This is a genomic window from Nostoc flagelliforme FACHB-838 (genome assembly GCF_014698065.1).
GTDB lineage: Bacteria > Cyanobacteriota > Cyanobacteriia > Cyanobacteriales > Nostocaceae > Nostoc > Nostoc flagelliforme_B.
Window position 1 is genome coordinate 115344 of the sequence record NZ_JACJSI010000007.1, and the last position, 50910, is coordinate 166253.

At 41.3% G+C, this 50910-nt stretch carries 48 protein-coding genes, 1 tRNA gene and 2 pseudogenes (1 of these 51 cut by a window edge); 28 read left to right on the forward strand and 23 right to left on the reverse strand.

Annotated features, from left to right (window positions below):
• Positions 1-1936, forward strand: the 3' portion of a protein-coding gene (locus H6G97_RS05905; RefSeq protein ID WP_190939757.1) for a DHH family phosphoesterase. 155 nt of this gene lie to the left of the window's left edge; the window shows 1936 of its 2091 coding nt (coding positions 156-2091); its start codon lies off the left edge, out of view; the stop codon is at positions 1934-1936.
• 132 nt (positions 1937-2068) lie between these two features.
• Here the strand turns inward: H6G97_RS05905 and psb30 are convergent, their stop codons facing one another.
• Positions 2069-2212 (reverse strand): photosystem II reaction center protein Ycf12/Psb30, encoded by a 144-nt coding sequence (psb30, locus tag H6G97_RS05910; protein ID WP_190939758.1) that lies wholly within the window; start codon positions 2210-2212, stop codon positions 2069-2071.
• 232 nt (positions 2213-2444) lie between these two features.
• Between psb30 and H6G97_RS05915 the strand changes: the two genes are divergently transcribed.
• The 3 genes from H6G97_RS05915 to H6G97_RS05925 all read left to right on the forward strand — a co-directional run bounded on the left by H6G97_RS05915 (position 2445) and on the right by H6G97_RS05925 (position 3702).
• Entirely contained in the window at positions 2445-2795 is a 351-nt protein-coding gene (locus H6G97_RS05915) for a YkgJ family cysteine cluster protein (RefSeq protein ID WP_190939759.1), read from the forward strand.
• A gap of 101 nt (positions 2796-2896) precedes the next feature.
• On the forward strand, positions 2897-3328 hold the full coding sequence (locus H6G97_RS05920) for a TMEM165/GDT1 family protein (RefSeq protein ID WP_190939760.1): 432 nt from the start codon (positions 2897-2899) through the stop codon (positions 3326-3328).
• Between the two features lie 71 nt (positions 3329-3399).
• The gene (locus H6G97_RS05925) at positions 3400-3702 is read left to right on the forward strand and encodes a TMEM165/GDT1 family protein (protein ID WP_190939761.1); all 303 of its coding nucleotides are present in this window, start codon (positions 3400-3402) and stop codon (positions 3700-3702) included.
• An 82-nt stretch (positions 3703-3784) separates the two neighbouring features.
• Here H6G97_RS05925 and H6G97_RS05930 read toward each other — a convergent pair whose 3' ends face one another.
• Entirely contained in the window at positions 3785-4711 is a 927-nt protein-coding gene (locus H6G97_RS05930; protein ID WP_190939762.1) for a cobalamin-binding protein, read from the reverse strand.
• A gap of 496 nt (positions 4712-5207) precedes the next feature.
• On the opposite strand from H6G97_RS05930, the gene H6G97_RS05935 reads away from it, so the two are divergent.
• Positions 5208-7400 carry a hybrid sensor histidine kinase/response regulator gene (locus H6G97_RS05935; protein WP_190939763.1) on the forward strand — a complete coding sequence of 731 codons (2193 nt, stop codon included), beginning with the start codon at positions 5208-5210 and terminating at the stop codon, positions 7398-7400.
• A gap of 56 nt (positions 7401-7456) precedes the next feature.
• Here H6G97_RS05935 and H6G97_RS05940 read toward each other — a convergent pair whose 3' ends face one another.
• A complete protein-coding gene (locus H6G97_RS05940; RefSeq protein WP_190939764.1) occupies positions 7457-7903 on the reverse strand; it encodes a GNAT family N-acetyltransferase in 447 nt (148 codons plus the stop codon).
• 112 nt (positions 7904-8015) lie between these two features.
• Complete coding sequence (gene pruA, locus H6G97_RS05945; protein ID WP_190939765.1) at positions 8016-10985, reverse strand: L-glutamate gamma-semialdehyde dehydrogenase; 2970 nt, start codon at positions 10983-10985, stop codon at positions 8016-8018.
• Between the two features lie 354 nt (positions 10986-11339).
• On the opposite strand from pruA, the gene H6G97_RS05950 reads away from it, so the two are divergent.
• The 3 genes from H6G97_RS05950 to H6G97_RS05960 all read left to right on the forward strand — a co-directional run bounded on the left by H6G97_RS05950 (position 11340) and on the right by H6G97_RS05960 (position 13358).
• Entirely contained in the window at positions 11340-11990 is a 651-nt protein-coding gene (locus H6G97_RS05950) for an HD domain-containing protein (protein ID WP_190939766.1), read from the forward strand.
• 169 nt (positions 11991-12159) lie between these two features.
• On the forward strand, positions 12160-12642 hold the full coding sequence (locus tag H6G97_RS05955; protein WP_190939767.1) for a DUF4174 domain-containing protein: 483 nt from the start codon (positions 12160-12162) through the stop codon (positions 12640-12642).
• A gap of 224 nt (positions 12643-12866) precedes the next feature.
• A complete protein-coding gene (locus H6G97_RS05960; protein WP_190939768.1) occupies positions 12867-13358 on the forward strand; it encodes a DUF1499 domain-containing protein in 492 nt (163 codons plus the stop codon).
• A gap of 9 nt (positions 13359-13367) precedes the next feature.
• Here H6G97_RS05960 and H6G97_RS05965 read toward each other — a convergent pair whose 3' ends face one another.
• The 7 genes from H6G97_RS05965 to H6G97_RS05995 all read right to left on the reverse strand — a co-directional run bounded on the left by H6G97_RS05965 (position 13368) and on the right by H6G97_RS05995 (position 18821).
• Positions 13368-14087, reverse strand: a complete 720-nt coding sequence (locus tag H6G97_RS05965) for a HEAT repeat domain-containing protein (protein WP_190939769.1) — start codon at positions 14085-14087, stop codon at positions 13368-13370.
• A 228-nt stretch (positions 14088-14315) separates the two neighbouring features.
• Entirely contained in the window at positions 14316-15158 is an 843-nt protein-coding gene (locus H6G97_RS05970; protein WP_190939770.1) for a HEAT repeat domain-containing protein, read from the reverse strand.
• The gene (locus H6G97_RS05975) at positions 15133-15396 is read right to left on the reverse strand and encodes a phycobilisome linker polypeptide (RefSeq protein ID WP_190939771.1); all 264 of its coding nucleotides are present in this window, start codon (positions 15394-15396) and stop codon (positions 15133-15135) included. Before H6G97_RS05975 ends, H6G97_RS05970 begins: the two co-directional genes overlap by 26 nt.
• A gap of 89 nt (positions 15397-15485) precedes the next feature.
• Entirely contained in the window at positions 15486-16355 is an 870-nt protein-coding gene (locus tag H6G97_RS05980; RefSeq protein WP_190939772.1) for a phycobilisome linker polypeptide, read from the reverse strand.
• Between the two features lie 143 nt (positions 16356-16498).
• A complete protein-coding gene (locus H6G97_RS05985) occupies positions 16499-17311 on the reverse strand; it encodes a phycobilisome linker polypeptide (protein ID WP_190939773.1) in 813 nt (270 codons plus the stop codon).
• Between the two features lie 416 nt (positions 17312-17727).
• Positions 17728-18216, reverse strand: coding sequence for a phycocyanin subunit alpha (cpcA, locus tag H6G97_RS05990; protein WP_094349677.1), 489 nt, complete (start codon positions 18214-18216; stop codon positions 17728-17730).
• Positions 18217-18299: 83 nt separating this feature from the next.
• Positions 18300-18821, reverse strand: a complete 522-nt coding sequence (locus tag H6G97_RS05995; protein ID WP_190939774.1) for a phycocyanin subunit beta — start codon at positions 18819-18821, stop codon at positions 18300-18302.
• A gap of 1247 nt (positions 18822-20068) precedes the next feature.
• Between H6G97_RS05995 and H6G97_RS06000 the strand changes: the two genes are divergently transcribed.
• A complete protein-coding gene (locus tag H6G97_RS06000) occupies positions 20069-21115 on the forward strand; it encodes a D-alanine--D-alanine ligase family protein (protein WP_190939775.1) in 1047 nt (348 codons plus the stop codon).
• A 346-nt stretch (positions 21116-21461) separates the two neighbouring features.
• Here H6G97_RS06000 and H6G97_RS06005 read toward each other — a convergent pair whose 3' ends face one another.
• From H6G97_RS06005 to H6G97_RS06015, 3 genes are all read right to left on the reverse strand, one after another.
• A complete protein-coding gene (locus H6G97_RS06005) occupies positions 21462-22850 on the reverse strand; it encodes an ATP-grasp domain-containing protein (RefSeq protein ID WP_190939776.1) in 1389 nt (462 codons plus the stop codon).
• A 104-nt stretch (positions 22851-22954) separates the two neighbouring features.
• Positions 22955-23788: an O-methyltransferase gene (locus tag H6G97_RS06010; protein WP_190939777.1), complete on the reverse strand. Its 834-nt coding sequence runs from the start codon at positions 23786-23788 to the stop codon at positions 22955-22957.
• 4 nt (positions 23789-23792) lie between these two features.
• Positions 23793-25025, reverse strand: a complete 1233-nt coding sequence (locus H6G97_RS06015; RefSeq protein WP_190939778.1) for a sedoheptulose 7-phosphate cyclase — start codon at positions 25023-25025, stop codon at positions 23793-23795.
• A gap of 910 nt (positions 25026-25935) precedes the next feature.
• On the opposite strand from H6G97_RS06015, the gene H6G97_RS06020 reads away from it, so the two are divergent.
• The 4 genes from H6G97_RS06020 (at position 25936) to H6G97_RS06035 (ending at position 29583) form a co-directional block, all read left to right on the forward strand.
• On the forward strand, positions 25936-26652 hold the full coding sequence (locus tag H6G97_RS06020) for a class I SAM-dependent methyltransferase (RefSeq protein ID WP_190939779.1): 717 nt from the start codon (positions 25936-25938) through the stop codon (positions 26650-26652).
• 410 nt (positions 26653-27062) lie between these two features.
• On the forward strand, positions 27063-28142 hold the full coding sequence (locus H6G97_RS06025) for a M4 family metallopeptidase (RefSeq protein WP_190939780.1): 1080 nt from the start codon (positions 27063-27065) through the stop codon (positions 28140-28142).
• A 147-nt stretch (positions 28143-28289) separates the two neighbouring features.
• Complete coding sequence (locus H6G97_RS06030) at positions 28290-28589, forward strand: protealysin inhibitor emfourin (RefSeq protein WP_190939781.1); 300 nt, start codon at positions 28290-28292, stop codon at positions 28587-28589.
• A gap of 82 nt (positions 28590-28671) precedes the next feature.
• A complete protein-coding gene (locus H6G97_RS06035) occupies positions 28672-29583 on the forward strand; it encodes a DUF4437 domain-containing protein (RefSeq protein WP_338421585.1) in 912 nt (303 codons plus the stop codon).
• Between the two features lie 5 nt (positions 29584-29588).
• Here the strand turns inward: H6G97_RS06035 and H6G97_RS06040 are convergent, their stop codons facing one another.
• Positions 29589-31088 carry an amidohydrolase family protein gene (locus tag H6G97_RS06040; protein ID WP_190939782.1) on the reverse strand — a complete coding sequence of 500 codons (1500 nt, stop codon included), beginning with the start codon at positions 31086-31088 and terminating at the stop codon, positions 29589-29591.
• Between the two features lie 117 nt (positions 31089-31205).
• On the opposite strand from H6G97_RS06040, the gene H6G97_RS06045 reads away from it, so the two are divergent.
• From H6G97_RS06045 to H6G97_RS06055, 3 genes are all read left to right on the forward strand, one after another.
• Positions 31206-32000: an aspartyl/asparaginyl beta-hydroxylase domain-containing protein gene (locus tag H6G97_RS06045; protein WP_190939807.1), complete on the forward strand. Its 795-nt coding sequence runs from the start codon at positions 31206-31208 to the stop codon at positions 31998-32000.
• A 90-nt stretch (positions 32001-32090) separates the two neighbouring features.
• The gene (locus H6G97_RS06050; protein ID WP_190939783.1) at positions 32091-33098 is read left to right on the forward strand and encodes a zinc-binding dehydrogenase; all 1008 of its coding nucleotides are present in this window, start codon (positions 32091-32093) and stop codon (positions 33096-33098) included.
• A 38-nt stretch (positions 33099-33136) separates the two neighbouring features.
• Positions 33137-33535 carry a nuclear transport factor 2 family protein gene (locus H6G97_RS06055; RefSeq protein WP_190939784.1) on the forward strand — a complete coding sequence of 133 codons (399 nt, stop codon included), beginning with the start codon at positions 33137-33139 and terminating at the stop codon, positions 33533-33535.
• 256 nt (positions 33536-33791) lie between these two features.
• Here the strand turns inward: H6G97_RS06055 and H6G97_RS06060 are convergent, their stop codons facing one another.
• From H6G97_RS06060 to H6G97_RS06085, 6 genes are all read right to left on the reverse strand, one after another.
• The gene (locus tag H6G97_RS06060; RefSeq protein WP_190939785.1) at positions 33792-34280 is read right to left on the reverse strand and encodes a hypothetical protein; all 489 of its coding nucleotides are present in this window, start codon (positions 34278-34280) and stop codon (positions 33792-33794) included.
• A 220-nt stretch (positions 34281-34500) separates the two neighbouring features.
• The gene (locus H6G97_RS06065; protein WP_338421586.1) at positions 34501-34815 is read right to left on the reverse strand and encodes a response regulator; all 315 of its coding nucleotides are present in this window, start codon (positions 34813-34815) and stop codon (positions 34501-34503) included.
• Positions 34816-34912: 97 nt separating this feature from the next.
• The gene (gene hpsU, locus H6G97_RS06070) at positions 34913-35494 is read right to left on the reverse strand and encodes a hormogonium polysaccharide biosynthesis acetyltransferase HpsU (protein WP_190939786.1); all 582 of its coding nucleotides are present in this window, start codon (positions 35492-35494) and stop codon (positions 34913-34915) included.
• Positions 35495-35497: 3 nt separating this feature from the next.
• Complete coding sequence (locus H6G97_RS06075) at positions 35498-36454, reverse strand: glycosyltransferase family 2 protein (RefSeq protein ID WP_190939787.1); 957 nt, start codon at positions 36452-36454, stop codon at positions 35498-35500.
• Between the two features lie 23 nt (positions 36455-36477).
• Complete coding sequence (locus H6G97_RS06080; RefSeq protein ID WP_190939788.1) at positions 36478-37410, reverse strand: glycosyltransferase family 2 protein; 933 nt, start codon at positions 37408-37410, stop codon at positions 36478-36480.
• Positions 37411-37610: 200 nt separating this feature from the next.
• On the reverse strand, positions 37611-38438 hold the full coding sequence (locus tag H6G97_RS06085; RefSeq protein ID WP_190939789.1) for a hypothetical protein: 828 nt from the start codon (positions 38436-38438) through the stop codon (positions 37611-37613).
• Positions 38439-38655: 217 nt separating this feature from the next.
• On the opposite strand from H6G97_RS06085, the gene cobU reads away from it, so the two are divergent.
• A complete protein-coding gene (gene cobU / locus H6G97_RS06090; RefSeq protein WP_190939790.1) occupies positions 38656-39231 on the forward strand; it encodes a bifunctional adenosylcobinamide kinase/adenosylcobinamide-phosphate guanylyltransferase in 576 nt (191 codons plus the stop codon).
• 52 nt (positions 39232-39283) lie between these two features.
• On the forward strand, positions 39284-39733 hold the full coding sequence (locus H6G97_RS06095; RefSeq protein ID WP_190939791.1) for a hypothetical protein: 450 nt from the start codon (positions 39284-39286) through the stop codon (positions 39731-39733).
• Positions 39734-40173: 440 nt separating this feature from the next.
• On the opposite strand, the gene H6G97_RS06100 is transcribed toward H6G97_RS06095, so the two are convergent.
• A tRNA-Thr gene (locus H6G97_RS06100) sits at positions 40174-40245 on the reverse strand.
• Positions 40246-40593: 348 nt separating this feature from the next.
• Here H6G97_RS06100 and argF point away from each other — a divergent pair.
• The 9 genes from argF (at position 40594) to H6G97_RS06145 (ending at position 50269) form a co-directional block, all read left to right on the forward strand.
• The gene (argF, locus tag H6G97_RS06105) at positions 40594-41514 is read left to right on the forward strand and encodes an ornithine carbamoyltransferase (RefSeq protein ID WP_190939792.1); all 921 of its coding nucleotides are present in this window, start codon (positions 40594-40596) and stop codon (positions 41512-41514) included.
• Between the two features lie 210 nt (positions 41515-41724).
• A complete protein-coding gene (lexA, locus tag H6G97_RS06110) occupies positions 41725-42330 on the forward strand; it encodes a transcriptional repressor LexA (RefSeq protein WP_190939793.1) in 606 nt (201 codons plus the stop codon).
• A 93-nt stretch (positions 42331-42423) separates the two neighbouring features.
• A complete protein-coding gene (locus H6G97_RS06115; protein WP_190939794.1) occupies positions 42424-43905 on the forward strand; it encodes a DNA phosphorothioation system restriction enzyme in 1482 nt (493 codons plus the stop codon).
• Positions 43906-44235: 330 nt separating this feature from the next.
• The gene (locus H6G97_RS06120) at positions 44236-44409 is read left to right on the forward strand and encodes a hypothetical protein (RefSeq protein ID WP_167407660.1); all 174 of its coding nucleotides are present in this window, start codon (positions 44236-44238) and stop codon (positions 44407-44409) included.
• Complete coding sequence (locus tag H6G97_RS06125) at positions 44406-46478, forward strand: AAA family ATPase (protein WP_190939795.1); 2073 nt, start codon at positions 44406-44408, stop codon at positions 46476-46478. Before H6G97_RS06120 ends, H6G97_RS06125 begins: the two co-directional genes overlap by 4 nt.
• A gap of 105 nt (positions 46479-46583) precedes the next feature.
• On the forward strand, positions 46584-48482 hold the full coding sequence (locus tag H6G97_RS06130; protein WP_190939796.1) for a DUF3370 family protein: 1899 nt from the start codon (positions 46584-46586) through the stop codon (positions 48480-48482).
• Between the two features lie 63 nt (positions 48483-48545).
• On the forward strand, positions 48546-49115 hold the full coding sequence (locus H6G97_RS06135; protein ID WP_190939797.1) for a Uma2 family endonuclease: 570 nt from the start codon (positions 48546-48548) through the stop codon (positions 49113-49115).
• A gap of 35 nt (positions 49116-49150) precedes the next feature.
• Entirely contained in the window at positions 49151-49702 is a 552-nt protein-coding gene (locus H6G97_RS06140) for a Uma2 family endonuclease (RefSeq protein WP_190939798.1), read from the forward strand.
• A 93-nt stretch (positions 49703-49795) separates the two neighbouring features.
• Positions 49796-50269: a DNA phosphorothioation-associated protein 4 gene (locus tag H6G97_RS06145; protein ID WP_190939799.1), complete on the forward strand. Its 474-nt coding sequence runs from the start codon at positions 49796-49798 to the stop codon at positions 50267-50269.
• A 28-nt stretch (positions 50270-50297) separates the two neighbouring features.
• Here H6G97_RS06145 and H6G97_RS55870 read toward each other — a convergent pair.
• Positions 50298-50534 (reverse strand): annotated as a pseudogene (locus tag H6G97_RS55870) (DNA sulfur modification protein DndB); the annotation flags it as partial.
• Positions 50535-50799: 265 nt separating this feature from the next.
• On the opposite strand from H6G97_RS55870, the pseudogene H6G97_RS06155 reads away from it, so the two are divergent.
• Positions 50800-50910: pseudogene (locus H6G97_RS06155) on the forward strand (winged helix-turn-helix domain-containing protein); the annotation flags it as partial.

Consider the following 50910-nt stretch of genomic DNA (forward strand, 5'->3'; position numbering starts at 1 on the left):
TATGGAAACACCAGAACAGGTACAAGCATTTTTAAATCCAGAGTCCTTAGTTTTGCCTTCGCCATTAGAAGATTTCCCAGATTTGGCGATTAGTTTGGAGTTGTTGCAAAATGCGATCGCCTCTCAAACAAAAATTGCTATTTGTGGTGACTACGATGCTGATGGAATGACTAGCACTGCTCTACTTTTGCGTAGTCTCCGCACTTTAGGCGCACAAGTAGATTATGCTATTCCCAGCCGGATGCACGAAGGCTACGGTATTAATAAACGCATCGTTGAAGAGTTTCACAGCGAGGGTGTGGGATTAATTCTGACTGTAGATAATGGCATCTCTGCGTTTGAACCAGTTGCTAGGGCTAGAGAACTTGGTATTGCAGTGATTATCACCGATCACCACGACATTCCCCAAAAATTACCACCAGCTAACGCTATCCTCAACCCCAAACTAATAGCTGAATCCTCACCTTATCGGGGTGTTGCTGGTGTTGGTGTTGCCTACATTTTGGCAGTGTCTCTAGCACAACAGCTAGGGGAGACTAAGGGCTTGATTCAGCCGATGCTAGCACTGTTTACACTGGGAACGATCGCAGATTTAGCCCCCTTAACTGGTGTGAATCGCCGTTGGGTGAAACGCGGTTTACAGCATTTACCTAAATCCAACTTAGCTGGGGTACAGGCGTTAATTCAGGTAGGCGGTGTGCAGGCGAGGGGTGAGGGAGCAGGGGAGCAGGGGAGCAGGGGAGCAGGGGAGAAAATCCCCAATCCCAAATCCCTCAAACCTGAAGATATCGGTTTTCGCCTGGGGCCGCGAATTAATGCTATTGGTCGGATTGGTAATCCCCAGACTGTGATTGAATTGCTGACTACGGATGATATGGGAGTGGCGCTGGAACTCGCAATGCAGTGCGAACAAGTCAACGCCTCTCGCCAGGAGATGTGTCAGCAAATTGAACAAGAAGCGATCGCTTATGTGGAGACGGAATTTGTGGCATCTCTACAGCAGGATCGTGTATTAATTGTTGTTCAACCCAATTGGCATCATGGCGTTATTGGTATTGTCGCCTCCCGATTGGTAGAACGCTACGGCGTTCCCGTGTTCATCGGTACTTATGAGGATGAGGCACATATACGCGGTTCAGCACGCTCAATTCCAGAGTTTCATGTATTTGAAGCTTTGGAATATTGTCACGATTTACTAGGCAAATTTGGTGGACACAAAGCAGCCGGAGGATTCTCTCTACTAGCAGAGAATTTAGAGATGGTGCGATCGCGTTTGATTGAGTTTGCTAACCAATGTCTTGAACCGCAGCATCTCAAGCCTCTACTCAAAATTGATGCCGAAGTTAACCTCAATCACATCAATCAGCAGCTTTATCAACAGCTTAATACTCTACACCCCTGCGGTATGGACAACCCCGATCCAGTTTTCTGGACACCGAATGTTCAAGTGGTTGAGCAAAAAATCGTTGGCAAGGGCCATATTAAATTGACAATCGCTCAAACTGTTGATAATCAGGAATACAAAATCAAAGCGATCGCCTGGCGTTGGGGTGACTATTTTCGCTTACCACCGCGAGTGGATGTCGCTTACAAACTGCGAGAAAATTATTTTAACGGTAACATCACCATTGAGCTGGAGTTAATAGGTGTTAGATTGCCAATTCAGCTTCAACAATTTTTTGTTTCGCCACCTACCCCGTCAATTACCACCTTTGAGTACAATCAGAGACAGTATACTTGTGGTTTCTATAAAAATGGCATTGAAGCAGAATTAAGAATTAAAAATACTGAAGGCAAGGTTTTAGCCATGCAGCCAGGAAATCTGATTGGTTTACTGGGCACTAATCGTCAAAATGCCAAAGAAGTTGATATCTCTCAGCCACACTATGACAGTATTATTCAAGCTGCGCTTCGGGCGTTATCAGTTAAAAGTTAGGAATTCTTAATTAACTTATCACTTATGATTGTAAAACTGTGAGTGCTGATTTATGAGTTATGAGTTATGAGTTGAGAATAAAATTTAATTCCTCACTCCTCACTCCTAACTCTTAATCAGCACTCATAAATCTTATAAGTTGCCGTTGCGAAATGCCAGCAAAAAGATTACCGCTGGCCCAGCAATGACGATTAGCGCCACGGAAAGTAATTGGAAAATAACTTCCCAATTGATGCTGGTAAAAGCGTTAAACAAGTCAGAGACAGCGTCAAACATTTTTCCTTTTCTCCTCTCGATTGCTTTAAAAAATTCAATAACTTAATTACAAAACCCGCAATCGATCATATCTGGCTATGGACTGTTAGATTTAATTTACTTAACAAAATTATAAGAAAAGACATAAAAACGTAAAATAGGGGCATAGGGCAATAATCAATAGTTCTTCTTACCTTACTTCCCCTGCTCCCTCATCTCCCCAATCCTCAAATCCCCAATCCCCCAACCGAAAATGTCAACTTGGCAATGTGTAAAGCAATGTGGAGCCTGCTGTAATCTTGATCCAGCAGAACGTCCAGATTTGGATGAGTATCTCTCACCGCCAGAACTAGAACTCTACCTCAGCATGGTAGGCGAAGGCGGATGGTGCGTTAACTTCGACCATACTACGCGAGAATGCCGCATCTACTCAGAGCGTCCTCGCTTCTGCCGTGTCGAATCAGAAGTGTTTCAAGATATGTATGGAGTTGAACCAGAAGAAGTTAATGATTTTGCTATCGACTGCTGTCGCCAGCAAATAGAGGCAGTATATGGCGATCGCAGTCTGGAAATACTACGCTTCAATCAAGCTGTTGGGCTGTGACATTCCCAGTCCTCGTTTTAGTATCTAGAATTGCAATTTATTACAACAATCTGAGAATATGATAGAAATATGAAAACAACCTCGCAACCAAACTATTGCCTGTGAAACTTGATTCTGCTTCTTTGGGCATTTCTGGCATATCTCAGACTGAGATCGAGCTAGAACTGAAAGACAGCAACGATTTTAACTTAGCTCCTGCGATCACTCCATCAGTTCAGCCTGTAGTTGCCGATAGTCCTCAAAAGCAGCAATCAGCGCTAGTAGTTTTTGGTACAACTTTTGTAACTATTTTTCTGGCAGAAATTGGAGATAAAACTCAGCTATCCACCCTATTAATGAGTGCAGAATCTCATTCGCCTTGGGTGGTGTTTATCGGATCGGCGGCGGCGCTGATAACCACCAGCTTATTAGGCGTACTTTTAGGTAGTTGGATAGCCAACCGACTCAGCCCAAAAACTGTAGAAAAATCAGCAGGTATGATGTTGTTGGTGATTTCCCTAATGCTGTTTTGGGATGTATTTACTAGTCATTAGTCATTCTCCCCCTGCCTCCCCTGCCTCCCCTGCTTCCCCATCTCCTCCACTCCCCACTCCCCCTTAATAATATGGATTGGCATCTTTTAGGACTGAGCTTTATTACAGTTTTTTTATCAGAATTGGGTGACAAAAGTCAGCTAGCGGCGATCGCACTTTCAGGGCGTTGTAATTCTCCGCGTGCAGTATTTTTTGGTGCAGCAGGTGCATTGCTGTTGACAAGCCTGTTGGGATCATTGGCAGGGGGTGCAGTAGCTGAATTATTACCTACGCGCGTGTTAAAAGCGATCGCTGCTGTGGGATTTGCGATACTTGCTGCACGCCTTCTGTTATTTAAGAATGAGCCATCGGCAGATTCTGAACAAATACCTTAAACAAGAATCCAGGAATCAGAATTATTCTTTGTGGGCGATTAGAATCCGCCAATGTTTTAAACTAATAGTTCTGAATTCTTCTTTACATAGTTTCCCAACCAGTTCCTTTGTAGCCGTATTGAAAAATTTCTGGATGCAGAATTTCGGCCAAAATTTCTAGAGAATCTACCAGTCGGGGCCCTGGACGATTGAAGTAGGAATTGCCATCAGTGATGTAGACCCTACCAGTTTCCGTAGCGTGCAGTTTTTGCCACTCTGGACGTTGAGTTAACAAATTGGCTTCTTGGCGAGTACGATTTAAATCAAAGCCACAAGGCATAAAAACAATTACATCAGGATCAGTTGTTACTAGTGTTTCCCACGGCAAAATTGGAGAAGGCTGACCTGTAGTGCAAAATAGAGACTGTCCTCCTGCTAAGTTAACCAATTCAGGAATCCAATTCGCAGCAACCATCAAAGGATCAGTCCACTCGATACAAACGACAGTAGGCACTTCATTTAAAGAAAGTCCTTGGATTTTTTGCTGACAAATTTTGACGCGAGCTTCTAAATTTTCTAAGACTTTTAGTGAGTCTACACCAAATATATTGCTGACTCGCTCAATGTCAGTCCACACATCCTCGAGAATATTGGGTTGTAAAGAAATAATTTGGGGTTTACTGTCAATGAGTGTGGCAACTGCCTTTTCGACTTCGTGTAAACTGACAGCACAAACATCGCACTGGTCTTGAGTGAGAATGTGGGTAGGCTGCAACTGCTCTAAAACATCTGTTTTGATTTCATAAATACTAAGAGCAGATTGCAATAAATTGTTCACTTCATCGTTAATTTGGCTGCTGGAGGCATTAGAGTTTAAACGTGCTTGGGTACAAATGGGGCGATTTTGGATTTCTGGAGGGTAATCGCATTCGTGCGATCGCCCCACAATAGCATTAACCAACCCTAGCGTCGCTAAAATCTCTGTTCCACCGGGAATTAAAGAAACAATTCTCACATCACTTTCTGTCATCGCTCCACCTCCGTAAAAGCTGCCTTTACCTTAATTTTGGCAGAATTTGAGTCATTAGGTATCTTTCTCTAGGAGAATTAAGGGTGTTTTGCTAGTCACCACTAAGCAAGAAATTTTACTGGGCATTGGGGGCTGGGGACTAGGGATTAAAGATTAAGAATTAAGTATTAAGGACTAATAAAAATTTTCTCAGTCCCCAGACCTAAATTCAAAATATTATACTAATTAATAGTATCTTTAGTTCATAGTGGAATTACTTGAGAGTAAAACTATTTGAAATGCTAATTATCCCCTGGCAAAAACCATAAGTATGAAGTAACAAAAGTAATTAGTAAAATCTTGCTTGGAACGAGTTAGCCAGAATTATAAGATTTGATTAGAAAAATTATACTTTCCGGTTCTGAAAAACCATGTCTCGTAGTTGTAGTTATACAAAGGCAGTTCTACTTTTTGCGTATAGCTGTAAGGCAAAATTATTTCTTCTTGAGGGCAACTAATGCAGGTGGTTTCAGCTAGAGATATTACAGAGTACAACCCGACCCAAGATGCTTTAAAAAGCAGAGAAAATAGTCGGCGAAAACAAAGCCAGACGCTAGTACAGCTAGCAAGAAGCAAGACATTTCAGCAAGGTAATCTCAATGCGGCGTTGAGGGAAATCACAGAAACTACTGCTGGGACGCTCTTAGTAGAGCGAGTTGGCGTATGGTTATATAATGAAGAACGTTCCAAAATTGAATGCATAAATTTGTATGATGTGAGGACTAAAAAGCATACTTTTGGTAACTCGCTTTCAAAAACAGATTTTCCTGCTTATTTCCAGGCTTTACAAGAGGAACGTACCATTGCAGCAGATGATGCCGTAAATGATACTAGAACCCAAGAATTATCTGAATCTTATCTTTCAGTTATGGGCATTACGTCCCTATTGGATGCACCAATTTGGGTAGAGGGTCGTTTGGTAGGTGTAGTGTGTCACGAACACGTAGGCAAAGGTCGCCAATGGACTTTAGAAGAAGAGACTTTTGCTGGTTCGATTGCAGATTTTGTGACGCTGGCTATAGAAGCGAACGAGCGAAACGTCGTACAGGAAGCACTGCGACAGAGTGAAGCGCAATTCCGGGCGATTTTTGAGCGTTCCTCTATCGGCATTGGACTGATAGATATGAAAGCACAGATAGTCGATACGAATCTGGCACTATACGAGATTTTAGGATATCGCCGGGAAGAACTATACGGCAAGTGCTTTACCGATTACATTTCCACACAAAGGGGGGATTTAAAACTTTACAAACAACTAATTTCAGGAATCCGCACAGACTTAAAAACAACTTCGAGTGATGGGTTGCAACCCTCCAAACATCAGGAGCAGCTTGTCCAAAGACATCGTATTGAGATGGAAAGACGCTGCATACATCAAAATGGTAGCTTAATTTGGACTCATATTTCTGTTTCTGTTATACCAGGCAGCAATGGTGAACCTGAGTTTTTTCTAGCGATGATTGAGGACATTACTGAACGCAAGCAAACAGAGTTGAAACTGCGTGCTTCTCAAGAGGCAGCAGAAGCCGCTAATCAAGCAAAAAGTGAATTTTTAGCAACCATGAGCCATGAGTTGCGGACACCTCTCAATGCGATTATGGGTTTGTCGCAATTGCTGGAACAAGAAATAGTTGGCTCTCTCAATGAAAAGCAGAACGAATATGTAAATTCTATATATAGTAGTGGTGAACATCTGCTGACACTGATTAATGATATTCTTGATTTATCTAAGGTAGAAGCAGGGAAAGAGGAACTGTTACTCTTACCTTTAGCAGTGTCAGATTTATGTAATTATGCCATTTGGACAGTGCGCGATCGCGCCTTAGAAAAGGGATTGCAACTCACACATGAAATTGAGCAAGAAGCGGATATTTGCATTGCTGATGAACGGCGCATCAAGCAAATGTTACTTAATCTACTCACCAATGCCATTAAATTCACTTCCGTCGGTCAGGTATCGTTAGTAGTCAAAAAACTACCCCAAGGGATAACGTTTACAGTTTCAGATACTGGAATTGGTATAGACTCAAATCAGTTTCAATTTTTATTTGAACCATTTAAACAACTTGATAGTCGGTTAAATCGGCAGTACGAAGGCACTGGTTTGGGTTTAGCTTTAACACGCAAATTAGCGCGTTTGCACGGTGGAGATGTTACGGTGACATCGACTTTGGGAAAAGGTAGTCAGTTCACTCTGTTTTTACCAAATTTAGTGCAACCGGAAGATGAGAGAAATGAAGAAGAAAATTTTACCTTGTTCTCTTCTTCTCCAGTCATTTCCAAAAATAAAACCATTCTGCTTGTGGAAGGAAATCAAAATACTGCCACAGTATTGCAAGATTATCTTTACACAATTGGCTACCAAGTCAAATGGATAGATAATGGAAATGACTTTTTAAAACAGGCGCAAAACCTCCAACCAGATTTAGTTTTATTTGATTTCCAGTTAATCAAGGATGTTAAAATCTTGAATTTGCTGAATATCCTTAAACAAGAGCCTGATTGGGAAGATTTGCCAATTGTAATTATAACCTCTAGTGAACCTTTAGAAGAGGAAATTTCCCAGTTGACGGGTACTGTTAATGACTACCTCATTAAGCCATTTCGGATAGCGCAGCTAGAGTCGATACTGATGCGATATTTGAGTTAATTTTTCATAAAACTGCATTTTTTATAGCTAATTAATAAAAAACATACTATATATTTTTATTTTGACTGTGAGAACTTTTTCCTCATTGTCACATGGATAATGCTGGCTTCTTCAAATCTTTCTCCTTCTTCTAGAAAATCCAATTTTTTGTATAAATCTTTCACATATTCTTGAGCATGAATCACTACTTCTGGAATATTTTTGTTAGCTATCACTAGTAGGGCATTTTCCATAATCTTTTTACCAATACCCTTCCCTCTAGCTGTAGACAAAACAGCAAGCCTTTCTATTTTGGCAGTTTTATCATCTAAATATCTAATTCTAGTAGTACCCACAGCTTCCCCATTTAAATAAGCAATTAAATGATCGGATATTTCATCATTGCCATCAAATTCTAAAGCGGAATCTACACCTTGTTCTTCCTGAAAAACTGATATTCTAATTGCTTTAATGGCAGTAAAATCTTCAGGAAATTTAACAATTTTTATAGTTAAGTTAATCATAAATTAATACTATTTAGTTAAAGATTGTTGATGGTATTTTATGGGTATAGAGAGATTACATTGCAACGTCTCTACACCCATAAAAAGGTAGGCAATGCCTACCCTAGACGATTTAATCTGCACCTTCAATTGGTGCAAAACCTTGACGCTGAATATTTTCTGTCACCGCGCGTGGTTCCAAAAATTGCAGTAGGTAATCAGGGCCACCTGCTTTTGAACCTACTCCAGAAAGTTTGAATCCACCAAAGGGTTGCCGTCCAACGATCGCTCCGGTAATATTGCGGTTGATGTACAAATTACCGACTTCAAACTCTGTCTGCGCCTGCTGAATATGGGAAGGTGTTCGAGAATAAAGTCCACCAGTTAAAGCGTAATTAGTACCATTGGCGACTGCTAACGCTTCCTGGAAATCTTTCACCCGAATTACTGCCAGCACAGGGCCAAAAATTTCTTGCTGGGAAATTACCGCGTTTGGCGATACTTCGCTAAAAATGACTGGGCCGATAAAATATCCTTGTTCGGGTGCTGGTAATTCTAATGCTACTTCTGCTTCTGCCTTACCCTTCTCAATATACTCGCGGATGCGATCGCGGGCATTAGCATCAATCACTGGCCCAACTTGTGTACTTGGTAACTCTGCTTCCCCAATGTTCAAGGATTTTGTCGCTTCTACCAATCGCTGCACAAAGGCATCATAAATCGGTTGCAGTACAATCACCCTGGAGGCGGCAGAACATTTTTGACCGCTGTAACCAAATGCCGACTGCACTACCCCCACAACGGCTTGGTCTAAATCAGCACTTTCATCGACAATAATGGCATTTTTGCCACCCATTTCCGCAATCACCCGTTTCATGTGCTTTTGTCCGGGTTTCAAAGTTGCCGCTTCTGCGTAAATTCGACAACCGACTTCTTGGGAACCCGTAAAGGCAATTACATGAGTATCTGGATGATTTACCAAATAAGCGCCGACTTGGGAACCCTTGCCAGGTACGTATTGAAATACACCTTTGGGGAAACCAGCCTCGATTAAGATTTCTGTGAGTTTTGCCGTAATTACAGAAGATGTTTCTGCCGGTTTAAGGAGAGTACAATTGCCTGAAACCAAAGCTGCGACAGTCATTCCACAAGCGATCGCTAGCGGGAAATTCCAGGGAGAAATTACTACAACAATACCGCGTGGTTGGTAAATATAACGGTTAGTTTCGCCTGGAATGTCGTAATTAAAACCTTCGTCTAACCGTTCTATCTCATCAGCGTAGTACCGACAGAAATCTATCGCTTCCGAAACCTCTCCATCAGCTTCCTTAAGTGGTTTCCCAACTTCCAAAACCATCCAAGCCGATAATTCAGCGCGGCGGAGTTCCATCAAATCACCCGCTTTCCGCAAAATATCAGCGCGTTGTTTAGCTGGTGTTTTCCTCCATCCAGGAAATGCCGCTTTAGCAGCTTGCATTGCCTGTTCCGCCTGTTCAACACTGATCAATCCAACTTTACCAACTACCTCACTGAAATTAGAAGGATTGAGAGAATCGACAAATTCCGGCGTATTAACATATTCGCCATTAATCAACGGCAAATAAGTTTTACCCAATTGTTGGCGAACCCTTTGGAAAGCCTGCGCCGTCTTCGTTCTCACCTCTTCCTCAGCATAATCAGTATCAGCAGCACCGAGAAAATGAGAGTGAGGAGTTAAAGAGTTCTTTTCATCTTTGACAATCGGCGGCGCTAGTAACTCTTCAATCGGTCTATTTTCGAGATTTTGCCGTAAAAAAGAACTATTAGCGGTATTTTCCAACAACCGCCGAATTAAATACGCCATCCCCGGCAACAATTCACCGTAAGGGCAGTAAACTCTGACTCGATAACCCTTGTCAACCAATGCCTTGGCAACTTTATCACCCATACCGTAAAGGACTTGTAATTCAAAGCGACGGCGGGGGACATTTAAACTTTCAGCTATGGCAATGGCGCGAGAGTGCGATCGCACATTATGGCTACCAATGGCAGAATACACATAATCATGATTTTCTAGCAATAACTGAGTGATGGTTTCAAAATTAGCATCAGTTGCTGCTTTGTCGTTGTAAACTGGCTGTGGCCAATGCTTTTGCGCTGCTTTGATAGTTTCCTGATCCCAATATGCGCCTTTCACCAAGCGGATTGTTAGAGGATAACCGCGCTGTTTCAACCAAGAAATTACGTCTTTGACATCTTGTTCGCTATCACGCAGATATGCTTGGATGGTTATACCAATATCTGTGCGTTGCCGAAATTCTTCTAGTAACAGTTTTTTCAGGATGCTGAGAGTTATATCTTTGTAGGCATACTGTTCCATATCAAAATGGACAGCTGCGCCTAATTCTTTAGCACGACGTAAGAGAATACGAATGCGATCGCTAACTCGCTCCTCACTACCCTTAGCATCTAATGGGTCAAATTGCGAATAAAACGCCGTTAACTTCACAGAAACCTGAACTTTTGGGATGGTTTCGCCATCAGCCTCATCAATAGCTGGGATAGCTGGCCAATTCTTCGATGCTTCCACCAATTGTTGCATTAATTCTAGATAGCGTTCTAGATAAGATTGCGCTTCGGCTTCGGTAATCACCGCTTCACCAAGTAAATCGATGGTGAAAGCCATTTTCTCTTTTCGCAGTCGTTCAACTGTTTTGATGACTTGTTTAATATTTTCCCCAGAAATATATTTATGAGCAAGAGTCTCAACGGCTGTACCAACAGTTGTAGCAGCAACTTGCCCTGGCATCGAGTCGGGATTAGCAAAGTTTAGCATTCCCTTCAAAGCTGCCGGTAATTCTACACTTTCATCTCCTAAATATTCTTGTAAATGTGAGGCAATTTCTGATTTACTGTGTAAAGCAGGTAGGGTATCTATAAAGCGAAATAATTGCACCCGTAACCCAGGATTACTCATTGCCCAAGCTAGTAATTTATCATCCCAGCGCATTTGATCCCGCAGGGAAGAAAAAAACGAACGATTTTCCTGGGTTGCTGCTAGAAGTTGTTTAGCAATTTCTTGGGTTTTAGCTTCGTAGGTGCTTGTTTGTACTTGTAATACCACTGATAATAAACTCCGTTAATCAAAATAGGGCTTTTTGTATAAAGCCTGTGTCTTCTATTTTGACGCTTTCATTTAGCTGTCACCATATTTAGGTAAGAAACAAGGGGACAAGGGGAAGAATAATAAACCTCTTGCAAAAGTAACTTTTGCAAGAGGTGGGAAAAGGGGAAAGGTTAAAGGGAAAGGTTTTTTCTTATTCCTTTCCCTTTTTCCCCTCTGCCTCTTGCCAATTCCCAATGCTCAATTCAATAACAAGTGTTATCCTTTTGTTGATCTATTTCTAACTTGATTTACGGATGTTGCAACATAAGAGACTGGCTCAGTCATACTAAAGGTGTGGATAATACTATATTTATGCCCACAAAAAATCTTACGCATATCTTATTTTCTGACTGGCAACACACACTCCAACCCTTTGGTGTTGAGCAAGTAGTGGCTGAGAAAGCTTTTAATCCCTTGGTTGCAGCTTACTCTACTCCTGGTCGCTATTACCATACGCTACAACACATTGATCGCGTCCTTAGCACAATTCAGATTTTGCAAGGCTACACCAACAACCTAGCTGCTGTTCAACTAGCTGCCTGGTTTCATGATGTAGTATATGATTCTCAAGCTCAAGATAATGAAGAACGAAGTGCAGACTATGCTTTTGAATTCTTAAATAACTTGGGTATTCCAGACAGTACCATAACTACTGTCACGCGTCTGATTCTGAATACTAAAAACCATCAAGCTGCGGTGGATGACTATGATAGCCAAGTCCTACTTGATGCAGATTTAGCGGTTTTGGCTACTAACCAAGTGCTGTATGGAGAATATACCCATGCTATTCGCCAGGAATATAGCTGGATGGCAGAGAAAGATTATATCACAGGTCGTCAGCAGATTTTAGAACGATTTTTACAGCGATCGCGTATCTACTTTACGCCTTTAATGTCAGAATTCGCCGAACCATCTGCCCGTGGCAATATCCAGGGAGAAATTCAGTCTTTATTATCTGGTTAGTTTTATCGCCGTTAGTAGCATGAAATTTTTCTATATGAATTATGAGTAGCCTAGTGAAAGTGGGTGCAAATATTCTAAAACCCTTGATTTGGCTTTGATTTGATTTTTGCAAGCACGCATTTATTCATCTTTGACCGTCCGAAAATTATCGCTCCTAACAATCCCCGAAGTGAATAACTCATTATTAATCGCCCTAACCCTATTAACATTTACAGCCGCATCACCAGTCAGCATTGCTGGTACTGTCCAAGGTTCAACCCATGCGAAAATGTCTTCATTTAACCTTAGTTCCCAAAAATGGCAAAACCGCGTTTTACTAGTGTTTGCACCATCTGTTAATAACCATAACTATCAGCAACAGATGCAGTTATTTGACCAGCACCAAAACGGTTTTATAGACCGGGATTTAGTTCTTGTTCAAGTTTTGCCGAATCAAAGTTATGCCAACGGACAGTTAATAGATGATTCTTCTGCTGCCAATTTGCGAAATCGCTTTGGAGTTGATAAAGAAAATTTTCGCGTTATTCTGGTGGGCAAAGATGGTGGTGTTAAGCGCCAAGACACTACACCAGTCAAAGCGACAGCAATTTTTGAGCAAATTGACGCTATGCCCATGCGCCAACAAGAAATGCAAGAGCGAGGCAGAAAGTAGCTATAAAAATCTTAGAGTCAAAGTTACACCATTGGAGCGATCGCTCTTGGTTATGATGCACCTGTAGGTAATTAACTGCTCGGCTTGGGGTCTTGATAGCCATTGGGGAGGTGATTCCGCGATTCCTAAGTCTAAACCTTTGAAGCGGCAGAATCTTATAAATACTCACCCGAAATGACCGAAAATAATTGAGTCCTATTTAAAACAAGAGGAGTAAATTTATTATGTCTCATCTGCTAACAGCGTTTCGTCAGCGACTATTGTGGAATGTCACTTTTGTAATACTCCTAACTTTGATTAGTAGTTTAATACTTCCTGGGGCTACTTGGGCAGCCTCTTCTAGTTTGGGAGTTGATAATGGTCATCTTAGTTCTTGTCCTCCTTCCCCTAACTGTGTTGTCAGTCAAAATGCTGACTCCAAGCACGCTATCGACCCGATTGCTTATCATGTAGACCGCGATGCAGCTAGAGAAACCTTACTAAAAGTTCTCACTGTTGTTCCTCGCACAGAGGTTATAGAACAGACTCCTAATTACATCCATGCTCTTTCTAAAAGCCGCATCTTTAAATTTGTTGATGATGTGGAGTTTTATTTACCTTCCAATGAGTCAGTAATTCATCTGCGGTCGGCATCTCGCGTGGGAGATTCGGATCTTGGTGTCAACCGCAGGCGTGTTGAACAAATTCGTTTGGCGCTGCGCGATCTAAATATTTGATTCCCTTAGTTAACGCCTGCCAGCACCACGATGAGGCACTTTAGTTTCCTGTAGCTTTCTTTTCGGTGCAAACACTTCTTGATGTTGTTGCTGCTGAATTTTATCTTGTGCAAACTTTACACGGGTGCGAACTCCGAGATCAACATCTGTATCGAGCATCTGCTGAAGTTGATTTGTAATCCGCGACGCTTGATCGGGTAAAGTGTCTGCTATGGCGATCGCTACTGTTTCTAAACTCGTCACTGCTGCATAGCGCACTACCCACTCTGAATCTTGAGAAATTAGTAATAGCGCCTCTAATACCTGAGTCTGAACAGATTCTAGTTTCTCTGGTGGTAGTTGATGCCAGCGCAAAGTGCCTAATCCTCTGGCAGCGGCCCGCCGCACACTTAAGGAAAAATCGGTTTTTGCTGCTTCGAACAAGGTATCTAGTGCCCGGACATCACCTATTCCTGCTAAGGCACGAATAGCCCAAGCTCTAGCACCGTAATTGTAGTTATCAATCAGTTCTAACAATGGCGGTACTGCGGGTTCCCCGATCGCAATCAGCCCATCTACGGCCGCCACCGCCGCCCCCGGATTGTTGTAGCCCAAAGCTGCAATCAAAGTGGGAACAGATTCTTCTATACCAGCTGCTGCTAACTGCTGAACTGCGTCTAATAGGCGCTCCGAGGAGTCTGCTTCTTCCACAGCACGGATCAATATTTGAGCAAGGTCGCTGTTATTCATAATAATTTTTCATGGGTAATTAGCCATCAGCCAATTGTAGCTTAAGTTATCCGTAGTTGACATCATACACAAACCCCTAGCCCAGATTGTGCAGTCGGGTTGGGGGTTTATAAGTAATAAACATTTGTTTTAAACGTATTAATAACAACTTATCATTATAAAAGAATTCAGGAGTCAGAATTTATCTGACTCCTGACTCCTGAATTCTTCTCAAACTAGAACTTAGGACTACAACAGCGAGTCCATCAAATTCATCACTTTAATCGCACCTGCGGACAAAGTGCTTGTTGCTGTGTGGTTAACTTGATATTCTAGTAATCCTTTCAGAGAAATTAGCTTCAGGCTATTTTCGGCAAGAGTCTGTGCGATCGCATCTGCTGCGGGTAGATATCCGATCGCTCCCAAATCTGCTAACACAGCTCGACGCAATTGCAATTTTTCTCCCCCTAAAGCCTTTACTAACCGTTCTCCATAAACTGGTTCTTGGGTTAATTGATACATGGCTCGTGCGGCAGCATATTGCACCAATTCGATTGGATGCTCTAAAAATGGTGTTATCAAATGGGTGAACTCAGTCGCCCTCAAGGTTCCCAAGGCTTCCAAGATGGCATCGTAAGGTTGAGATAAATCAGGCTGTGATATCAGCTGCTCTCCCTGCAAACCTACTTCTAATAGTTTGATTAGTGCAGGGATACAAGCCGGATCGCCCAGCATCTCTAAGGATTGTGCCGCTGCTTCTCGTACATAAAAATCTGAGCAGTCTAAACACCCAATTAAAGGTGATACTGCCTGGCGATCGCTTAGTTTCCCTAAAGCTCTAGCTGCGTTCCGCCGTAGAGGATATCCGCCTTCTGGTGTCCTGTCGGCTTCATCCTCTAACGCTTTAATCAGTGCTGTAACCGCAGCTGGTTCACTTATGCGAAACCTACCCAACCACCAGGCAGCATAAAACCGCAGACCTAAATCTGCACTTTCAAGATTAACTAGAGCCTGCTCTACCGTTAAAGATCCACCGTCGGCATTGCCACCTGTCAGTGATAAATCTTCAATTTTCTGCGGACTGAGATTCATGGTTGTGTTCGCTGTGTGTTGTCTCAGCGTTCAATGGCTGAATGCTGACTATTTTGCCACCCAAGCGAGTAATCCGCTGCATTTCCTGATTCATCCGGTTCTCAGGCACTGTGATAAACACACTGGCACTAGAACGAATGGGATAGCCGACTTTTTCTGTTTCTTCGCTTTGGCGCAGACCGACTACTTCATAGCGGAAGGAGCGGCTACTATTTCTACCATTAATTTGTCCAAGCATAAATCAATTCCAAATTTATAAATTAAAGTTTTCATTAGTCCTTGGTCTGTAATTAATGACCAATGACTAATGACCAATGACCAATGAGACTAAAGTGGCTTCACACTAGCAATCTTGCCACCTTGTTTTACCACTCTCTGGAAGTAAGCAGATAGTCCTTCATAAGGTACAATCACAGCTTGATTGACCCGGCGTGTGCTAGGATACCCAGCTCCAAAAACGCCTGCCACTTCAATGCGGTAAAGTCTGCCTTCTTGTCCGAAAGTTCCTGCACCACCAAAAGTACTGTTGGGGGTAACGCCTTTGTCAGGAGCAACGTAGGAAAAGCCGGAAGGGCCACCAGATGGAGGAACAACAACAGATGCACTATTGCGACCTAGTTCACCGGCAAGGCGGGGGGAATTACCTCTAAGCTGGGAGGTATCGCTATTGGCATAGCCGCGATAAAGTTGGAATATTCGGCTAAATCCGACAGTTTTCTGACCTGTTTGAGTTTTGAAACCGCGATAGAAAGGCACAATATTGTCACCAAAGCTACTTTGATACTCTGGCGAATCAATATAGGAATCAATGTCGGCTTCATATCCCTTGGTTTGATATAAGTCTAAGTGATAAATCACTTCAGACTCATCGTATGGCGCACGACCCAACAAATGTTTATAGTTCAGTTCAATGACGCGAGTTTGAAAACTGTTGTAGAAAAACTTGGATTTGTACAGTTCTGATTTGGCTACTTGACGCACAAATTCTTGTACTGTGCTTTTCCCATCGCGCAGAATAGATTCAGCACTTGTGAGACGCTCAGATTTCATTAAGTAATCGTTGCCCAACAGCTGACGATAGACGGCAGAAATTATCTGCTCTATGTCTTCTTTACTTGCATTTGGGCGCAATTCTAGAGGAGCGTTATCACTAAAAGCTTCTGTTCCCAGACGGGAAGCTGCTGTTGTAATAGCCATTGGTAATTTTCCTTTTGTAATTGGTAATTGGCAAAGGGAGTGGGGAGTGGAGAGTTGGGAGTAGCGAATATTCACTACTCCTAACTCCCTAGTAGAGACGCGATTAATCGCGTCTCTCCCTACTCCCCACCCCGATTCCCTCTTTATACAGATGTGATGCTAATAACCTTGCTGCCCTTACGATTAAGCTGCTGCAATTTACTAGAAAGTTGTTCGTAAGGTACGAGAAATTCCGCACTACCGCGCCGCACTACAGATGAGTTTGGAGAAGCTGCTTGTAGTACCCTAATTCGGTATGTTTCTCCTCTCCCACCTGATGAGATGCCCGTTAAGGCTCCTGTAGAGACTGGGTAGATAGGTGAAGCCAGATTCTTAGCTATTTCCCAAGTTAGGCGTCCTTGTTTTTGCCCTTGAGCGCGATCGCTATTGGCATAACCCCGATACAGCTGGAACAATCGGCTATAGCCAACGTTTTTCAGCCCTACTGGGCTATTAAAGCCACGATAGTATGGTACTATATTTTCGCCAAAGCTTTCTTGATATTCTAGTGAGTCAATGTATGAGTTAATCTCAGCTTCGTAACCTTGTGAGTTGTAAAGTTCGACGTGGTACGAAATTTCTGACTCATCTTCTGGGGCGCGACCCAATAAATGCTTATAATTCAACTCGATAAAGCGAATTTGCGAGTTTGAATGGAAAAACTTATTCCGATAAAGTTCCGACTGAGCAATGGCTAACACAAATCCCTTAACTGAAATATCGCCTTGCTGCAACAGTGATTCAGCACTGACAAGACGTTCTGATTCCATTAGGTATTCATTACCCAAAACCTGACGGTAAGCTGCCCGGATGATCGCCTTCACATCCGTTTCTGTTCTATCGAGACGTAGTTCTGCCAGTCCTGAGTTTTCAAAGGCTCCAATTCCTAGCCTTGTTGCTTGTCCCAAAGCTGCCATCTTTAAACCTCCTCAGTTTTAGCTATAAAACTGAATGCGTTTTAGAAATTTTTTTTCTAGTCTTTATTAATCAAGAAAGAATTTAGGAGTCAGAGGCCAAAATTCAGAAATTAATTCTATCTACTCGTAGATACCGCAACGCTTTCGCTCGCTCTTAGCGTCTCGCAGAGAAGGAGTCTACAAGTTTCTGAAGAAACGGTGAAACACCACACTAAATAAATATATGTGCATATTTAGTGGTCTGTTTTAGTAGTGGTGGGTCTGAATCCCACACTCAAATATTTCTGAATTCTGTATTCTGAATTTTGAATTCTTGTTTAAGAGTCTTTTGAAAATAAAACTGCCCAGAAAGGTAAACCAACTCCTAGCTATTTGCTAACAGAGCTTGTTTTCCTTTCCGGGCTAAATACACTCTATTAGCTTAGAGCGTTAATTGCGTAGTCGATGTAGGAATTAGCTTCTACAGCAGGGTCGCCACTTAGACCGTGGTTAGCCTTGATGTACTTGAGAGCTTCAACGTACCAGCTGGGAGATAGATCAAAGGTGCGGTTGATTTCAGCCAAGCCAGAAATCAAGAAGTCATCCAAGGGGCCTGTACCACCGACAACTAAGGAATAGGTAACAATCCGCAGGTAGTAGCCGATGTCACGCGCACACTTTTCTTTACCAGTGTTGGTAGAAGCGAAGTTAGGGCCTTGTTGTTGAGTGGTGTAAGGGAACTTGTTGTATACAGCTTGAGCTGCGCCTTCTGTCAAACGTTGAGCATTGGCGCTCAAAGCTTTTGCTGCTTCTAAGCTAGCTGGAGCTTGACGGAAACGACCAAAAGCGGTTTGAATTTCTGTGCTGGAGAGAAAGCGACCTTGAGAATCTGCTGCTGCAACTGCTTCGGTAAGAGGTGTCTTCATCGGTTTAGTATCTCCCTATTTACAATTTTGTTGAAATTTGTTTTGTCTAACTGACAGTAGTCAGTGAATAGTTTGGAGCGGGTTTAGCTTACCGCTGCTGCTGCACGATCAAAGTAGCTAGCAACTTCAGACGAGATAGCGCTGCAATCGCCTCTGGTGATACCGTTGGGGTCGTTAACAAGAGCCAAAGCTGCGTCCTTCATTTTTTGCACACCAACTGCTACAGAAGCACCAGGAGTTCCTAGAGCCAAGTAGGTTTCGCGCAGACCGTTCAAACAACGATCATCTAATACACTTGCATCACCTGCAAAGATTGCATAAGTTACATAGCGTAAGATGATTTCCATGTCACGCAAGCAAGCAGCATTTCTACGGTTGGTGTAAGCATTACCACCAGGAGCAATCAACTGAGGTTGTTCTGCAAACAGAGCGCGAGCTGCATTGGCAACAATTGCTGAGGAGTTGCTGGTAATCCGGTTTACGGTATCTGCACGCTTGTTGCCATCTTTTACTAGGGCAGCTAGAGCGTCTAACTGAGCAGAGCTGAGATATTCACCGCGGGCATCAGCTTGGGTGATTACTTTTGCAAATGCATCTAAAACCATTGCCTTAAATCTCCTAGTTTGCTTGGTTAAGAATAATTGGACTCAAAACTGAATGGTTCAGCTTTTTTGATGTCAGCACTGCCTGACGAGTTACGAAAGGTTCAAAACAGACATCCACCGAATAAGTTTACAATCTCCAGGCTTTCAGATTAAAACTTTTGTTAAAAAACTTCAAACTTCTGTGAACGGCTGGAAAACCTGATTAAGATGTCGTTTTTTGCCTTCAAGTTATCTTTATACAATGCTGCCGCATCATTATTTATTACAAATTATTGTTATGTTTGTTAATCTATTTTACATAACTTTACATTTACCTCTTTATAATTCATGAGAAGTTAGTGCAGCTAGTGCAGCACCCCGAAAACAGCTATCCATTCGAAAAAAAGCTACATAGTAAAACGAGTAAACACTAGCATTGTGCTTTTTGTTGCCAGTATTGCCATACTACAGTTAGTTTTGAGTACTCATTTTGATTGTTATGCTACTCCGTAAGCGGAACTCTCCCCAATACCGTTCGGTTAAGAAATTTCTTTATAGAGGTAGAGGAAGAAAAGAATTATTGAGATAAGAATCCTCTTGCCTCCCCTGCTTATCCGAACGGTATTGCAAGTCCCCTAAAAGACCAACTGCCAAATTAAATAAAGGTTTTCTGGTTTAAATGTTGGGATAGCTTGGACGTAAAGGTTAGCCAATGTCTTCAATTGTTGTCAAAGCTTGTCTATCATGATAAAATTCTTGCATTTGTAAACCATAAAAATACTAATCATTTCCCAAATTATGAGCTAACTTTACATACCATAAAATATGACTTGTTGGCGGGATGAAGATAGGAAAATGGTTGTTTGCTAGCTTTACAAAGATGCGATAAATAGCTGTTTCCACGAAAGAAAGATTAATTATTGTAGAGACGGCGATTCATCGCGTCTCTTGCCTTAACCGAACAGTACTGAGATTCATAGAATTAGAACTCTAGCATATAGATGATTTCAAGTTTATTAAGTACAGAAGCTAAGTCTAAAGCCCAGGTATAAATACTGTTTCCTGGATCTGTCTCCAAAATTCTCAATTTAACTTTAGTAGTTAAAACTAGTAATAAATTATCAAGCTTTTTACATTAACTGTCGTTTCAAAGCAATAACAAAAAACTGACATAACTACTTGATTCAGCCAGATTAATCATATGATAATAATTATGATATTTTCTCCAGCTTTGAAAAACCATTAAAACTTACTTAGGAAGATGAATCATGTCATTACTTAATATCCTTCATTTAGTTGGATCTGCACACAATGATTTTTACTGTGATTTATCACGGCTTTACGCCCAAGACTGTTTGGCAGCAACAGCAGATCACTCGCTTTATAACTTTCAAATTGCATACATTACACCTGATCGCCAATGGCGATTTCCTAACTCCCTCAGTCGAGAAGATATTGGTTTCACGAAACCGATTCCTCTGTTTGATGCCATACAGTTTCTAACGGTGCAAAACATTGACATCATGTTGCCACAAATGTTTTGTATTCCTGGAATGACTCAGTACCGCGCCCTATTCGATCTGCTCAAGATCCCTTATATAGGCAATACTCCAGATATTATGGCGATCGCAGCTCACAAAGCCAGAGCCAAAGCAATTGTCGAAGCCGCAGGGGTAAAAGTGCCTCGTGGAGAATTGCTTCGCCAAGGAGATGTTCCGACAATTACACTTCCAGCAGTCATCAAACCCGTAAGTTCTGACAACTCTTTAGGGGTGACTTTAGTCAAAGAGGCTACTGAATATGACGCTGCTCTGAAGAAAGCGTTTGAATATGCTTCGGAGGTCATTGTAGAAGAATTCATCGAACTCGGACGAGAAGTCAGATGCGGTATTATTGCCAAAGACGGGGAGCTAATGGGTTTACCCCTTGAAGAGTATTTGGTAGACCCTCACGATAAACCGATCCGCAACCATGCTGATAAACTCCAACAAACGGAGGATGGCGACTTGCGTTTTGCCGCTAAAGATAATATCAAATCTTGGATTGTAGACCCTAACGATCCAATTACCGAAAAGGTTCAACAAGTGGCTAAAAAGTGTCATGCAGCTTTAGGTTGTCGCCACTACAGTTTATTTGACTTCCGAATCGACCCAAAAGGAGAACCTTGGTTCTTAGAAGCCGGATTGTATTGTTCTTTTGCCCCCAAAAGTGTGATTTCCTCTATGGCGAAAGCAGCGGGAATCCCTCTAAATGATTTATTAATAACTGCTATCAATGAAACCTTAAGTAGTAATAAAAAGGCATTACAAAATTGACAGTGAATTGGTTATAGAACTTACGCACAGGCAACGGAAAAAGGACTTATACCAATTCACGAAAATCCTGATACATACAGATTTATCGTAGGGGCATGGCATTGCCATACCCTTACCAGCCTATTTGTATCATTATTAAAGTTAAATGGTATTACGCACAGTCTACAAATTCTCGGCGCTCTTCTTTACGAGACGCTACGCGATGGCGTAGTGTCTCGTAGAAAAGGCGTCTTGGCGGTTTGATAAATTAAGCTTTTTAGCAATTTGTGCGTAAGTCCTGATAAGTAATCACCCGAACTTGATATAAGATAGAACTTGTTCAAACAGGTTTTCACCAATCTGAGTATTAGTCACCGCCTAATTCCACCAGTTTGCCAATATTAAAGTCAATCTTTACCCAGCCTTTGAGTTGTTGCAGATTTTGTAGCAAAAGTAAAGTAATTTGCCAATGATGCAAAGTTAAAAATGGTATCGGATCATCCAGACGATAAATTGCATCTGTACCTCGTAATAACCTCCCAAACCAAGTTTGTAATTGTTTCGCAGAGCGAATCCCAGTCAATCGCCAGATTTCGTGATATATCCAGTAAGTGGGCTTGCTATCTGCAAGAGGTTCTAGAGGTGCAGCTAGGGGAGTTTTACCAAAATAGGCTTCTGCAACACCTGGGTGATTGTAAAACATTGTAATCGCCGAATGGGTGCGGGGATTACATTCAATGGCGTAAGCTGTTCCGTCTTCAGCTTGGATAAAGTCAAGAGACACTTGTCCAGTCAGCCCCAAACTTTTCACGAAATGTTGTACCCATTGCCGAATTTGGGGATTTTCGACATTTTCATAATTAATCTGAAACGCAGAAGAATTGGAGCAGCAATGCAACCTTAATTCACCGTCTCGGACTGTGCTATGAGTACATAATTCTTTCCCAAGAATAAACTCTTGCATAATCCAAGGTTTTTCTGGGCTGATGGGTAAACTCTTGACAAAGGCTGCTGTCTCTTCTGGAGTGTCACAAGGAAGTTTGGTTAAATTTAAGCGGCGAACTGAGTCGTAAGAAATACTTTTAAGTATATATTTGCGTGTTTCTTGGCTAAAATCAAAGTTGATAACTTGTTCAGGATCGGTGATTTTAAAAGATTTGGGGACTGATAAACCAAGCGATCGCGCCTGATCGGTAAAGGCAAATTTATCATCCAGCATCTTGGTTATATCTGCATCGAAGTGAAAAACTTCACAGTATTCTGATAGTGCAGGTTTTGCTAAAGAGTCGTAATAACTAGCCACAGGACTGCATACGGGTACATAAATGTCAATCTTTTCTTGTTTGACAATTTCTACTAGCGCCTGAGTGTAGCCTTCTGGGTCATCTTGTGGTGCAGGAATTGTATAAAAACGACTTACAGCATTGGAGAATCTATGTCCAGATAACCAATATTTGTTACCTTCAACCAGAATAACTCTGTGTCCGGCTGCATGGAACGAGCGGGCAAGTTGCAATGCCTTAGTCATTTTACCGCCGCTAACCAAGATATTCTGGGGATAGGCTGCTACAGCAGGTTTTTTCGTAAACAAAAGGCTCCACAGTAGGGATACCAATACGATGAAAGCATTCAGCGGTAAAGCTATCAGCAATAATGCTAGAGTACCCAGAGTTTTGAATAGCGCTACTATTTTTATCCACACACCCGTTGAGGGCGTTGTGGATTCGGGGAGAGATAAGGAGATTGATTGAGCCATAAGTCTTTCCTTTGCGTGGAATGCGGCTTTGCTAGGGAAGCACAGCTGTACTTCCCTAGCGGATATTGCATCCAAATGAGAACTATTTGAATTTTTTGCGCCTGTTACACCAAGCGTCTAATCAGGGTTATACCATCTCGTATGGGTAACAAAACTTGCTCTACCCGAGGATCTGCGGCGACAATGCGGTTGAATTGAGCGATCGCTTCCCCATTGGCGGTACGCTGTTCGGATGGTAGGTAAACTTGTCCCTGTAACAACGTATTATCTACGCAGATTAATCCGTCGGGAGCCAGTAATTGCCTATCCAAGATAATTTGGAAGTACTCTACATATTCCTTTTTATCGGCATCAATGAAGATTAGATCAAATGCTTCTTCTGCCACCGCCAGCTTGTGCAGTGTCTCTAGTGCGGGTGCTACTTCTACTACAATCTTGTCACCGTGGGGAGACTCTTGAAAGCAAGTTTGAGCAAATTCCGCCACGTATGAATCAACCTCACAAGCAATGAGTCGTCCATCATGTGGTAACGCTTCCGCCATCGCCAAGGCTGAATATCCTGTGAACATTCCCACTTCTAGGATGCGCTTGGCTTTGGTTATATGCACAAACATCTTCAATGTCTGTCCTTCAAGATGTCCTGAGAGCATTTCCTGCTCTAGTTGCCGCACCGTTTCACCATCACTAAAGCGTTTACTCCAGTCTTCTTTGCTGGTTTTCTGGGCTAGTGCTGTCAATGCTGCCGATTCAGGAGTAGTGCAATCATCCAAGTAGGGATCTAAACCCGCTGCTAACTGCAACCCTTGCCGCAGAGATGTCAATAGCTCTAAAGGAGTATTACTTTCCTCTGCAATTCTCAGAGTTTTTTGTAACTGTGCAACTAAGATGCTGTGTGGGGTTATTGGTCTAGCGGTATCTGGGCCTAAAATAGTGGTCATGTTTTCACACTCCCAATAGTTTGGATTCTTCTTGAGTTTCAATGTAAGCGTCAATCCCATCTCCGCCACGCGGGTATGTAGCACACAAACGTTTGTGTTCAGCTAAGGCTGCATCTAATTCTTCACGGGTGAGATCGTTAGCAAAAACGCACTCACCAATGGGTTTTGGCATGGCTGCGCGTTGTTTGCCGTCTCGTGTCAAGCTAATAGACTGGGTTGCATACCACAGTAAATCTCCATCTAGTAGAGGGTGATCCATTGATAAACCGAGGCGACTCATCAAGCTCAAAATGCGATCGCGTTCTCCTGATGTAATGTAACCACGTTTGGCAGCAATGGTTGCAGACAAAGCCATATCTACATTGACTGCATGACCATGATATAAGGGTACGAGGGGAGCTAATTCTAAGGTAGGACTCCAAGTATGACCGTAGGCGATGACGCGATCGAGGTCTAACTCATGCAAGTTGGGAGTCTCCAACTCCAGCATAGTTTTAATTGCCTCGTAATTTAGTTTGTGAGCGATCGCTTTGAGTTCACTTGTGCCATTCACATGTCCAAAGTGAGTATGCAGCAGTTCTTCGCCATATTCATCCAGTAGTTCAAAGACTTCTGAGTTAGCAACAACAGCAATTTTGACTAATTCTGCCATGCCATTACGAACTTGAGCCGTTGGTAATGTTTGCAAAAATGAGAAATCGAGGATAACTTTTAAAGGAGCGTGATATGCGCCCAAGCGATTTTTTAACTTGCGATGGTTGACTGCAACCTTAATCGCCACACCTGCATCAATTAAACCAATTAGCGTTGTCGGAACCCGAATATAGTTACTCTTGCGACGGTAAGCAGCGCACGCAAACCCAGCTACATCAGTGATTAAACCACCACCAACTACCAACACTGGTTCCTTGCGGATTAAGCCAAAATCAGAAAAAGCATCAACAATTTTTTCAAAGGTTGCCAGGGTTTTCGCTGGTTCTGCGATCGCAATGGGAACTACAGTGAGATCAATATCATAGTGTCTAAAATATGCCTTGATCTGTTTCCCATATAGCCTGTTAACATTGGCATCAATCACCGTCAAACAGCGTTCTAATTTTGCATAGCTGTCTGCAATTTCTCTGTTATTGATATCAAATGCACCGTTTACATACACGAGACTAAACTCAATTTTTTCGTAAGCTTCCACACGAAACTCGGCTTCCGTTGCTTCAAAGGACGCTTGAACATTACTCATTATTGTTAACCTTGATAAAAGTGAAAAATTTGTGAGAATTCAGGCAATATTTCAGACTTAACTTAACTGTACGGCAATAACAAAATGATGCCATTAGACACCTAAAATTTTAGGCATTCTAAAGCAAGCTTTCACTACAAAAGCTCATTTTTATTACCATGCAATGTTATTAAATAACACCACGATTTAGTTAAATTCTTTCAGCTAACCTTTTCTTATAGGTTGCTTATCAACTTAATCCCAGCAAAAGCTTATCATCATAAAGCTTACGCCCTTTTGGGATTGTTGGCAAAATCTAGATAAGTTAACTTTAGTCTAGATTAACTCAAAATGGGTTTTTAGAAAATTAACCTAAATGCAGATTAACTTTAGGATCAGCTCTACTATAGTGGCTTTCCGACTGTTCTACTTCGCAAAATTTCTAATAGAGAAAACCGCACAGAGAGTTTATCTCCAGGTTTCCATTTGAGATTACAGCCCTCATTAACCTTCAGTTCGCTGTTGTTTAGCATTAGCCTTGAACCTTTTATCGCTACACTCTGTTTGATTCAGAATGACAGTGGACTTCTAGTTTGATTTTGTTAACTTTCTGTTCAGTATTGAATATACCAACGTGAGTAACTTTTGAAAACCAAAAATTTTAATTTATCAGAGTTACTAATTACACATATCAGCTTAACTCAATTCACAACCAATTTTATCTTAACAAATCTTAAAAAAGAGTTAAGTTGGCTCCTTTGCCCTAAATAATAGGGTTTATGCATAAAATATGCTATATGTCTTCTGGCCAAAGTGTACTTTAAGTCTTATTTTTGAATACTAAAGGCTTCTCCTAGCGATGGAGTATATACCTTAGTAATGATGGATGATTAATATAAATTAGTTAGTGTGTTTATTACTTCCAATTACCATGCAACAGCTATTTCCTGGAGAGGTATTCGCCAACACTGCTGATTTTGACACTGGTATTCGTCAACTGTTACCCAGATACGATGAGATGTTGGAGGTAATTGCCCGTTGTCTACCTTCGACAAGTCGGCGTATTTTAGAATTAGGTTGTGGTACAGGGGAACTTAGTCTCAAGATACTTAATCGCTTTCCCGATGCCCAAGTAATTGCCTTAGATTACTCACCTCGAATGCTGCAATTTGCCCAAGATAAAATCACAGCAGCTGGATATCAAAAACGGTGGGTTGGTACACAAGCAGACTTTGGCGATTGGGCAAATAATCCAGAGAAATTGGATATTGGTAGCGAATTTGATGGCTGTGTCTCATCCTTGGCAATCCACCATCTTCAAGATGAGATGAAATTAAAGTTATTTGAGCGAATTGCTGCTAGTCTCACTCAAGACGGCTATTTTTGGAATGCAGACCCTACTTTACTAGAATCACCAGCCTTAGCAGAAGCTTACAAGGTGGCACGAGAGGAATGGTCACTTCAACAGGGAACTAGCTTAACAGAGATTCGCGCGAAACTTGGCGTTACCAGCACCCAAGGTTACTCTAGTCAAGACCAGCTAGCTACTTTGGGTGCTCATTTACAGATGTTGACCAAAGCTGGATTTAAGATAGTTGCAGTACCGTGGAAATATTATGGTCTAGCAGTGTTTGGTGGCTGGCTATGAAAACTTGAGGTTTTGGATGCTTGGGCTTAGGATTCGCCCATCTTTAATTGGTATTCATGGCATTAATAGCTTGATAGTAACAAAACAGCAATAAATAAGATTATTTCTCTTGAGAAGAATTAATATCGCATTAGGTCTGTAAAGGAGGTCTTGGTAAATCACGCAAGGGCTTTGGCTGAAACTTGCGGTAATTAAGCTTGCTTTGCGTTTGATGCGATATTTCCATATCAGAAGTACCCCATGAGGGTACTATCCATACCTTACAAATTTATCCGAAAATACAGAGTAGAAAATTTTCATCAGCAAAGAAACCAGAGAAAGGCGATTTTGATTCGTTTTTCTGCTTCTTTCCCTAGTGCAGTTAAAACCACTGTTTGACATAACTTAGTTTTAAAAGGAGAATATCTTGGATGGCTCGCAATAAAAAGAAATTAGCCGGGTTCAAGTATGAGCATCCACATAATTCTAGATGCTCTATTTGTTGTATTATCCCGCCCCATATATTAGAAAATGTCGTTGTAAATGGCAATCCCGAACAGCGTAGTTGGGCTTTTCATACATTAAATGTTTCGGCACAATTTCGCGGACGGAGAAATGTCGTAGGTAGTGTCTTCTTTGCACCTTCTCCAGGTGAAAAGCTCCGCACCATCTATGATGCAAAACATGGTCAGCAACTTCCTGGTACACTAGTACGTGGTGAAGGAGATCCACCGAGCAGTGATCCAGCAGTAAATGAAGCCTACGATGCTGCCGGTGCTACTTATGACTTATTTTATGAAATATTTGATCGCAATTCTATTGACGACAAAGGACTACGTTTAGACTCCACCGTGCATTATGGTGTTAAATATGACAACGCCTTTTGGAACGGCGACCAAATGGTTTATGGTGATGGCGACGGAGAAATGTTTCAACGCTTCACGAAATCAATAGATGTAATTGGGCATGAACTAGCTCATGGTATAACTCAGTATGAAGCGGGTTTACAATATTATGGCGAACCAGGCGCACTGAATGAGTCTTTTTCTGATATCTTTGGTTCTTTAGTAAAACAAAAGACCAAAAATCAGACTGCACAAGAGGCAGATTGGCTTATTGGCGAAGGTGTTTTGATGCCGACTGTCAAAGGTGTCGCTCTCCGCTCAATGAAAGCACCGGGAACAGCTTATGATGATCCAGTATTAGGTAAAGATCCCCAACCAGGCCATGTAAAAGATAAATATATGGGTGTTGAAGATAATGCTGGGGTTCATATCAACTCAGGAATTCCTAACCATGCCTTTTATCTAGCGGCTGTTGAAATTGGTGGGTATGCTTGGCAAAAAGCTGGTAAAATCTGGTATATAGCTTTACGCGATCGCTTAAATGCCAAAGCAGATTTTAAAAAAGCTGCCAATATCACCATTAAAGTTGCTGGCGAACTCTACGGTAATGATAGTAGTGAGCAAAAAGCTGTGCAGAATGCTTGGCAAAAGGTAGGAGTTATTTAGAACTAGGAGTTAGCAGTAAAGAAAAAAACTCCTCACTCCTAACTTTTTTAGATGTGTTGTTTGTTATTGCTAAACTGGGAGGTGAAAACTATCATCTCCCAATCTTAATATTTATCCCAACTAAATAACACAACGGAGAGCAAAAAAATGCGGATAACCTTTGAACGCACCGGCGGTTTTGCCGGAATCAGCAAGAAGACAAGCGTTGATACAGACACTCTCCCGCCACATGAAGCTGCAAAACTTCCCCGATTGGTGGAAGTTGCTGATTTATTTAGGCTACCTGAACTAATTACCTCACCAAATCCCCAGAGCGATCGCTTTCAGTATAAGTTAACAGTGGAAGATAACGGTAAGCAGCATACAGTGACTGTCAGTGAAGCAGCATTACCAGGAACTTTAAGACCCCTGATTGAATGGTTGCAAACTATAGCACAAAAAAGGTAATTTGCTAAATAAGCAATTAAATTTTTAGATAAAATCCAGTCAACGCTATCTAAAATTGAATATTCCAGGAGAATGTAAAGTCGTGGGCGAAGAAAATGTAAATTTTAATTCCACAGAAGAAAACCAAACTGATAATTTTTTGCACCTAGCATCTGTAAAAGAGGATTGGGGTGGAGACGGAAGAGGGCGCATGAACCTATCAGGAAGGCATACAGCAATCTCTAAAGAGTATGTACCTCGTCAATATCAATTTTTTGATACAAATGCCCTACCAGAAGAACACGGTTGGCGAGTGAGCGGAATGCCAGAGAATGGAGTAGCTGGAAGCCGTCGATTACTTACTTGGCATGATAGTGGTGCATCAACGTCAAGAGTTGTAATACCACGGCATTTTGAAGCACCGTCTGGCTTCTTCACTTCTGATTTGGAGATTTTCGTGCTTAGGGGTGCAATCCAAGTGGGAGAGTGGCAGTTAAGCAAACATGGCTACTCCTTTATCCCCGCAGGAGTAAGAGTAGGCCCTTGGAAAGTGCTAGGTGATGAGGAAGCAGAAATTCTCTGGATGGAAAACGGATCTCTCAAGTATAAATATGCGCTAAACGATCATCCAGATGCTAGACTGTGCGACTTCATCCCGGCATTGGATAGCAAATTGCTACCGTGGGGCAATACAGAAACAGTTCAATTTGTACAAGCAAATAAGAAGTGGCTAAGGAAAGATAGTAACGGGGGTGGAGTCTGGCTGCTTGCTATCCTGCCACATTATGATGGCAAATCCCCAATGATTCAATGTTATAACGAGGAAGGGTATTGCCTAGCTGGGTACTGTGATATTGGAGAGTACCGATTTCTAAAAGATTACTTTGGCTATGTTCCCACCTTTACCACCTCTCCTTGGCACAGAACAGATGATGGTTGCTTATTCTTTATCCGCGTTGATAGGGATTTATCACAAGTTGCAACAGTCTTGTCATATACACCTCAAAACGAATAGCTTTGTTAAGCAGCAGAATTTCCGGGGGAATTATTAGAAGGTCTTTTCAAATAGCGTCCAATAGGTGAACCTAAAACCTCTCCATTGTTGTAGATAAGATTTCCGCGCAAAAAAGTACTCTTCACCCGCCCAGTTAACTCCATTCCTTCAAAAGGTGTATAACCTTGTTGTGATTCCGACTCAGCAGCACGTACCACAAAGGTTTCATTGGGGTCTAATAACACCAAATCAGCATCATAACCAATAGCAATATCACCTTTTTCTAACAAACCAAAGCGCCGCGATGGGTTCCAAGATAGCAACTTAGCGATATGGTTGTAAGACATTCCCCGCTTACTACCTTCACTAAATACACCAGAAAGTAAATATTCTGTACCACCAAAACCAGACTTTGCTAACCAAATATTATTCGGGTTTTTAGCACTTCTTTTTTGTTCAGCAGAACAGCAAGCATGGTCACTTACTATCCAATCTACTTGATTGTTAAGTACTGCTTGCCATAAGTATTCCACATCAGCACGGGGACGAATAGGAGGGTTAACTTTTGCCCAAATTGTATTAGGAGTATCGACATCTAGTAACAAATGTCCGACAGTAACCTCTCGCCGAAAATTGATATGAGGAAAAGCAGTTTGCATAGTCAAAGCTGCTTCCATTGCTTTACGCGAACTCAGGTGTAACAAATTGATATTTGCACAGTTAGTCTCGGATGCCAAATAAGAAGCAATACAAATTGCTAAACCTTCAGAATGAGGCGGACGCGCTGCACTGTAAGCATGTAATCCACTAAGACTAGAATCGTTTTCAACTATTTTGGTGTAGGCGTTGAGAATTTCTGCAACTTCACAGTGTAAACTCAAGCTGATAGTATCTCGCGCTTCTGGATGTTTTTCCACCAAGCGAGTTAAACCGCGCATAATAAATTCAAAATGGGCAAAGTCATACCGTTCCTCTTTATTAATCATCAAAAAGAGGTTTTGCTGGTCTGATAAACCATGCAAGCCATAGCCGCCATAAAACATGAAGATTTTAAACGAAGATACACCATGTTCTTCAAACAATAGAGGTATTTCGTCGATATGTTGGCTAGCTATAGGTGCGATGTGATAGCTGTAATCTACAAAAAAATTACCTGCGGATAAGGCCAAAACCTCTGGAAAAAAATCTTGGTAAGAACCACCTTTATTAAGATAATACTGCCCTGTACGAATGTAATTCAGGCTGGTAGTCACACCTCCCATTGCGGCTGCTTTAGTTTCAGTAACAGCATCTTTGTCAAGGGATTGATAGATACCGATGTGCATGTGGGCATCCACTACCCCAGGAAAACCCAGCAATTTTTTGCCATCAAAGACCTCTTTGCCTGTGTCTGCGCTAATATTAGGGGCAATCTGAGCAAATTTCCCATCCTGAATTCCTAAATCAAGTAGTTCGATTACATCTTGATGAGGACGAACTACTCGCACATTTTTGATAATTTGATCTAATAGGGGAGTTTCAGACACAGTAGACCTCACATTAAAATGAGTTTAGTTAGGAATTCAAACATTGAATCGAGGCAAAAACCAAATCCCATTATTATATAACGGTTTTTTATGAAATCAGCTTCAGGAGAAAAGACAATGGAAAGTTTTAATGAGTATCATCTAGACCCAAAGCAATTTACTTTTCTCAAAAGTTTTGAAGATAACTGGGAAGTGATTATAGATGAGTTTACCCGCTTTATGAAGGAGGCATCTGATGACGAGTTAAAGTTAACCTATAATATTCTTGGCCCTAAAAGTAAAACTATTAAAACCAAGGGTAATTCAAAATACAGTGCTTTTGGTATTTTATTTCAAGGTGTTTTTATTGAAAAATATATTCAGGTGTATCAAATACAATATCCTGATTATGGCCCGGATGAAGCATCAAAAAAGGCACTTGCATTAAGAGAGAAATATTTTCCAAATTTGGCGCAAGTCATAGAAAAAGTCAACTTTAACGATGATGATATCATCAGAAACGTGTATTTTGGTACATTCCATCCTGGCTTGGATATCAAGTTACATATAAACTATAATCCTCATACAAATCGTGGCTATCTAGGATTGATTGTCCCAGAGGGGGATGTGGCTATGAAAATATGTCATGAGCAGCTTTATTGGCATGAAGGAAAATTTCTGGTTTTAGATCACAGCTATCCACATTGCCCCCACAATTACACCAATTATGACAGAACTGTATTGGTTGTAGACTTTTTTAAACCGGATAAATCTAGAGAGGAAGCTATCAGATTTGAGAAAGAGCAAGTCACACAACGTATGCAAGATAATCCTTACAGCTTAGGCGTTTTTGGTAAAAGCGATAAAGCTACAGTAGAAGATTTTATCAAGTATGGTTTAGCTCATCAGTTAGAGTGGGATAAAGCTTTATAAGCTTAGTGTAATGCACTTTAGATTGTTGATGGTGCGTTATGTTTTCAGGCAACGCACCCTAAATTTATATTGATTAAATAAAATTTATAAATGAACGCAAAAACTTATAAAAAATTAATAGCAAATCAACTTAATCAGGATTTTAAATCTGCCGTTAAAATTGTTGAAATTCCTATTTCCCAACCTGCTGTTAATGAACTTTTAATTAAAAACAAATTTGCTGGCGTTAACGGTGGCTTTGACACCTTACTTTGTCGTGGCGAGGTTCCATATATTAACTTAATTCCTCCCTTCGATTTAGGTGTGGAAGCTGTGGGGAAAGTTGTTGCTATGGGTGAAAATGTTAAAGATTTTCAAATAGGTGATGCTGTTGTAACTACGGAGCGTGGCGGCAGTTATCGGGAATATCAGGTTATTGATGCAAACTTAGCGGTGAAGGTGCGCGAAGCAACACCAGAGTTGCTAACACTAATGCCTACAGGTGTATCAGCTTTGGTGGCATTAGAACAAGTGGGAGAGATGAGAAGTAATGAAGTGGTTTTAGTTACAGCAGCAGCAGGGGGAACTGGTCATATTGCGGTGCAATTGGCAAAGCTAGCTGGTAATCATGTGATTGGTACTTGCAGTTCGGAGGCGAAGGCAGATTTACTGAGAGAATTAGGGTGCGATCGCATTATCAACTATCGCACAGAAAATCTCAATCAAGTCCTTAAGCAAGAATACCCCAATGGGATTAATTTAATCTTCGATTGTGTAGGTAAAACTGTATTTGATACCTGCGTTGAAAACTTGGCGGTGCGGGGACGCTTAATAGTGATTGGTTTTATCTCCGAATACGCAAAAACTATAGAACAAATTACACAACCACGCCTTTATCACCAGTTATTTTGGAAAGCAGCTTCTGTGAGAGGCTTTCTTATGGTTCATTATAAAGAATATATAGCAGAGGCAGGCGATCGCCTCTTAAACCTCTTTTACACAAACAAACTCAAAGTTGCCGTTGACCCAAAACAATTTCAGGGTATAGAATCTATACCCAACGCTGTAGACTATCTCCTCAGTGGTCAGAATTGTGGCAAAGTAGTTGTCAGGTTTTAAGTAACACGGTATAAGTTTATATCCAGTCAGGGGTGAGAATGACACAAGATTCAGAAAATACTTTAAAAGTTGCTCGGCAGGCATTTGATAACCTAATACATGGTTTGGCGACAGGAGAGTGGGAACCATTATTAGATATGCTCACAGAAGATTTTACCCTTTGGTTTCCAATGGGAAAATTCCACGGTTTAAATGTAGGAAAAGAGCGAACTAGAGAGTTTTTTGAGTATGCTTTTGAATGCTTTACTCCTGGGTTGAAGCTGACTGCTTTAGACCGTGTTACTAGTAATGAAACAACTGCTGTCTTTGAGTTTCGGGACGAGGGGACTTTATTCGGACAGCCTTACAAAAATCGAGTAGCAGTTTCTTTTGATGTGCGTGGAGACAAAATTTGTGGCTATAGAGAATACTTTGGCAGCGATGGGAATTCGTATTAAATAATTCGTAATGACGCTAGCGGACTCGCTACCGCTGTGCTAACGTAATTACGAATTATTTAATCTAGTAGTCTGTCCTATTAATTTTGAAGGATTAAGAGAACGAACCGCATTCGCGTTAGCGTCTCCCCTTCTCCCAAAGGGAGAGGCTAGCGCCAAGGGAGAAGGGCGCAAAGGACGCAAAGTATAAGAAGGAAAGAAGAAAAGTTGAAATTTGATTCACCTATCAGAACTAATGAGACAGACCCTAGTTTTTTTAGTTTCTCTCGGGGTTGAGTTCGTTGATTTCTTTGCACTTAGCTTCTGCGGCTTGATACGCTGCCAAATAGTCTTGACCACCTAACATTACATCACCGTAATATTCATAAGGTGGATCACCATAGATTGGTAATGGATCATCTTCTGGATAATCTTCTTTCGATTCTTCAATAATGGCTTTCAGTTTTTTAACGGTTAATCTTTGTGCTGCAAAATACCAGAGTTCTTGAGAATTTTTGTTTAGATGCGGTAATGTCGGATCGATAATGCGTACAAGGGGGCCATTGTCTGAGGTATCGTCTAGCTCAATCCAACTGTGTTCAATCGGCCTGTATGGCTTCCCAGGAAAAGCTAAAAATCCCTGAATATATTTTGCTCCCTCGGTGGATAATGCTGCTTTGTAAGCATTATCAAACGGAGTACTAGCTCTGCTGTTGATACTTTCAGCAATTTTGATTGACAGCGTTTCATCCAATAGTTTGTTCATCAATAGCAAGGATTAGAGCAGCCGTAAAAATATATTACCACTGCTGCTTACCATTTTGTTTGGGCATTGGGCATTCACTAATGACAAATGACAAATGACACACTCTACTTTGTGTTAATCACCATCTGTAAATTTCTTAACAAGTCGCTTGAGGTATAAGGTTTAGACAAAAGGGTTTTGACACTATTACCAAGGATTTTAATCATTTGATGATTGGAGGCTAATCCACTAACACCAATAATTTTGATGTCTGGATTAATTTTTTTAACACATTGATACTTGTTGGCCCATCCATACATGGCATCATCATATCAACCAACACTACACTAATTTCTTGCTGATGTTCTGTATATAGTGCGATCGCATCAATACCATCACTAGCGACTAAAACTTTATAGGCATTTTTTTCTAACCAGGTTTGAGTAACCTCTCGAATTGAATCTTCATCATCAACAACGAGGATGACTTCTCCATGCCCTAGCGGTAATTCCTGATCTCCAGCTAATTTACTATCTGCATCGATTGTCTGCGTCACAGGCATCTATAAAGTAGGGGCGCACATCTATGCGCCCCTAGTCGTGTATTTCATTGAAATGAGAATCGAATTGTTATACGATAGTTTGTCTATAAAACTAGAGCTTCGTGGGTGGATCAGGTTTTATCCTAGCCGTCTTGGGACGACAGGGACTTCCCCAACAAACCTGTCCAGAGGGCATATTAGTAAAAACACTACTACGAGCGCCAATCACAGCATTAGCCCCGATTTGCACTCCCGGGCCAACAAAACAATCTGCTGCTACCCATGCACCATTGTCAATCGTGATACCTGCTGTTTTCAACCCAAAGGCAGGATCTTGGAGATCATGACTACCAGTACACAGGTAGCCTTTTTGAGAAATTACGCAGTGTTCGCCGATGCTGATTTGATCGAGGCTGTATAAAACTACGTTATCTCCAATCCAACTGTAGTTGCCAATGATGACTTTCCAAGGGTAGGTGAAGCGAGCGGTGGGTCGAATTAATACGCCTTTGCCGATACGAGCGCCAAATAATCGTAGCAAAGCACAACGCAGAATATTTAATGGTTGAGGAGTGAGGGGAAATGCGATCGCTTGTACAAACCACCAAAATAAAACATACCAACCTGGGCGACCTCGATCAAACCAAGATTGGTCATATTTGCGTAAATCTACGAAGGGTTTGTCATTTGTCATTGGTCATGAGTCAATAGTCAATAGCTTTCCGTCTACTCCCCTACTTCCCTGCTCTTCTGCTCCTTCCTTTGGAGGAGTTGCAGTATTTAAGTGACCACCACAGTTGCGTAATTCGTAAAGTTTAACGCCAATTTGATATTCATATTGACTCAGCAAGCGTGCATAGATATATCCTGCTTTGCCATCCAAAAAACCGCGTTGAATAATATAAAATAAAACAAACCGCAAAATAGGTTTAAATGGCAAGTGTACCCACACTTTTTTTAGAAAGCGCTTGCGTTGCACTGCATCACCAAATAGATTAGCGCCGATGGTACCGCTATCATCTTTACCTGTGAGAATATTAAAATAAACACTAGCTTCCCAGTTGGAATATCGGTTATGCCGTTCTAACCAGTGGTAAAGATCGCGGAAGTCTTCGTGGAGCATATCATTTTTGAGATACCCAACTTTCCCCTGTAAAATAACGTGTTCGTGAACTTCGTTATCACCAGTATTGGCAATGTCTTCTGTATTTAGATTTTCGTAACGACCTTTTTTATGTTGAAATAAACGTAGATTCCAATCGGGATATTTGCCACCATAGCGAATCCATTTCCCTAAGAAAAATACGCGGCGGTTGAGATAATAACCCGTATATTCATTATTTTGAATTGCTTGGTCAATTTCTTCCCAAAGTTCGGGGGGAATGCGCTCATCGCAATCTACAATTAACACCCATTCGTTGCGAAAAGGTAGATTATCTAAAGACCAATTTTTCTTTTTGGGCCAGCGTCCATTGAAATTGAATTGCACGACATTTACACCGTGACTTTTAGCAATTTCAACACTGTTGTCGCTACTTTGAGAATCTACTACAAATATTTCATCTGCTCTGCTGAGGCTAGCGAGGCATGCAGGCAAGTTTACTTGTTCGTTTTTTGCGGGAATTAGTACTGAAACTGGTATTTTAGATGACATATAACGATAAAATATGTTATTGGTTATTTCTTATTTGATGTAGATAAAAGACCTTGAATAGCAGCATTTAAGTAACCAATCTGACCGTAAGCATACACAAGTTTATCAAACCGTTCTGCTGGATCAGAGAAATGTTTCAATGCCTTATACAAGCCGCGCACAAATCGTTCGCTACCTCCCTGCAATTGACCGATTCCAGCTTTACCAGTAAGTTGTTCTCGATAGCATTCACTGATACCTTGCCACCACCCTCGGTTTAAAAACCAGGAGCGTTGGAGGCGCTCTGGAGCAACATTGTGAGCTACTAGTGCTTCAGGAAGATAAGCAACTTGCCAACCAAGCTTTAGAGCAAATTCGGTCATTTGCAGTTCTTCGTTTGATAGCAAATTTTTCCCGACCCGACCAAGATGAGGATCAAAACCGCCAATTTTTTCTAAGAAACTGCGGTGGATCGAGTAATTTAAGCCTCTGGGTGTTGAGCCTGGTTCTTCGATGTAGATGGTACTGTCACCCAAGTCGTATGCACCTAAATTTGCAGCTAGCCCTGGAGATAGCCACCGTGGTTGTTGGATTCCTGGGGGCCAGATAAGAGTGACTTTGCCTCCTGCGATCGCTAGTTTAGAATTATTGTAATAGGCAAAATATAAAACTTGTAGCCAGCCCTTGCTAGCAACGGCATCGTCATCCAGATAAGCAAGAATATCACCACTGGCTACTTTTGCGCCCGTGTTGCGGGCTACAGATAAACCAATGGTGGGTTCAAAGACATACTTCAGGTGGGGATTGTGGACCCTTTGTTCTACAACCTCACGAGTGCGATCGCTAGATCCGTTATCAACTACGATAATTTCAAAGTCAGCAGCAAAATCCTGCCCTAAAAGACTATCAATTGCAGCCCCTAAATAGTTATCTCGATTGTGAGTACAGATAATGGCAGAGATTTTGGTATCTGGCATAGATTTAATTTTGGATTTGAGATTTGGGGCTTTCCTGCGGAATGCTACGTGTAGCTTGCTTACACTAAGTGGTACGGCTACCCTCAGTCGAACGATTTGAGATTAAAATTTTAAATCCAATGCACAGTTGCTGAGAGTTAATCTAAACCAAAAGTTACTGACCTACCAACCGAGTTTACTCGGAAATAATCTTTAAAACTTCACGTTTGTTGAATATGGCTATGTAAAACTACAAGGGTTTGGGCTAGTTGACTAAGGCGAGTTTCCAAGGATTGCTTGCGCCCTAACAGTTGACGTAACTTTTGGTAACGAGCGATCGCCATGCTAACATTGGGAACCTGATCTGGTGGACATGGGCGCGACCAGACTTTACCGGCATCGTCCACACCACAGAGGCGGTAGCCAGTAATAGATGATTGATAGGATACTTTTCCACCAGTGGCGCAAATTTCTTCTACGTAGTTCATCAGGCGGTCAACTTCTGCATGGCGTAGTGTTGCGGTTCCCCCCGGTTCTGGTTCCTGGGGATTGGATTCTAACCAGCCATTGACAATTGGTCCTTCTAAGTAAATATCCTGAATTTGCTTCAAAATACTTTGTAATTCTGTTTGCCAATCGGCGACAGTTTCCTGAATTTCTTGCAATATATTCATCGCTAATGCTGGATTTGCACCGTGGCGATGGTTGCTAAAGCTTGGAGTTTTCAACTTAGGTAGGCTGGGTGTTTTGCTACCATTCTCTTCTGCTTGAAAGGTCTGTACAGAGTCATGGTGAGGAAAGAAATTTTGTTCAGAAGAATAATCATTCTCTGTGTCTACACCCAAGTCAACTGTTTGTCCTTGTGAGTTTACTTCCTCGTCCTGAGAAGATGGAGTTTGTGTACTTTCGGCGGGTTCGTTGGCTCCGACGCTGATTCTAAAAGAGAAAGGCCGTTTTGTGGTCGAATCAACTGTTTCAGCGGCCGAGGCAGTGCCGCGATTCCCTAAATCGTGTAGAGTTGCTTCAATGCGTTTTAAGCCTGCGTTCATAAAAATATCCTAAAGTTTGCTATCCCCAGTGGTATTGAATAATTGAGAATGGGGTTGTTGGGATTTTCAGCTGTTGTCAGTTGTGGCATCAATGATGCTGGTGCTAATTTTATCCTTTATAAAGTTATTTGAAACCAAAAATATCACTGATTAAGTAAAAAAATGCGGTGATAAATTGCAATCGTAGGCATATTGTTAAAATATTCAGGAAACAACTTTGGGTAAAATCATCTTAGTAACAGGGCCAGCACGATCTGGAAAAAGTGAATGGGCGGAAACTCTAGCCATACAGTCAGGAAAAGCAGTTGTTTATGTAGCAACAGCCACTGATAATCCAGATGATCAAGAGTGGCATCAACGCATTCTCGAACACCAACAACGTCGTCCCCAAGACTGGGTAACTTTATCTGTACCTATGGAACTGTCTGCTACCCTCGCCGATGCCAAACCCTATACCTGTCTTTTAGTAGATTCTTTAGGAACTTGGGTTGCTAATCTCCTGGAACAGGACGAATTTACTTGGGAAAATATTGTTACAGAGTTTTTAGAGACGGTGGATCTGGTTGCTGCTGATATACTATTTGTCGCAGAAGAGGTTGGTTGGGGTGTAGTACCAGCTTATCCCCTTGGCAGGATGTTCCGCGATCGCCTCGGTTCTTTAGTGCGCCAGCTAAGTACACTCAGCGAAACTGTTTATTTAGTGACTGGTGGTCATGTCCTCAATCTCAGTATCCTTGGTTCGCCATTGCCAAATACAAGGGATGCTGGAACATTTAGGAGTCAAGATTCTTAACTATTGATGCAAATTAATCCAAAATCTCAAATCTAAAATCTAAAATTGTATTATGGCAACCAAACAAGAAGTTAGAGCATATCTTGCCTACTGGTTTCAGTTGGGTAAGAAAGTGATTACGAACAACGGTAAGGCAAGCATTTTGCCCCAAGACGCTCACGGACTCGCTATCGCTCCGCTATCAGTGCTAAATGGCGATCGCTATAGTGAAGAATTTGAAGAGTGCTGGCAGAAAATTATCTCACCGGAATCGGGTGATTGTTACCTGGAGGGTACATCCGAAACCATTGCTGAACTATTGACACCAGCATGGGATATGCTACCTTGTAGCCGATGCAGTATGCCAGTAGCCGCACGGAACATTGGGATGCCGGCATTGTTATGTCCCTGTAATGATTTGCCTAACTGGCCTAATAGCGAATTGCCAGCACCGCGAGAGCCAATTAAGACTCAAGACCAACTCAAAGCAATTCGCGATCGGCTTTTAAATAATATTGCATAAACAACTTTTTTATATTTTGCGTCCTTTGCGGTAGCCTGGGGCAAGGCTCTCCACGGTCTACATTTTTCTTTTTTGTACTTAAATCCTAATATGCTTTAACGTATCTGAAATTACAACAGATTGCAACAGGCGTGAGGTACAGATAATCGTAGGGGCACAACATATTGTGCCCCTACCCATATACTTCAACAATTGTCGGAAAATTCATCTGTTCAATTTCTCAAAAACGGAGGTCTAAAACTCTACCAAGCAAGATAGAGTTTAGACCTGCTGTACTTTTTAGCTTCGTTGTCAGAATGCGATCGCATTCTCTTGCTCTTAGGGGCAATGTCAGCGCATCCAAACTAGACTTGATAGAAAAGCTCGTTTATTTATCAACGAAAAAACCAGCATTTTATCGTTTGCTACGACAGACAATGCTTTACTCGACATTCTATCAAAGCCAGCAGCGGGATTTGAACTCGCGACCTTCCGATTACAAGTCGGATGCACTACCACTGTGCTATGCTGGCAACTTTGACAATTGCTTTTAAGTAGCAACCACGATTTATTATTGTACCATAGTCTATTTATTTGTCTAGCTGTAAATGCTAAAAAATATCTGCCTCTTCAGAAATTAGGCTAAAAGACGAGAAATTTTGGCAAGCTCGCTGCTTTTGTACGTCTAGATGGTTGAGCTGGCGTTGCAATTGTGATGAACTAGAAAAAATCAGCGATCAGAATCACTGATAAACTTGATCAATTAATATTCATATCCTGGGCTGGACGCAAAAATATCTGGTAAAGTTCTAAAATTGTATTTTTTTGACCCGGCTAGTAAAGCAACAGAAATATATAATTGTTCTTTACACTTCGGAAGCATGGCAGCGTTGATCGGACGAGATTTATTAAGTCTGGCGGACTTCAGTCCAATGGAAGTTCAAGAACTTCTGCAATTGGCAACTCAACTTAAATCACAACAACTGAAGTTGCAGTGTAATAAAGTTTTGGGGTTGTTGTTCTCCAAAGCTTCAACTCGCACGCGGGTAAGTTTTACTGTGGCGATGTACCAACTGGGTGGACAGGTAATCGATCTCAACCCTAATGTCACTCAAGTTAGCCGCGGGGAACCTTTACAAGATACAGCGCGGGTGTTAGACCGATATCTAGATATTTTGGCAATTCGCACTTTTGCACAGCAAGATTTAGAAACTTTTGCTCACTATGCCAAAATTCCGGTGATTAATGCGCTTACCGATGCAGAACATCCTTGTCAGGTATTAGCGGATTTATTGACGATTCAAGAAAGCTTTAACACCCTTACTGGGTTAACTTTGACCTACGTGGGTGATGGGAATAATATGGCTAATTCTCTGATGTTGGGCTGTGCTTTGGTAGGAATGAATGTTAGAATTGCCACCCCTAGCGGATATGAGCCAGATTCTAAGATTGTAGAACAAGCAAGAGCGATCGCTAATCACAAAACTGAAGTTCTCGTCACTCATGATCCAGAATTAGCAGCTAAGGGTTCTACTGTACTTTACACTGACGTTTGGGCGAGTATGGGGCAAGAAGCAGAAGCAGACAACCGGATGCCAATTTTCCAGCCTTATCAAATTTCGGAGCAGCTATTGAGCCTTGCACAACCAGAGGCAATTGTTTTACACTGCTTACCAGCCCATCGTGGTGAAGAAATTACCGAGGCAGTTATTGAAGGTTCTCAATCACGAGTTTGGGAACAGGCAGAAAATCGCCTACACGCTCAAAAAGCTTTGCTTGCCAGTATTCTAGGGGCAGAGTAAAAGAATAGGGCACAGGGGATAAGGTATAGTTTTCTTCCTTATAACCTGTAACCTCTAACCTGTACCCTGTTATATTCTTATTTGTCAAAAGGCAAAAGAGAAGAAAATAATTTTGCTTTTGCCTTTCATATTTTTATTTTTCTCTTGTTATGGGGAGTTTTTTGTAGTACTAATGTTCTAGAGACATTTATAATTACTTCCTGCAAATTTATGGAACGTCTAACTGAAGCTCAACAAGAACTTTACGAATGGTTGGCAGAATACATCAGATCGCACCAGCATTCGCCTTCAATTAGGCAAATGATGCAAGCGATGAACTTGAAGTCACCAGCACCAATTCAAAGTCGTTTAGAGCATTTACGCACCAAAGGATATATAGAATGGACTGAAGGCCAAGCACGAACCATTAGGATTTTGCGTCCTGTTAAGCAAGGTGTACCAATTTTGGGCACGATTGCTGCTGGTGGTTTAATAGAACCGTTTACTGATGCTGTAGATCATTTAGACTTTTCTAATTTCGATTTACCTCCCGAAACCTATGCTTTGCGGGTAGCTGGCGATAGCATGATTGAAGATTTAATTACTGATGGCGATGTGGTATTTCTGCGTCCAGTAGCAGAACCAAATCATTTAAAAAATGGTACTATCGTCGCCGCCAGAGTCGATGGATTTGGTACAACATTAAAACGTTTTTATCGCCAAGGTGATCGCGTCACCCTCAAACCAGCAAACTCTAAATACAATCCCATTGAAGTCAGCGCCATACAAGTGCAGGTGCAAGGTTCCCTGATTGGTGTTTGGCGTGGTTACAACTGAGTAATGGGGAGTGGGGAGTGGGGGGAGAAATAACCAATGCCCAATGCCCAATGCCCATTAATTAGGGTTCGTTACCATCTTTGTGCTTAATATATGTACCTGACGAAAAATCCAGTGCAGCAACTGCCTACTTTCCGGTTAAAATTACCGTTTGCAAGGGAAAGTAAGGGCAGTTATTACACTCCGCAACCATTACCAGGATGCCCAAGAATGCCTCCGTCTCTGCAATTGCGGCAATATCAGCGCCAAGCGATCGCTAGCTGGTTTACCAACAATGGTAGAGGGACGCTGAAAATGGCTACTGGTAGTGGTAAAACGATTACTGCACTAGCGATCGCTTGTGAACTCTACCAACAGATTAATTTACAAGTTCTGGTGGTGGTGTGTCCCTACCGCCATCTTGTCACCCAATGGGCGAGAGAATGTGAAAAATTTAATTTGCAACCCATTTTAGCTTTCGAGAATTTACGCACTTGGCAAAGTCAACTTTCTACGCAAATTTATAATCTGCGTTCTGGTTCTCAACGGTTTGTCACTGTAATTACTACAAACTCCACTTTAATTGGAGATGGGTTTCAGTCTCAACTCAAATATTTTCCCACCAAAACTTTAATTATTGGGGATGAGGCGCATAATTTAGGCGCACCCAAGTTAGAAGAAAGTTTACCGCGCAGTGTTGGGTTGAGGCTGGCTTTATCTGCCACACCGGAAAGATATTTTGATGATTTTGGTACGCAATCTTTATTTGATTATTTTGGCCCAGTTCTCCAGCCAGAGTTTACTTTGAGGGATGCGATCGCTCAAGGTGCTTTAGTACATTATCTGTATTATCCGGTGTTGGTGGAACTAACTGAAGCAGAAAGTATTGCCTATTTAAAGTTAACTAAAAGAATTGGGCGATCGCTACTTTACCGAGAGAGAGAAAATGGACAAGCAGGAAGTTTTGAAGATAATGAAGATTTAAAGCCTTTATTGATGCAAAGAGCAAGATTGATTGGTGCTGCGGAAAATAAATTAAATGCTTTACGGAATTTAATGGCAACTCGCCGCGAAACTAGTCACACTCTTTTTTATTGTAGTGATGGTTCCCAAGATTCGGGACAACGTTCATCTCTACGCCAACTCAAAGCTGTTGCTAAAATTCTAGGAGTGGATTTGGGGTACAAGGTAAGTACTTATACAGCCCAAACAACTTTACAAGAAAGGGAAATATTGCGCCATCAATTTGAAAGTGGTGAGTTGCAGGGTTTAGTCGCAATTCGTTGTTTAGATGAAGGTGTTGATATTCCAGCAATTCAAACTGCGGTGATTTTATCAAGTTCTGGTAATCCTCGCCAATTCATTCAACGGCGGGGGCGAGTTTTACGTCCTCATCCTGCTAAAGAACGCGCAACGATATTTGACATGATTGTTTTGCCACCAGATTTAGATAGAGAAACTATAGAAGTTGAGCGTAATCTATTAAAAAAGGAATTGCGTCGCTTTGTGGAGTTTGCTGATTTGGCTGATAACGCTGGTGAAGCAAGAATGAAGTTACTTGATTTACAAAAACGATATGGTTTATTAGATATTTGATAATGAACCAGAGAACAGTTGTATTTTTTTGTAAAAATTTTCGAGTTTTGAAAAAAGAAGCATTAAGTATGAAATAATAAGATTATGAATTTAATCATAATGGGATGTAAGTAAATTTTGAATTTTTAGTTTCATCCCATTATAATGCAGGTTGTTAATATTAACAATAACAGAATATGATTAAATAATAAAGTCTTTTTGCAAAAAAAATTATAAATTTGAAAAAATAGTTTTTGCAAAATTAAAGATAACGCTAACAGTAGCTTTACCGAGGTAAATGCAGCACTAGAGAAAGTTAAAATATAGAAAAAATATATTTAAAAATCCGATATGTCACAAGAGGCAAATATCGATGATGTGCAGGAGCCAATAACCAGCGCTCCGCCGGAAGTGCGGCGAATTATTGAGCGGGTATGGAAGCTGGAAAAAGGCAGGCTAGATAAGAAGATTAACAGCCATATAAATGATAATATTTTGGACATTATTAAGGAAGAGGTGCGATGAAGCTGACTTCAATCAAGCTCTGCAACTTTCGCTCCTTTTATGGTACGACACCAGAGATGCTCCTGGCTGGTGCAGATGTTCAGAACACAACCATTATTCATGGTAATAATGGCTCTGGTAAAACTAGCTTGCTAAATGCCTTTACATGGGTATTGTATGATAAATTTAGTGCAGCCTTTGCATCGATAGAGCAGTTGGTAAATAAACGTGCGATCGCAGAAACCCAAAAAGGTCAAGCTGTAGAATGTTGGGTAGAGATTGGCTGGGAACATGAAGGTAAACGTTATCGTGTGAAACGCGCCTGTCGGGGTTATAAAAACGAAGGTGATTTTGATGCTGGGAAAACTCAATTAACCATGTGGGTTGGTGCGGATGATGGCAAATGGAATATTCCAACTCAGCAGCCAGACGATATAATTAATCAAATTTTACCCGCTACTTTACATCAATATTTTTTCTTTGACGGCGAACGAATTGAAGAAATAGTTCGTTCTGATAAAAAAGCTGAAATTGCCGAACCTACAAAGATATTCTTGGGTGTGGAAGTAATCAACCGTTCCATCAGACATCTGGGAGATGCTAAAAAAACTTTAGAAAATGAGTTAAAAGCTATTGGTGATTCTGAAACTAAACAGCTATTACGACAGCAAGAAAAGATAGAGCGAGAGCGTGAACGCGTTACGAAACGACAAACTGAAATTAAAGAAGAGTTAGAATATCAACAAACTTTTAAAAAAGAGACAAGTAACCGCTTGCGAGAATTGAGTGCTGCTAAGGAATTGCAAGAAAGATGGCAGAATTTAGAATCACAGAAAGCGGCAAATCAAGAAGAATATAAAAAAACGAAGGAAGTACTGAAAAAAGTTATTTCCGCGCGGGGTTATACTGTTTTACTCTCAGAAACTACATCCCAGTTTCGAGAAATTATCAATGATTTGAAGCAGCGCGGTGAGTTAACATCAGGAATTTCGCGGGAATTTGTGAATGATTTACTCAATTCTCAGCGCTGTATTTGTGGCGCAGAATTACACGAGGGTAATCATTCTCATACTCATGTAAGTACTTGGTTAAATAAAGCTGGTTCCTCGGCGGTAGAAGAAACTGCAATTCGGATGAGCGCTCAAGTAGATGAAATTGATAAGCAAGCGATAGGATTTTGGGAAGAAGTTGATAGAGAACAAGCCAGAATTAATCAATTAAGGCAAAGCATATCTCAAATTGAAAGCGATTTAGATAATATTCAAGAACGGTTGCGAAAAGATGCTAATGAAGAAATTAGCAGTTTGCAAAAACGTTTAGATGAAATTGAAAGTAAAATTGATGAATTGAATCGAGAACAGGGTGCAAATCAGCAGCAAATTGCTCAACTCACAACTGAGATTGAAGGTTTGAATAAACAAATCGCCAAGCAAAAACTGAATGAAGACAAGCAAACCCTAGCACAGCGACGAATTAACGCCACTCAAGATGCAATTGAACGGTTAACAGAAGTTAGAAATCGTCAAGAGCAACAATTTCGCCTGCAACTAGAAAAGCGAGTACAAGAAATATTCATGGAGATATCTGTGACTCCATACATTCCTAAAATCAGTGATAAATATGAATTGACATTAGTAGAAAATACTACAGGTATAGAAGCACCAGTTGCAGCTTCTACCGGGGAGAATCAAATTCTCAGTTTATCCTTTATTGCCAGCATCATTGACAAAGTAAGGGAATGGAGTGAGAAACGAAAGATGATGATGATTCCCGATAGTAGTACTTTCCCAATTGTGATGGATTCACCCTTCGGTAGTTTGGATGAGAATTCGCGGCGACACATTGCAAAGACAATCCCCCAATTAGCGAATCAGTTGATAGTTTTAGTTACTAAGACTCAATGGCGGGGTGAAGTAGAAGCAGAAATGACAGAAAGAATTGGGAGAGAATATGTGCTTACGTATTATTCCTCTAAGCCAGATTGCGAACAAGATTATATTAAGTTGGGTGGGGAAAAATATCCTTTGGTAAAACAAAGTCCGAACGAGTTTGAGTATACGGAAATTATGGAAGTTGAACGGGATAAGTAATTACAGCGTGTCAAATTAGAACAAGGGCGATTAAAAACTGTCCTTTTAACTTCTCAAGTCCCCGCGAAATGCTTTAATGGCTTTAGTTTATACTAAAGTTAACTAATGCTCTACCGAAAAACCTCAGTAGTCGTCGTCTCCCTCTTAACTCTATCAACTCCCAACGCCCTAGCCTTTTCTGACACCCAAAACTATTGGGCAAAAAATTGTGTCCAGCAATTAGGAGAGCGTAAACTTATTACAGGCTACCCTGATGGTAGTTTTCGCCCAGAAGCAACAGTGACACGCGCTGAAGCAGCAGTGTTGATGCTAAATGCTTTTCCTGATTCACCAGTGAAACGCACTGCTACGTCATTTAAAGATGTACCCAGTAATTATTGGGCAAATAAAGCAATTTCTACCGCTTACCAAAAAGGATTTTTTTCTGGTTATCCCGGTGGGATTTTCCAGCCTAACCAGCCAATTCCTCGCGCCCAAATCATTGGTGTTGTAGCTGGTGGGAAAAATTACAGCCCTGTATCCAACCCGACGCAGATATTACAACAATATTTTAACGATGCGGGACAAATTCCTAACTATGCCCAAAATGCGATCGCATCTGCGACTATTAATAGTATTGTTGTTAATTATCCCAATGTCAAACAGCTAAAACCACTGCAAAGTGCTACTAGAGGCGAAGTTGCAGCTTTGATATGTCGGGCGTTAAATATTTACACGGTTCCCCCACAATATATTGCCGGAGTTGAAGTACATCCGCAAGAAGTACGCCCTCTACCAGGAAAACTCGATACTATTCCCACCTTTAACAGCAATAGTCCTGAACTGGTAACAACTGAAGGAATTTTGCTATCGACTTTCCCCCCAGATGGGAAACAAGTACAAGAAGCACATTTAAATTATCCCTTTCAAGACAGATTTGATATATTTGCTCATCATATCGTCAGGGCGGAAACACCAGCCCAAAGGCGCACTGTTTACCAAGGGATAATCGTACATAATCCAGGGAATGAACCTGTGACACTGCAAGTTTTACAAGCAGCTAGTTACCTCACCAGAGAAGCACCATTTATTGCTTTACCTGATGTGGTAGAAAATCCCCAAGGTACAGTTTACTCTGGGCCAGGCGATCGCACAATGAATGATGTACTGCGGGGAGTTCGGCAGGGGATTTTTCCTGACAAGCTGGTGATAGAACCAAAAGGAACTCAAATTCTAGCGAATTTAGCCATTCCCGTACAGGCTCCTGCTTCTAACGGTCGCACTACGATGATGCGCTTGGCAAGTAGTAGCCCAGTTTATCTCGCAAATTTAGTTAAAATTAGTAATATTCCACCCACTTTAGCTGAGTGGCAAAAGCTTCTGAATACAGGCAGTTTAGCAGGAAAACGTGACCCTATTCCAACACCTCTCGACCCTCCCAGAGAACCAACAGTATTTAGTCGCGTCGCTGGTGTCTCCCAAGGAACGCAATGGCAAACACAGCTTACGGATAATCCTAATGTGTCTGAGTTAACGATACCACAACCAGGAAAGGCGTTTTCTTATCCTTTGGGAACTGTACATTTAATTACTCTCAGCACTGGGCAAATTCAAAGCGCACCAATGTTAAAACGCTATCCTGATACGGCGTACTTTGCTCACAGTAACTATGGTGTTGAATATAATCTAACTCTGCCCCTCAGAAATATTACTAATCAAACTCAGACGGTAACTGTATCAATCCAGACTCCTGTGAAAGATGAAGGGGGAACAGATAGACTGCTGTTTTTAAAGCCAGGTGTAGAACAAATATTCTTTCGGGGAACAGTGCGGGTGCGTTACATCGATGATAATGGTGTGGAAAAGACGCGCTATGTCCATTTGGTACAGCGTCGAGGACAAAGGGGTGAACCGTTGGTGACGCTGAAAATGTTAGCGGGTGGGAAGCGAGAAGTACAGGTGGATTTTTTGTACCCTCCAGATTCTACGCCACCACAGGTTTTGACGGTGAGAACGGAGGGGTAATTTTTTCACGCAGAGGCGCGGAGGTTTTTTAGTTAAAGTTGAGAAAAAGAGAGGAATGAGGTTATGGTTGCCAGTTCAGACAAAAAGTATATGTCGCCTCATGAATATTTGAAATGGGAAGAACGCCAAGAAATTAAATATGAATATATTGATGGTGAAGTTTTCGCCATGACTGAGGTTACTATTCCTCACAATACCATTGCTCTAAATTTAGCTTCAGCATTAAAAATTCACCTTCGAGGAGGTTCATATCGTGTCAATATGGCGGGTGCAAAAGTAGGCATATCTGAAAACGGGCCTTTTCATTATCCTGATGTTGTGGTGAGTTGGGATGAACGAGATAAACAAGCTATTCAATTTTTCCAATATCCTTGTTTAATTGTTGAAGTTCTGTCCCCAAGTACGGAAGCTTACGACCGAGGTACAAAATTTACGCGGTATCGTCGCATTCAGACTTTGCAAGAATACGTTCTCATCAATGCTGAAAAAATTGCTTTAGATTCCTTCCGGTTAAATGATAGAGGACTTTGGGAGTTACATCCTTATGAAGCAGAAGATGAAGTTCATTTAAGCAGCATTGATTTCCACTTTCCGATATCTTTGGTGTATGAGAATGTTCCATTTCCTATTTAAATTAGGATTATCCTAGATTCATAGTTAGGGGTTTTATGAGTATTAAAACTGAAGCAACTATTGAAGATTTGTACCGTTTACCTGACAATTCTAAAGCAGAGATTGTCAATGGAAAATTGGTGCTGATGTCTCCAACTGGATTTTTACCAGGACGTGCAGGTGGTGAAATTTATGCAAGTTTACGAGATTATGAACGTCTGAAAAAAAGTGGTTATGCTTTGCCTGATAATGTCGGTTTTATTGTCAATCTTCCTAACCGCCGTTCTTTAAGTCCTGATGCTGCGTTTTATACTAGCAAACCTACAGGCGGGAAGTTTCTTAATGGTGCGCCTGTGTTTACTGCTGAGGTGCGAAGTGAAAATGATTACGGTGATAAGGCTGAGGAAGAAATGGCTAGTAAACGCCGTGATTATTTTGCGGCTGGTACGTTGGTAGTCTGGGATGTGGATGTACTGAAAGAGGAAGTTATTAGAGTATATCGCGCTAATAATCCTGAAGAACCGCAAGTGTATCGCCGTGGGGAGGTAGCTGAAGCTGAACCCGCAGTATCAGGATGGACTATGTTAGTGGATGATTTGTTTGTTTAGCGATTGCCTACTTACTAGTATAAAATAATGCTTTAGTGTGTGCGATCTCTTTTGACTTTCGGTTAAAATAGCAACAATGTAGATATTAAAACAATGGCTGAAACTGGCAGAATCAGGGTTGCTAAAGATAAAGCTGAGTTGGTTAAGGATTTAACATCTTCAGATGGTGGAACAGGGCCTTTTAATACTTTTGCTGATGTCATTGTATTTGCAGCAGCTTTGGGCGCAAAGCATAAAAGACGGGTGGCTTTGGGAGAGATTTCTAAAAGGGAACCATCGCCAATCAGGATAGAGTATTTTGCCTCAATGGGAAATGATATTTTAATAAAATTATTAGCAATTAATGAAACTAAAGATATTAAAACACTATCTCTTAATGAAGAAGAATATGAAAGACAACGTAATCATATATTTGAAGAGTACGCTAATGGTGGATTGGAAATATTGCAAAACGAGTTACGTGGATCAGTAGATTATTCAGAGCGAATTTTATTATTTCTCAGTTATGAGCGAACTAACAGAGAGCAACAAGACGAGGAATTTGACCTAAGTAAATTCCTGTCTTGATTTTTAAGTGCTATTCAGAAGTAATGATTTAAATCCATCCCAGGATGATTTTTACTATCTTCACTGCTTCTACTATAGCAGTTGGTCTATTCTGAACTTCATAGTCAGAATTAGTGGATTTCCTGACTATATTATTCTCCCAAATACTATTTCTCCGTGACCAGTCTAGCTGTGCTAATTGAGAAACTTTCTGTACATCAAAGTAATTGTCATTCTTTTCATAAGTCCAGTATAGCAATCGGCCTAAAACTTCCAGCCCAGCACTAACTCCTAATAAAGTTCCTTAAATGCACCCACTTGATGAACTGTAAGCTTGTCAAACTGTGTTTCAGCAATGTCTTTTGTGTCTTTACATTCTGAGAAAAACTTATTCAAGCAGTCAACTAAAGCTTCAGATAATTGCTGAACATTGCATCCTTTAAGGTCATCATTCGTATTATCTGTAAATACACAACTGACAAAACGGGCTAGAAAATTAGTTGTGTAAATCAACTTCTGTTTAGTAGGTGCATTTCTTCCAATTTGGTTAGCAAATTCGGAGGATTCTTAGTCAAAAAAAGTACGCTTACCTATGGGCAAAATACAGTCTAGAAGACAAACAAAATCCAGCGAAGAGGGAAGCATTTAAAGAAAAGTTACGA

Coding starts and splice junctions, on each gene's coding strand:
- H6G97_RS06120 (WP_167407660.1), top strand. CDS start 44,236: ATGTCACAAGAGGCAAATATCGATGATGTGCAGGAGCCAATAACCAGC.
- lexA (WP_190939793.1), top strand. CDS start 41,725: ATGGAACGTCTAACTGAAGCTCAACAAGAACTTTACGAATGGTTGGCA.
- H6G97_RS05940 (WP_190939764.1), bottom strand. CDS start 7,903: ATGATTAACTTAACTATAAAAATTGTTAAATTTCCTGAAGATTTTACT.
- psb30 (WP_190939758.1), bottom strand. CDS start 2,212: ATGTTTGACGCTGTCTCTGACTTGTTTAACGCTTTTACCAGCATCAAT.
- H6G97_RS06015 (WP_190939778.1), bottom strand. CDS start 25,025: ATGAGTAATGTTCAAGCGTCCTTTGAAGCAACGGAAGCCGAGTTTCGT.
- H6G97_RS05915 (WP_190939759.1), top strand. CDS start 2,445: ATGTCAACTTGGCAATGTGTAAAGCAATGTGGAGCCTGCTGTAATCTT.
- H6G97_RS05960 (WP_190939768.1), top strand. CDS start 12,867: ATGTCTCATCTGCTAACAGCGTTTCGTCAGCGACTATTGTGGAATGTC.
- H6G97_RS06125 (WP_190939795.1), top strand. CDS start 44,406: ATGAAGCTGACTTCAATCAAGCTCTGCAACTTTCGCTCCTTTTATGGT.
- H6G97_RS06025 (WP_190939780.1), top strand. CDS start 27,063: ATGGCTCGCAATAAAAAGAAATTAGCCGGGTTCAAGTATGAGCATCCA.
- H6G97_RS06000 (WP_190939775.1), top strand. CDS start 20,069: ATGTCATTACTTAATATCCTTCATTTAGTTGGATCTGCACACAATGAT.
- H6G97_RS05995 (WP_190939774.1), bottom strand. CDS start 18,821: ATGGTTTTAGATGCATTTGCAAAAGTAATCACCCAAGCTGATGCCCGC.
- H6G97_RS05925 (WP_190939761.1), top strand. CDS start 3,400: ATGGATTGGCATCTTTTAGGACTGAGCTTTATTACAGTTTTTTTATCA.
- H6G97_RS05985 (WP_190939773.1), bottom strand. CDS start 17,311: ATGGCAGCTTTGGGACAAGCAACAAGGCTAGGAATTGGAGCCTTTGAA.
- H6G97_RS06075 (WP_190939787.1), bottom strand. CDS start 36,454: ATGTCATCTAAAATACCAGTTTCAGTACTAATTCCCGCAAAAAACGAA.
- H6G97_RS06060 (WP_190939785.1), bottom strand. CDS start 34,280: ATGAACAAACTATTGGATGAAACGCTGTCAATCAAAATTGCTGAAAGT.
- argF (WP_190939792.1), top strand. CDS start 40,594: ATGGCAGCGTTGATCGGACGAGATTTATTAAGTCTGGCGGACTTCAGT.
- H6G97_RS06045 (WP_190939807.1), top strand. CDS start 31,206: ATGGAAAGTTTTAATGAGTATCATCTAGACCCAAAGCAATTTACTTTT.
- hpsU (WP_190939786.1), bottom strand. CDS start 35,494: ATGACAAATGACAAACCCTTCGTAGATTTACGCAAATATGACCAATCT.
- H6G97_RS06050 (WP_190939783.1), top strand. CDS start 32,091: ATGAACGCAAAAACTTATAAAAAATTAATAGCAAATCAACTTAATCAG.
- H6G97_RS06030 (WP_190939781.1), top strand. CDS start 28,290: ATGCGGATAACCTTTGAACGCACCGGCGGTTTTGCCGGAATCAGCAAG.
- H6G97_RS06130 (WP_190939796.1), top strand. CDS start 46,584: ATGCTCTACCGAAAAACCTCAGTAGTCGTCGTCTCCCTCTTAACTCTA.
- H6G97_RS06095 (WP_190939791.1), top strand. CDS start 39,284: ATGGCAACCAAACAAGAAGTTAGAGCATATCTTGCCTACTGGTTTCAG.
- H6G97_RS05965 (WP_190939769.1), bottom strand. CDS start 14,087: ATGAATAACAGCGACCTTGCTCAAATATTGATCCGTGCTGTGGAAGAA.
- H6G97_RS05975 (WP_190939771.1), bottom strand. CDS start 15,396: ATGCTTGGACAAATTAATGGTAGAAATAGTAGCCGCTCCTTCCGCTAT.
- H6G97_RS06135 (WP_190939797.1), top strand. CDS start 48,546: ATGGTTGCCAGTTCAGACAAAAAGTATATGTCGCCTCATGAATATTTG.
- H6G97_RS05980 (WP_190939772.1), bottom strand. CDS start 16,355: ATGGCTATTACAACAGCAGCTTCCCGTCTGGGAACAGAAGCTTTTAGT.
- H6G97_RS06140 (WP_190939798.1), top strand. CDS start 49,151: ATGAGTATTAAAACTGAAGCAACTATTGAAGATTTGTACCGTTTACCT.
- H6G97_RS05930 (WP_190939762.1), bottom strand. CDS start 4,711: ATGACAGAAAGTGATGTGAGAATTGTTTCTTTAATTCCCGGTGGAACA.
- H6G97_RS06115 (WP_190939794.1), top strand. CDS start 42,424: ATGTACCTGACGAAAAATCCAGTGCAGCAACTGCCTACTTTCCGGTTA.
- H6G97_RS06010 (WP_190939777.1), bottom strand. CDS start 23,788: ATGACCACTATTTTAGGCCCAGATACCGCTAGACCAATAACCCCACAC.
- H6G97_RS06020 (WP_190939779.1), top strand. CDS start 25,936: ATGCAACAGCTATTTCCTGGAGAGGTATTCGCCAACACTGCTGATTTT.
- H6G97_RS06085 (WP_190939789.1), bottom strand. CDS start 38,438: ATGAACGCAGGCTTAAAACGCATTGAAGCAACTCTACACGATTTAGGG.
- H6G97_RS05950 (WP_190939766.1), top strand. CDS start 11,340: ATGCCCACAAAAAATCTTACGCATATCTTATTTTCTGACTGGCAACAC.
- H6G97_RS05935 (WP_190939763.1), top strand. CDS start 5,208: ATGCAGGTGGTTTCAGCTAGAGATATTACAGAGTACAACCCGACCCAA.
- H6G97_RS06145 (WP_190939799.1), top strand. CDS start 49,796: ATGGCTGAAACTGGCAGAATCAGGGTTGCTAAAGATAAAGCTGAGTTG.
- cpcA (WP_094349677.1), bottom strand. CDS start 18,216: ATGAAGACACCTCTTACCGAAGCAGTTGCAGCAGCAGATTCTCAAGGT.
- H6G97_RS06080 (WP_190939788.1), bottom strand. CDS start 37,410: ATGCCAGATACCAAAATCTCTGCCATTATCTGTACTCACAATCGAGAT.
- H6G97_RS06055 (WP_190939784.1), top strand. CDS start 33,137: ATGACACAAGATTCAGAAAATACTTTAAAAGTTGCTCGGCAGGCATTT.
- H6G97_RS05970 (WP_190939770.1), bottom strand. CDS start 15,158: ATGAATCTCAGTCCGCAGAAAATTGAAGATTTATCACTGACAGGTGGC.
- H6G97_RS06005 (WP_190939776.1), bottom strand. CDS start 22,850: ATGGCTCAATCAATCTCCTTATCTCTCCCCGAATCCACAACGCCCTCA.